A 56,273-nucleotide genomic window follows, 5' to 3' on the forward strand; every position below is an offset into this window, starting at 1 on the left:
GCCGGCCTCAAGCCCAAGCTTTTCCAGCAGCGCGAAATGCGGACCGGGGTTCTCGCCGGCCGGCGGAATGCACATCAGCCCTTCGATGGCGAGGCCGTGAACCGAGCGGCAGCGGGCCACGAAGGCGACAGCCTCGCGCGGCTCGATGCCGGCCTTTTGCGGCTCGGAGCCGGTGTTGACCTGGACATACAGCCTTGGTGACCGGCCTTGCCTGGCGATCTCCTTGGCGAGTTCGGCGGCGATCTTTTCACGGTCGACGGTTTCGATGACGTCGAACAGCGCGACAGCTTCCTTCGCCTTGTTCGATTGCAGAGGACCGATCAGATGCAGCTCGATCTCGGGGAAGTCATGTTTCAGCACCGGCCATTTGGCTTGTGCTTCCTGGACCCGGTTTTCGCCGAAGACGCGCTGGCCGGCCTCGATGACGGGGCGGATATCGGCGGCGTCGAAGGTTTTCGAGACCGCGACCAGCGCCACCGCTCCGGCGTCGCGTCCTGCCTCGCGCTCGGCGGCAGCGATCCTTGCCTTGACCGTGAAAAGCTGTTCGACGGCGCTCGCCATGCCTATATCCTGCCTGTGTTTGGCTTTTCGCCGGATCGCCGCAGTTGACGGGTCCGGCAATCCATGGTGAACACCGCGACGACATTTCCTGAGCCGCCCGGGCATTGTCCGGCGGCTCGCGCATGCTTTTAAGTGAAAAACACCCGATGGCAACCGAACGATACAATCCGCGCGCGTCAGAGCCCAAATGGCAGAAGGCCTGGGACGCCAAGAAGCTGTTCGAAGCCGACAATGACGACCCGCGCCCGAAATATTACGTGCTGGAGATGTTCCCCTATCCGTCGGGGCGCATCCATATCGGCCATACGCGGAACTATACGATGGGCGACGTGGTGGCGCGCTACAAGCGGGCCAAGGGGTTCAACGTGTTGCACCCGATGGGCTGGGACGCCTTTGGCATGCCAGCCGAAAACGCGGCGATGCAGAACAAGGTCCATCCCAAGGACTGGACCTATCAGAACATCGCCGCCATGCGCGAGCAACTCAAGGTCATGGGCCTGTCGCTCGATTGGGCGCGCGAGTTCGCCACCTGCGATGTCGATTACTATCACCGCCAGCAGATGCTGTTCCTCGATTTCGTCGAGAAGGGGCTGGTGACGCGCAAATCCTCCAAGGTCAACTGGGATCCGGAGGACATGACGGTGCTTGCCAACGAGCAGGTCATCGACGGACGCGGCTGGCGCTCGGGCGCGCTGGTGGAACAGCGCGAGCTGACGCAGTGGTTCTTCAAGATCACCGACTACGCGCAGGACCTGCTGGATTCGCTCGATCAACTCGACGACTGGCCGGAAAAAGTGAAGCTGATGCAGGCGAACTGGATCGGCCGTTCGGAAGGGCTGCTGATCCGCTGGCCGCTGGCCAAGACAGTCGCCGGCGAGCATGAGCTCGAAATCTATACGACAAGGCCCGACACCATCTTCGGCGCCTCCTTCATGGCGATTGCCGCCGACCATCCGCTGGCCAAAAAGGCCGCCGAAGACAATCCGGCGCTGGCAAAGTTCATCGACGAGGTCCGCCATATGGGCACCTCGGTGGCGGCCCTGGAGACGGCCGAGAAGAAGGGCTTCGATACCGGCATTCGCGTCGTCCATCCGTTCGACGAGAAGTGGACGCTGCCCGTCTACGTCGCCAATTTCGTGCTGATGGACTACGGCACCGGCGCCATCTTCGGCTGCCCGTCCGGTGACCAGCGCGACCTCGACTTCGCCAACAGATACGGCCTGCCGGTCATTCCGGTGGTGATGCCGGAAGGCGAGAATCAAGGAAGCTTCCAGGTCATCGATGAGGCCTATGTCGGCGACGGCGTGATGATCAATTCGCGCTTCCTCGACGGCATGAGGCCGGATCAGGCGTTCGACGAGGTGGCGAAGCTGCTGGAACAAAAGACCATCGGCAACCGGCCGATGGCCGAGCGCAAGGTGAACTTCCGCCTGCGCGACTGGGGCATTTCGCGCCAGCGCTATTGGGGCTGCCCTATCCCGATGATCCATTGCGAGGATTGCGGCGTGGTGCCGGTGCCGAAAGCCGACCTGCCGGTCAGGCTGCCGGATGATATCGAGTTCGACCGGCCGGGCAATCCGCTCGATCGCCATCCGACATGGCGGCACGTCAAATGCCCGCGTTGCGGCAAGGACGCGCGGCGCGAAACCGACACGATGGACACGTTCGTCGATTCTTCGTGGTATTTCGCGCGCTTCACGGCGCCCTGGGCAAACGATCCGACCGATCCCAAGGCCGCGACTGAATGGCTGCCGGTCGACCAGTATATTGGCGGCATCGAGCATGCGATCCTGCATTTGCTCTATTCGCGCTTTTTCACCCGCGCCATGCGCGAGACCGGCCATGTCGATCTGGCCGAGCCGTTCAGGGGCCTGTTCACGCAAGGCATGGTGGTGCACGAGACCTATCGGGTTGGCGGCGCCTCGAACGGCCGCTGGCTTGCGCCCAGCGAGGTCAGGCTGGAAGACGCCGACGGCAAGCGCCGCGCCTTCGAAATCGCCACCGGCGAAGAGGCGGTGATCGGTCCGCTCGAAAAAATGTCGAAGTCGAAGAAGAATACGGTGAGCCCGGAAGAGATCACCGACGGCTACGGCGCCGATACGGCGCGCTGGTTCATGCTGTCGGACTCGCCGCCCGAGCGCGATGTCGAATGGACCGACGAGGGTGCGGCCGGCGCGCATCGCTTCATCCAGCGCATCTGGCGCCTGGTGTCGACGGCTGCCGAATCGCTCGCCGGAGTCCGGCCAGAGGCGGCGAAGGACGGCGAGGCCGGGACAGTGTCCAAGGCCGCGCACAAGATCTTGAAGTCGGTCGGCGAGGACATCGAAAAGCTCGCCTTCAACCGCGCCATCGCCCGCATCTATGAGCTCGCCAATGCCTTGACCGTACCGCTCAACGAGGCGGCAGAGGGCAAAGCCGGTCCGGCGCTGCAAGCGGCCTGCCGTGAGGCCGTCGAGATCCTGGTGCACCTGATCGCGCCGGTCATGCCGCATCTGGCAGAGGAGTGCTGGCAGACGCTCGGCGGCACCGACCTTGTCGCCGAACGGCCCTGGCCGGACTACGATCCCTCGCTTGTCGTCGACGCCGAGATCGTGCTGCCGGTCCAGGTCAACGGCAAGAAACGCGGCGATTTGACAATTGCCCGCGACGCGGATCAAGGTGCGGTCGAAAAGGCGGTTCTGGCTCTCGACTTCGTTCAGAAAGCGCTCGAAGGTAAGGCGCCGCGCAAGGTGATCATCGTGCCGCAGAGGATCGTCAATGTCGTTGCCTAAGCCGCGAAAGACAGAGCTGACGGTGCGCCGTATCGTGCTTTGCGGGCTGCTCGCCTCGGTGGCGCTGGTTTCCGCCTGCACGGTGCGGCCGCTCTATTCGAGCGCGCCGCTGGTCGCCGGCTCGCAGATCGGCGCTGCTGCCGAGCTGGCATCGATCTCGGTCAAGCCGGTCAAGACCCGCTACGCCCAGCAGGTCCGCAACAATTTGATCTTCGCACTCGGCCAGGGCGCCGGCGAGCCAGCTTCGCCGGTCTATTCGCTTGATCTGGGCGTCTCCGAACTCGTCGAATCGGCGGCAATCGAGCAGGTCACGACCGACGAGGACGAGCCGACCGCCGGCACCGTGACGCTGACCGCCAACTATGTGCTCAGCGATGCCAAGACGGGCACGGTCATAGCGAGGGGCAAGCGCACGATTCCGTCGTCATACGACAGGCCCCGCCAGGAATTCGCGTCATACCGAGCCCAGATCGACGCCGAGAACCGTGCGGCGCGCGAACTGGCGGATGTGCTGCGGCTGTCGATCGCCCAGGATCTGATCAAGCACGGCAAGCCGGCGGCAAGCTAGGTGTTTCCAGAGCGCGCAATCTGCAAAAAAGGCCGATTGCTCGGCCTTTTTTGTTCGCAGGATAGTCGCTTCAGCCGATCTTCTGCCCGGTCTTTGCCCAGTCGGCGAGGAACAGCTCCAGGCCCTTGTCGGTCAGCGGGTGCTTGACCAGTGCCTTGAGCGTCGCCGGCGGCGCGGTGATGACGTCGGCGCCGATCAGCGCCGCCTGCTTGACATGGTTCACGGTGCGCACCGAAGCGGTCAGGATTTCAGTCTGGAAGTCATAATTGTCGTAGATGGTGCGAATATCGGCAATCAGCTCCATGCCGTCCCAGCCGCTGTCGTCGATGCGGCCGACGAAGGGCGAGATAAAGGAGGCGCCGGCCTTGGCGGCGAGCAGCGCCTGGGTGGCCGAGAAGCACAGCGTGACGTTGACCATGCGGCCGTCCGACCGGATGTCCTTGCAGGCTCTCAGGCCGTCGAGCGTCAGCGGCACCTTGATGCAGACATTGTCGGCGATCCTGGCCAGGATCTTGGCCTCCGCCATCATGTCCTTGTATTCGGTGGCGACGACTTCGGCCGAGACCGGGCCCTTGACGATCTCGCAGATCTCTCTTGTGACGTCGGCGATCTTGCCGCCGGATTTCAGGATCAGCGACGGATTGGTGGTTACGCCGTCGAGTAGCCCCAGATCGTTCAGCTCGCGGATTTCCTTGACATCGGCGGTGTCGACAAAAAATTTCATGGCGGTCTCCTGAAGATTTTTCATGTGCACGTCATGCACATTTGGGGTCGGACTTTGATCTAGACCAAAGTCGGGGCAAGGTCACGCCTCATGATCGAAGATTCGCCCTTTGTCGCGGCCGCACCGGTGCTGGTGCCGATGCCCGCCGAGCGCCCCTACACCTATGCCGTGCCGGCTGGCATGCGCGTGGTGCCGGGCTCGATCGTGCGCGTTCCGCTTGGGCCCCGCCAGGTCGCCGGCATCGTCTGGGACGGCGTCGTCGAAAAGGTCGACGCGAAGAAATTGCGGCCGATCGAGCAGGTTTTCGACTGCCCGCCGATCGACCGCGCGATGCGGCGTTTTGTCGATTGGGTGGCGCAGTACACGCTGTCGCCGCCCGGCATGGTGGCGCGCATGCTGCTCAGGGCGCCAGAGGCGTTCGATCCGGAGCCGTGGATCGAAGGGCTGCAGCGCACCTTCGCCAGACCCGACCGGATGACGGAGGCGAGGACGCGCGTGCTGGAGACAGCCGAGGGCGGACTGGCCTGGACGCGGTCCGGCCTGGCGCATGCGGCAGGCGTGTCGTCGACGGTGGTGGACGGGCTGCGGGCGCAGGGCGTATTCGAGACGGTGATGATCCCGCCGCGGCCGGTAGTCGCAGCACCCGACCCGGGCTACGCCCAGCCTTCACTGATGCCGGACCAGAGCGATGCCGCCGAGACGCTGCGCGCCAATGTCACGACGGGCACATTCGGGGTCACCCTGCTCGACGGTGTAACCGGATCCGGCAAGACGGAGGTCTATTTCGAGGCGGTCGCGGCCGCGCTCGATCGTGGCAAGCAGGTGCTGATCCTGCTGCCGGAAATTGCGCTGACCCACGCTTTTCTCGAACGCTTCCAGGAGCGGTTCGGCGCCAAGCCGGCGGAGTGGCACTCGGACCTGCCGCCAAGAATGCGCGAAAAGGTCTGGCGACAGGTGGCGGAAGGCGGCGTGCGGGTCGTTGCCGGCGCGCGCTCGGCGCTGTTCCTACCGTTCAGGGAGCTTGGACTGATCGTCGTCGACGAAGAGCACGATCCCGCCTACAAGCAGGAGGATCGCGTCTTCTACAACGCGCGCGACATGGCCGTGGTGCGCGGCCATATCGGCGGCTTTCCAGTCGTGCTCGCTTCGGCGACGCCGTCGGTCGAAAGCCGGGTCAATGCCAGCCAGGGCCGCTACAGCAGGGCGGTGCTTTCGGCGCGCTTTGCCGAGGCGGCACTTCCCGATCTCCAGACGGTCGACATGCGCCGCGCGCCGCCGGCACGTGGCGGCTTCCTGTCGCCGGTGCTGCTCGGCCATATGCGGCAGACGCTGGAGAGAAAGGGACAGTCGCTGCTGTTCCTCAACAGGCGCGGCTATGCGCCGCTGACGCTCTGCCGGGTCTGCGGCCACCGCTTTGGCTGTCCGGTCTGCTCGGCCTGGCTGGTCGAGCATCGCTTTCGCGGCCAGCTTGTCTGCCACCACTGCGGGCACAATGAACGCCGGCCCGAAGCCTGCCCGGAATGCGGCACGCTCGACCATCTGGTTGCCTGCGGGCCGGGCGTCGAGCGCATCGCCGAGGAGGTCGTCGCGCATTTCCCCGATGCCCGCACCATCGTCTTGTCGTCCGACCTGATGGGCGGCGTGCGACGGCTGCGGCTCGAGCTTGAAGCCATCGCCAATGGCGAGGCCGACATCGTCATCGGCACGCAACTCGTCGCCAAGGGCCATAATTTCCCCAACATGACGCTGGTCGGTGTGGTCGATGCCGATCTCGGCCTTGCCAATGGCGACCCGCGCGCCGCCGAGCGCACCTTCCAACTGCTCAGCCAGGTGACCGGCCGCGCCGGCCGCACCGGCAAGAAAAGCCTCGGCCTGCTGCAGACCTTCCAACCCGACCACCCGGTGATGCGCGCGATCGTCTCCGGCGACGCCGAGGCCTTCTACGAGCGCGAGATCGCCGAGCGTGAGCGGGCGGGGCTGCCGCCCTTCGGCAGGCTCGCCGGCGTCATCGTCAGCGCGGCGACACGGGCCGAAGCCGAAGGGCACGCCCGTGGCCTGCGTCGCGCCGCGCCACAAGCCACCGACGTGTTCGTGCTCGGCCCGGCCGAGGCGCCGCTGTCATTGATCGGCGGCCGCCATCGCTTTCGCCTGCTGATCCAGGGCGAGCGGCGCGCCGACATGCAAGGGTTCATTCGCACCATGCTGGCCGAGGGACCGAAGATAAGGGGCTCGGTGCGAGTCCAGGTCGACATCGACCCGCAGAGCTTCTTGTAAGCTGTCGAATTACCCTTTCGAGATGCCTTCGGTGAATGGGTTAAGGTAAGGCACGTCGAGAATCGCAAAATGCCGGGTGTTGGCCGTCAAAACTGACAGGCCGTGCAAACGGGCAGTAGCTGCGATCAGAACGTCCGCCAGACCCGGATTGGCGCCTCTGGCGATCGTGGCATCTTCGAGTTTCCAGCTTCTCGCGCGATAGCTAAATCGATGGGAAGGATGCGCTGGTTGAACTCCAGAAGCAACCTTTTGAACCACTCATTGATGCGCTCTGCCTTCATATGTCCGCCCGCCCGCTTCAGTTTCGCAAGATAACTATCGACGAGAGCTGCCAAGAGCCGCGTTCTCTTTGTTCGGCAAGCCAGTTCTGCACGTGTGACGGAAGCAGAGGCCGACCAGGTGCAAATGCCGAGAGAAAAGACTTATCAAGCAGATAGCCGGTCAAAACTCCATTTACCGCGACGGCGATTCGTTTCGCTCAAGCTCGATGCCGCCTGGATACCGAAGCAGGAAATCCACGAAGTCTTTTTGGCTGTTCTGCGGATAAAGTTTCCGTCCCTCACCGATTGGCACCACCATGACTGCGGGCTTGCCGTGCTTGGTGATAACCGTGGGCTCACCGTTCTCAGCAGCCTCCACGAGCGCGGAAAGGCTGGCCCTTGCCTCTCGTAGTTGCATCGTCCTCATGCGCGGAACCCCTTGTGGTCTCATGTAGCCACAAATAGGAATTGTGCAGAAAAAAACAGCCGGTCGTGTAACATCCTGTTAGCCCGGTCGAGACAACGGCGCGCGCGTTGGGCTGACGCGCCCTGCATATTGCCGACGGCCATCTGGCGCATGTCAGTTGCTTCGCTAGAATGTCCGAAATTTCGACCATGCATTTACGAGGGGACAAGATGGAATTTGCGTTTCCATGGCCGATGAGCCAGGGCGAGTGGCTGGCATGGTCGAGCGCGGTCGCGACCTTATTGCTCGGCCTATTGCTATTCCTGGCGCCACAGCTGGCATTCCGCATCCTGCGGCTGCAGGTCAGACCGGAGAAGGCAGCGGCGATCGCCGAGGGGCGCGGCCGGATGTCGGGCTTCTATCTCGGCGTCAGCCTGTGCTGCATCCTCCTGGCGCAGCCGCTGCTCTACATGGCGCTCGGCTTCTCCTGGCTGTTCACCGCCTTCGGCCGGCTGCTGTCGATGATGTCGGACGGCGCCAATACGCCGTTCAACTGGGCTTCCATCGTCGTCGAGCTGGTGCTGGCGGCGCTGCCGCTTGCCTTCGCCTTCGGCTTTTTGCCCTGAATCAGGGATCAATCCGGGGTTGGTTGCTGAACTCCGCCAGCGGATGCGACAATAGTGCCTGAAAACCATGCCGGACGACGCATTGCGGTCTGAAAATGCCTGTGCTAGACGGCAATCGACTTTCGACCGGGGATAGCGGAAGCCGCGCCTCCGTGCTTGGAAAAATGCAGTAAGGTCAAAGATTTAGCCAGAGTTTTTGCTCGCGCCAACAATCTGCGGCCTGTCAGACAAGAGAAAAGACGGTCCGTGGCCCAATCGTCATCGCCAATCTCAGGTGTCGCAGAACGCTATGCGGGTTCGCTGTTCGAACTCGCGCTGCAGACCAATTCGGTCGCGAGCGTCGAGGCCGACCTCAACAGGTTCGAAGCCATGCTCGAAGGCAGCGCTGACCTTTCGCGGCTGATCAGGAGCCCGGTCTTCTCCAGCGAGGACCAGGCCAAGGCGATCGCCGCGATCGCCGACAAAGCAGGGATTACCGGCCTCACCGGCAATTTCCTGCGCGTCGTTGCCCAGAATCGCCGGCTGTTTGCCGTGCCCGGCATGATCAAGGCGTTCCGCCAGATCGCCGCCGAACACCGTGGCGAGACCGCTGCCGAGGTCACCTCGGCGCATGCGCTGACGCCTGCCCAGGAAACCGAACTGAAAGCGGCGCTGAAAAGCGTCGCCGGCAAGGACGTGGCGATCACGGTCACCGTCGATCCGTCGCTGCTCGGCGGACTGGTGGTCAAGATCGGCTCGCGCCAGATCGATACGTCGCTCAAAACCAAACTCAATTCGCTCAAGCTTGCACTGAAAGAGGTCGGCTGATGGACATCCGCGCCGCGGAAATTTCCGCAATTCTGAAAGACCAGATCAAGAATTTCGGCAAGGAGGCCGAGGTCTCCGAAGTCGGCCAGGTGCTGTCCGTCGGTGACGGTATCGCCCGCGTCTACGGTCTCGACAATGTCCAGGCCGGCGAGATGGTCGAGTTCCCCGGCGGCATCCGCGGCATGGCGCTCAACCTCGAAGCCGACAATGTCGGCGTCGTCATCTTCGGCGCTGACCGCGACATCAAGGAAGGCGACACCGTCAAGCGCACCGGCGCCATCGTCGATACGCCCGTCGGCATGGGCTTGCTCGGCCGCGTCGTCGACGCGCTCGGCAACCCGATCGACGGCAAAGGCCCGATCCAGGCCACCGAGCGCAAGCGCGTCGACGTCAAGGCGCCCGGCATCATCCCGCGCAAATCGGTGAACGAGCCGATGTCGACCGGCCTCAAGGCCATCGACGCACTGATCCCGGTCGGCCGCGGCCAGCGCGAACTGGTCATCGGCGACCGCCAGACCGGCAAGACCGCGATCATCCTCGACACCATGCTCAACCAGAAATCGGTGCACGACAACGGCCCTGAGAAGGAAAAGCTGTACTGCGTCTATGTCGCCGTCGGCCAGAAGCGCTCGACGGTGGCGCAGTTCGTCAAGGTCCTGGAAGAGCGCGGCGCGCTCGACTATTCGATCATCATCGCCGCGACCGCCTCCGATCCGGCGCCGATGCAGTTCCTGGCACCGTTCACCGCTTGCACCATGGGCGAATATTTCCGCGACAACGGCATGCATGCGCTGATCAGCTACGACGATCTGTCGAAGCAAGCCGTCGCCTATCGCCAGATGTCGCTGCTGCTGCGCCGTCCGCCGGGCCGCGAGGCCTATCCGGGCGACGTCTTCTACCTGCACTCGCGCCTGCTTGAGCGCGCCGCCAAGCTCAATGACGAAAATGGCGGCGGTTCGCTGACGGCGCTGCCGATCATCGAGACGCAGGCCAACGACGTTTCGGCCTACATCCCGACCAACGTCATCTCGATCACCGACGGCCAGATCTTCCTGGAAACCAATCTGTTCTTCCAGGGCGTCCGTCCGGCGGTCAATGTCGGCCTGTCGGTGTCGCGCGTCGGCTCCTCGGCGCAGATCAAGGCGATGAAGCAGGTTGCCGGATCGATCAAGGGCGAGCTTGCGCAGTACCGCGAGATGGCTGCTTTCGCGCAGTTCGGCTCCGACCTCGATGCCGCCACGCAACGCCTGCTCAACCGCGGCTCGCGCCTGACCGAGCTGTTGAAGCAGCCGCAATTCTCGCCGCTCAAAGTCGAGGAGCAGGTCGCGGTGATCTTCGCCGGCGTCAATGGCTATCTCGACAAGCTTGCGATCAACCAGGTGGGCAAATTCGAGCATGGCCTGTTGTCGCATATGCGCTCGGCCGGCAAGGACGTGCTCGACGGCATCCGCAAGGAGAAGGCGCTGTCCGACGATCTGCGCGCCAGGCTGAAGGCAGAAATCGACGCCTTCGCCAAGACCTTTGCTTGAGCAGGACGGACGGGATCAGGTTTGAAGCATGCCTTCGTTAAAAGACCTTCGTAACCGTATCGCCTCGGTCAAGGCGACGCAGAAGATCACCAAGGCGATGCAGATGGTCGCCGCGGCGAAGCTGCGTCGCGCGCAGGAAGCGGCGGAAGCGGCGCGTCCCTATTCGGAGCGCATGGGCGCGGTGCTGGCCAACATCACCCAGGCGATCGGCGACGGCGGCGATGCCCCGGCGCTGATGACCGGCACCGGCAAGGACGACGTGCATCTGCTTGTCGTCTGCACGGCCGAACGTGGTCTGTGCGGCGGCTTCAATTCGCAGATCGCCCGTTTTGCCCGCGACCACATCCGCAAGCTTCTGGCCGACGGCAAGCAGGTCAAGATCATCTGCGTCGGTAAGAAGGGGTTCGACATATTGCGCCGCGACTACGGGGCATTGATCATCGAGCGTGTCGATCTGCGCGAGGTCAAGACGCTGGGCTTCGTCAATGCCGATGCCATCGCCAAGAAGGTGATCCACCTGTTCAACGAAGGCGGCTTCGACATCTGCACGCTGTTCTATTCGCAGTTCAAGTCGGTGATCAGCCAGATCCCGACCGCGCAGCAAATTATCCCGGCGGGCGCGCCTTCGGCTGCCGCGGAAGTGAAGGATGGCGGCAGCGCTGTCTACGAATACGAGCCGGAGCCGGGCGAAATCCTCTCCGATCTCATCCCGCGCAACATTTCCGTGCAGGTTTTTCGCGCGCTGCTCGAGAATGCTGCCGGCGAGATGGGCGCCAAGATGAGCGCCATGGACAATGCGACGCGCAACGCCGGCGACATGATCAACAAATTGTCGATCACCTACAACCGCCAGCGGCAGGCGCAGATCACCAAGGAATTGATCGAAATCATTTCGGGCGCCGAGGCGCTCTAGGCACGCTCGCAAGGAGGTCATCGACCTCAAGCGTGTGAGAAACAAAGAGACGAAAAGGGTAAAGACGATGGCGAAAGCAGCGACCCCGAAGACGGCAGCCCCTAAGGCCGCGGCACCAGCAAAGGCTGCGGCGGCAAGCAAGGCCGCTCCGGCCAAGAAGGCGGCAGCAACCAAGGCCGCCGCTGTGAATACGCCGGCCGCCACCATCAAGAAAACCGGCCTGGCCGGCAAGGTTCGGCAGGTCATCGGCGCCGTTGTCGACGTCCAGTTCGGCGAACATCTGCCGGCGATCCTGAACGCGCTTGAGACGATCAACGTCGGCAATCGCCTGGTGCTCGAGGTTGCCCAGCATCTGGGCGAGAACACTGTGCGCTGCATCGCCATGGACTCGACCGAAGGGCTGGTCCGCGGCCAGGACGTCTATGACACCGGTGCACCGATTACCGTGCCGGTCGGCCCGGGCATGCTCGGCCGCATCATCAACGTCATCGGCGAGCCGGTCGACGAGGCAGGCCCAGTCGACGGCATCGAGATGCGCTCGATCCACCAGCCGGCGCCGACCTATGTCGAGCAGTCGACGGAAGCGCAGATCCTGGTCACCGGCATCAAGGTGCTCGACCTGCTGGCCCCCTATGCCCGCGGCGGCAAGATCGGCCTGTTCGGCGGCGCCGGCGTCGGCAAGACGGTGCTGATCCAGGAACTGATCAACAACGTCGCCAAGGCGCATGGCGGCTTCTCGGTGTTCGCCGGCGTCGGCGAGCGCACCCGCGAAGGCAACGACCTCTATCACGAGTTCATCGAGTCCGGCGTCAACAAGAAGGGCGGCGGCGAAGGATCCAAGGCGGCGCTCGTCTATGGCCAGATGAACGAGCCGCCGGGCGCCCGCGCCCGCGTCGGCCTGACCGGCTTGACGGTTGCCGAATATTTCCGCGACCAGGGCCAGGACGTGCTGTTCTTCGTCGACAACATCTTCCGCTTCACGCAGGCGGGTTCGGAAGTGTCGGCGCTGCTCGGCCGCATTCCTTCGGCCGTGGGCTACCAGCCGACGCTGGCCACCGACATGGGTGCGCTGCAGGAGCGTATTACCACGACGACCAAGGGCTCGATCACCTCGGTGCAGGCGATCTATGTGCCGGCCGACGACCTGACCGACCCGGCACCGGCGACATCGTTCGCCCACCTCGACGCGACGACCGTGCTCAACCGCGCGATTTCGGAAAAGGGCATCTATCCGGCCGTCGATCCGCTCGATTCGACCTCGCGCATGCTCGACCCGATGGTCGTCGGCGAAGAGCATTACCAGGTCGCCCGCCAGGTGCAGTCGATTCTCCAGCGCTACAAGTCGCTGCAGGATATCATCGCCATCCTGGGCATGGACGAGCTGTCGGAAGAGGACAAGCAGACGGTTGCCCGCGCCCGCAAGATCGAGCGCTTCCTGTCGCAGCCCTTCTTCGTCGCGGAAGTGTTCACCGGCGCACCGGGCAAGCTGGTCGACCTCGCCGACACCATCAAGGGCTTCAAGGGCCTTTGCAACGGCGATTACGACCATCTGCCGGAGGCTGCCTTCTACATGGTCGGCGGCATCGAGGAAGCGGTCGAGAAGGCACAGCGCCTGGCCGCCGAAGCGGCGTAATTTAGGGAATAGGGAGTAGTCAGTAGTGGTAGGGAATAGCAGTTGCGTGATGTGAGCCGGTTAGGGCCACTTGCTACTGCCTAGTTCCTATTCCCTACTCGCTAAATTGATCATGCCTGAAGCTTTCAAATTCGAACTGGTCTCGCCGGAGCGCCTCTTGGTTTCCGAGCAAGTCGAATCCGTCGTCATCCCGGGCGCCGAAGGCGAGATGACTGTCATGGCGCATCACGCCCCGGTCATGACCACAATCAAGCCGGGCGTCGTTACGCTGAAGACCGCGCAAGGCAAGGAAGAGCGCTATGTGGTGTTCGGCGGCTTTGCCGACATCGTTCCGGCCGGCTGCACGCTGCTGGCGGAATCGGCTGTGGCCGTCGGCGACATCGACCGCGCCGACCTTGCCCGCCGCATCCAAGAGGCCAGGGAAGACGCCGCCGACGCCAAGGACGATCAGACCCGCAGCAAGGCCGAGCAGTTCCTTAGCCAACTCACCACGCTCGAAGGCGCCATCCTGCCGGCTTGAGGTTCGCTCAAATGACCGACTGAAAAAGCGGGGTTGCCCCGCTTTTTTGTTTGGTGGACAGTCTGGCTGCCTGGGCATTGAGGGGTGGCCGTGACGGAAGAAACAGCGCAACGAGAAACAGCTTCGCGATCCCTGTGGTCGACGGCCTTGGTGTCAGCCTTTGGCGGTCCGTTCGGCGGCTTTCTGTGGATCGGCAGCGGCAAACTGGCCGTCGTCAGCCTGGTGGTGATCAGCGTCGTCGTTTTCGCGCTTATTTACATCGGCTTTCCGGTATTGCCTGGCGTCGATCTTGGTTGGTGGGCCAATTTTTCAGGGATCGGGTTGATGGCCCTGTGGGCAGCGATCGTTGTTCCCTTCGCACACCGGTTCAAGCCGGACAGATGGTACGCGCACGGGCTTTCGGTGCTGGTGCTCGTCTTTCTGACCTCGTATCCGGCTGCATTCGCAATACGCGCGTTCCTATTCCAGCCGTTCTCCATGCCGTCCAGCAGCATGGTTCCAACGCTGGCGGACGGGGATCATTTCTTCGTTTCCAAATTCGCCTACGGCTACAGCCGCTATAGCGTCCCGTTTGGACTGCTGCCTGTTGACGGCCGGATATTCGGCGCCGAGCCAAGGCGAGGAGATATTATGGTGTTCAGGCTGCCATCTGAACCGGACATAGACTACGTCAAGAGAGTCATCGGCTTGCCCGGCGATAGGATTCAGATGGTCGGCGGGGTGCTCCACATCAATGGCGTGCCAGTGAAGCTGCAGGATGTCGGTGACTATTCCTCCGGCGAAGTACAGTCGGCCAAGCTCCAGTGGGAGACACTGCCGGAGGGCATTTCTTATTCGGTAATCGACTTAGGCAACTCGATCGGCGACGACACACGCGAGTTTGTGGTGCCTACGGCAGAGTATTTCACATTGGGGGACAATCGCGACAACTCCAACGATAGCCGCTTCCTGGTGGGTTTTGTCCCCTATGAAAATCTGGTCGGCAAGGCCGTGCGGCTGTTCTGGAATTCCAAGGGCGTCGACTATTCTTCCCGACAAATATTGGATCCTTCAGGCAAATAGCTCAAACTGTCAGCGCCTCCACTGCGCGCATGACGCCGCGCAGTTCGGCGAGGCCCTTCAGGCGGCCGATGCAGGAATAGCCGGGGTTCACCTTCTTGCCGATGTCGTCGACGATGGCGTGGCCATGGTCGGGGCGCATCGGAATCTGCCAGTCCGCCCTGCCTGCCGCCTTGCGCCGGCGCTCTTCGCCAATCAGCGCCGACACGACCGCCACCATGTCGGTGTCGCCGTCGAGGTGCTCGGCTTCGTGGAAGGAGCCGTCTGGCTCCTTGGTGACGTTGCGCAGATGGGCGAAATGGATGTTTTCGGCGAAGGCCTTGGCCATCGTCGGCAGATCGTTCTGCGCGCCCGCCCCGTAGGAGCCGGTGCACAGCGTCAACCCGTTGGCCGGCGAAGCGACGGCGTCGAGCAGCGCGCGGGCATCATTAGCATTGGAAACGATGCGCGGCAGGCCGAACAGCGAAAAAGGTGGATCGTCGGGGTGGATCGCCATCCTGACCCCGGCCTCTTCGGCCACCGGCACGATCTCGCGCAGGAAGGCAAACAGGTTTTCGCGCAGGCCTTCGGTGGAGACGTCCTTGTAGAGGTCGAGGGCGCGGCGGAAGCTTGCCCGATCGAAGATGAATTCGCGCGCCGGGACCCAGCCGATCAGGTTGCGCTCCAGCCTTGCCTTGTCGCTGTCGCTCAGTCCTTGCAGTCGCACACGCGCGGCTTCGACGCGGGCCGGCGGGTGATCGGCCTCCGCCCCTTCTCGCTCAAGGATGAAGACGTCATAGGCGCAGAGCTCGACGACATCGAAGCGCAGCGCCGTGCCGCCATGCGGCATGGGATAATCGAGGTCTGTGCGCGTCCAGTCGGTGATCGCCATGAAATTATAGCAGACGGTATTGATCCCGGCGGCGGCGACGGAGCGGACCGACGCCTTGTAATTGTCGATCAGGGTGCGCCAGTTGCCGCTGCGGGTCTTGATGTCCTCATGGACGACAATGCTTTCGACCACATCCCAGGTCAGGCCCGCTGCCTCGATGTCGGCCTTGCGCCTGGCGATCTCGTCCGCCGGCCAGGCGCGGCCGTCATTGAGGTGATGCAGCGCGCTGACGATGCCGACGGCGCCGGCTTGACGGACATGGGCAAGCGTCACCGGATCGTCTGGCCCGAACCAGCGCCAGGTTTGTCTCATGGCTTCTCACTCCGTATGCCAAGCGCCGCGAAGGCAGCGGCAGGTCCGCCCCGCCGCAGGCGCTCGAGATGGGCTGCCGTCAGATCGATCAGTGTCATGCGGTGGGAATGGTCTTTGGCGAAGCCGGCGAGATCGAATATCGCTGTCACCGTTTCATCAGCCGGCCGGCTGCCGAGCGCCGTAAGCGGAGTGTCGATCGGGTCGGTAAAATGGGCTTCCGGCAAGGTTTTGCCGCGCGCCTCGCAAGCGGCGATCCAGGCCGCCACCACCAACATGAGATGCGCGGGCGGGTCACCGGCGCTCAGTCGATCGAGGGCCGAGGCGACGATGCGCTGCGGCAGCTTCTGGCTGCCGTCATTGGCGATCTGCGCCGTGCGATGGGCGAGCGCGGTGTTCGAATAGCGTTCGGCGAGCTGGGCCGTGTAGCCGGCCGTATCGAGCCCGGCGTCCTGCGGCAGTGTCGGGATAGCCTCGGCCCATAGTCCGTCGACGAATTGCCGGATCGCCGGATCGGCAAAGGCGCGGTCGACCGTGTCGAAGCCGCTGAGCAGGCCGAGATAGGCGATTGCCGAATGCGAACCGTTGAGCAGCCGCAGCTTCATGTCTTCGAAGGGCCCGACGTCGCCGACCATGGTGACGCCGAACTCTTCCCAGACCGGCCTGCCTGCCGGGAAATCATCCTCGACCACCCATTGGCAGAACGGCTCGGTCATCACCGGCCAGGCATCCTCGACGCCGAGCTCGACGGCGATACGCGCCCGGTCGGCATCGGTGGTCGCCGGCACGATGCGGTCGACCATGCTCGACGGGAAGGCGACGCCGTCGGCGATGTGCCCGGCAAGGCCGGGATCGCGCAGTGCTGCGAATTCGACCAGCAGGCGGTGCAGCGTAGCGCCATTGGCCGGAAGGTTGTCGCAGCAGAGCACGGTGAAAGGCTTGATGCCGGCGAAACGGCGGCGCGACAGCGCTTCGGTGAGAAAACCATGCGCCGTCCGTGGCATTTGCGGGTTAGCCAAATCATGGACGATGTCCGGATGGGTGCTGTCCAGACCGCCGCCGGCTGCTCTCAGATAAGCCTTTTCTGTGATCGTGAGCGTGACGATGCGGGTGCGCTGATCCGTCAGAGCGGCGAGCACCGCAGCCGGATCTTCCGGCGCCACCAGCAGCGACAGGATCGAACCGATGACGCGCAGCTCTTCGCCGATGCTGCTCCTGATCGCCAGCGTGTAGAGGCCATCCTGCGGCGCCAGTGCGTCGCGCGTGTCTGGACTGCGCAAGGACACGCCGACAATGCCCCAGTCCGCCTCGCCCGCCGCCAGGCAGTCGTCGACATAGGCCGCCTGATGGGCGCGATGGAACGCACCGACGCCGAGATGGACGATGCCCGGTGCGACGCCGCCGCGGGCGTAGCGCGGAACCGCGACCGAAGCCGGCAGTGCCTTCAGCGTACTGTTGGAAAGGCGTCTGTTGGTCATTGCGCCACGTGTCTGATCGAGATTGTTGGGTCCCTGCTGGCAGGCGGCGTAACACCCGATGCCGTCACGCACAATGGGCAATGGCCGACGAAAAGTCATCATACAACAACCCAGTTTTTGTATGTTGACATTATTTCTTTCCAACCCTACCGATGTCCGGGTTGGGAGGATCTACGTGGCCGCATTGACGGATCCGGACTTGCTGTTTGCCGCCGAGGCGCGCCCGCTTTCGCTGGCCCGCGATCTCTACGCGGCGGTCAAGGATCTGCCGATCGTCAGCCCGCACGGCCACACCGATCCGCGCTGGTATGCGCTCAACGAGGCGTTTCCCGATCCGGCGCAATTGCTGATCGTGCCGGACCACTACATTTTCCGCATGCTGTTCAGCCAGGGCGTTCGGCTTGAGGACCTTGGGGTGCCAACGCTTGACGGCTCGCCGGTGGAGACCGACGGCAGAACGATCTGGCGGCGCTTCGCCGAGCATTACTACCTGTTTCGGGGTACGCCGACCCGGCTGTGGTTCGACCATGTGCTCGCCCATCTGTTCGGCATCGGCGAGCCGCTGAATGCCAAGACAGCCGACCGCCATTACGACACGATCGCGACGCTGCTGCAGCGTGAAGACTATCGCCCTCGGGCGCTGTTCGAGCGCTTCAACATCGAGGTCATCGCGACGACGGAGGGCGCGCTCGACGATCTCCAATGGCATCGAACGATCCGCGACAGCGGCTGGCAGGGCCGCGTCGTCACCGCCTACCGGCCGGATGCGATCGTCGATCCCGATTTCGAAGGTTTTTCGGCCAATCTCGACCGGCTTGGCGAGATCACCGGCTGCGACACCGGCACTTGGGCCGGCTATCTCGATGCGCATCGCCAGCGGCGCGCCTTCTTCAAGAGTTTCGGTGCGACGTCCTCCGATCACGGCCATCCGACGGCCGACACCGCCAATCTTTCGGATGCCGCCGCCGCGGAGCTGTTCAACCGTGTCCGCCGGGGCTCGGACGACGAGCGCGAGCGAAAACTGTTTCGCGCCCAGATGCTGACCGAGATGGCCAAGATGAGCCGCGACGACGGGCTGGTCCTGCAGATCCATCCCGGCTCCTGGCGCAATCATTCGCCTTCTATCTTTCAGAAGTTCGGCAGGGATAAAGGCTTCGACATCCCGACCCGAACCGATTATGTGACGGCGCTGAAGCCGCTGCTCGACTGTGTCGGGCTGGAACGCGACCTCACCGTCATCCTCTTCACCCTCGACGAGACCAGCTATGCGCGCGAGCTGGCGCCGCTCGCCGGCGTCTACCCGGCATTGAAGCTCGGGCCGGCCTGGTGGTTCCACGACAGCCCCGAAGGCATGCGCAGGTTCCGTGAGATGACCACCGAAACCGCCGGTTTCTACAACACCGTCGGTTTCAACGACGACACCCGCGCCTTCCCATCCATACCGGCCCGCCATGATGTGGCGCGCCGGGTCGATTGCGCTTTTCTGGCGCGTCTCGTCACTGAGCATCGGCTCGGCGAAGACGAGGCGCACGAGCTGGCGCAGGAACTTGCCTATACGCTCGCGAAAAAGGCGTACCGGCTCTAACGGCGCTTGCCGCCATCGTTTCAAAACGGGAGGAAACCAATGCTGCATTTTTCTAGACTGGCGGGAGCTACGCTAGTTGCCGCCGCACTGCTGGCCGGATCGGCAAGCGCCCAGACGGTCCTGCGCTCGTCCGACACCCACCCGGATGGCTATCCGACGGTCGAGGCGGTCAAATATTTCGGCGAGCTGGTGAAGGAGCGCACCGCCGGCCGCTATGTGGTCGAGATCTATCCTTCCGCGCAACTTGGCGAGGAAAAGGACACGATCGAGCAGGTGCGCACCGGCGTGATCGATCTCAACCGTGTTTCGATGGCGCCGTTCAACGGGCTCATCCCCGAGACCACCGTGCCCTCGCTGCCCTACATCTTCCGTTCGGAAGAGCATATGCACAAAGTCATGGACGGGGCGATCGGCGACCAGATCGCGGCGGCGTTCGACCAGGTCGGGCTGGTGCTGCTCGCCTTTTACGACGGCGGTGCCCGCTCCTTCTACAATTCGAAGAAGCCGATCAACACTGTAGCCGATATGGCCGGGATGAAGTTTCGCGTCATCCAGTCCGACATCTTCGTCGACATGGTGGCGGCACTCGGCGCCAACGCGACACCGATGCCTTATGGCGAAGTGTATTCGGCGATCGAGACTGGGGTCATCGACGGCGCGGAGAATAATTTTCCGAGCTACGACACTGCCAAGCACGCGGAAGTCGCCAAGTATTATTCGCTCGACGAGCACACGATGGTGCCGGAAGCCTTCGTCATGGCGAAGTCGAGCTGGGACAAGCTGACGCCGGAAGACCAGGCGATCTTCAAGGCGGCCGCCAAAGAAAGCGTCGCCAAGCAGCGCGAGCTGTGGACCGCCAAGGTCAAGGAATCGCGCGCCAAGGTCGAGGCAGCAGGTTCGCAGATCACGACGCCGGACAAGCAGCCCTTCATCGACGCGATGGGGCCGGTCTACGAGAAGCACGTCAAGGACGACAAGCTGAAGGCCATGGTCGAAGCCATCAAGGCCGTGCAGTGATCAGGCGGCGGCGCGGACATTCCGCGCCGCCATCCTCTTGCGGAGAAAACCGGTGACTTCCAGCCCAAAACCAAGACCGCTCCTGTCCGGCGTCGCGCAAGTGATGTCGCGCGTCAGCACGGCGGCGCTGTCGATCGCCGGCATCGGGCTGGTGCTGATGACCGCCTTCGTCGCATGGCAGGTGTTCGGCCGCTATGTTCTGAACCGCTCGCCGAGCTGGACCGAGCCGGGCTCGGTGATGCTGATGAGCTGGTTCATTTTCCTCGGCGCCGCCGTCGGTGTGCGCGAGAACTACCATCTTGGCTTCGACGTCCTGCTCTACGTGCTGCCGAAAGGCGGCAAGCGTTGGCTGCGGATGATTTCGGACCTCGTCGCGCTCGCCTTCGGCATCGGCATGATCTGGTATGGCAGCCAGCTGGTCGCATTGACCTGGGGCTCTACCTTGCCGTCACTCGGCATATCGGGGGGCTGGGATTACGTCCCGCTTGTCGCGGGAGGCGCGCTCATCGTGCTCTTCACGCTGGAGCGCATCGTGCTTCGCCTCTCCGGTGCGCCGATCGACGATGCCCTCGATGAACTGCCGCCGGCCGAAGTCGCGGCCGAACTCGACACCGCGAACGTGAAGGTCTGACGCCATGGAACTGTGGATTCTGTTCGGCGTCTTCACCCTGCTGATGCTTATCGGCACGCCAATCGCTTTCTGCCTCGGCGTCGCAAGCCTTGCCACCGTCCTCTATATGGGCCTGCCGCCGCTCATCGTGTTCCAGCGACTGAATTCCGGCATGAGCGTCTTTTCGCTGCTGGCCATTCCGTTTTTCATCTACGCCGGCGACTTGATGGTGCGCGGCGGCATCGCCAGCAAGATCGTTGCCTTCGCCGGCTCGCTCGTCGGTCATTTGCGCGGCGGCCTCGGGCAGGTCAACATCGCCACCGCTACACTGTTCGGCGGCATTTCGGGCTCCGCGGTGGCGGAGGCAGCGGCGGTAGGCGGCCTGATGATCCCGCAGATGAAGGCGCGCGGCTATGGAGCAGACTACGCCGTCAACGTCACATCGATGGCGGCGCTGATCGCGCTGCTGCTGCCGCCGTCGCACAACATGATCATCTATTCGATCTCGGCAGGCGGAAAGATCTCCATCGCCGATCTGTTCACGGCCGGCATCATCCCGGGCCTGCTACTGGCCCTGTCACTGATGATCACCGCCTATTTCGTGGCGCGCTCCCGCGGCTATCCGACCGAACCGTTTCCCGGCTTCACCGCCGTCGCGCATCTCTTCGCCGTCGCGGTGCCCGGCCTGCTGCTGATCGCGATCATCTTCGGCGGCGTACGATCGGGCGTGTTCACGGCTACCGAGAGTTCCTGTATCGCCGTCATCTATGCGTTGCTCGTAACTGTCTTCGTTTACCGGCAGATGACCTGGGAAGGTTTCGTTCATGCCACCTACGGCGCCGTGCGCACCACGGCCATGGTGCTGCTCATCATCGGCATGGCGGCGGCGTTCTCCTGGTTGATGGCCTTCCTGAAAGTGCCGGCAGCGCTGATCGCCTCCATGAACGCGATCTCGGACGATCCGCTGGTCGTGCTTCTCCTGCTCAACCTCCTGATGCTGTTCCTCGGAACCTTCATGGACATGGGGCCGACGATCATCATTTGCACGCCGATCTTCCTGCCCGTGGCGCAGGCCTACGGCGTCGATCCGGTGCATTTCGGCGTCATCATGATCCTCAATTTCGGCATCGGGCTGAACACGCCGCCGGTGGGCGCGGTGCAGTTCGTGGCGTGCGCAGTGGGCAAGATATCCGTCTGGGAATCGATGCGCTCGATCTGGCCATTCTATGGCGCAGGCCTCGTGGTGCTGGGGCTCGTCACTTACATTCCGGCCATTTCGCTGTGGCTGCCGAGCGTCTTCAAATAGGAGGTGCGACATGGCCTCGGACACCGCAGCCGGCCTCCGCGTCGAACGAAGACCGAAACTTTCGGAAACCGTCGTTGCGGCGATCCGCAAGCAACTGCAGGCGGGCGAGATCCAGCCAGGGCAAAAGCTGCCGACCGAGGGCCAGTTGACCGAGACCTTCGGGGTCAGCCGCACGGTGATACGCGAAGCGCTGGCCAAACTTGCCGCGGACGGCCTGGTCGAGCCGCGCCAAGGCGCCGGGGTCTTCGTCACCGAGCATATCTCGACAGCATTCGGTGCTCTTGCAGCGGAGATGGGCAGCAAGGATTCGATCGCCCTCAACGTGCTCGAAGTCAGGTTGGCGATCGAGATCGAATCCGCCGGGCTCGCTGCCATCCGCCGCAACGCCGCGCAGGAAGCGGCGATCCAGGAAGCCTTCTTCGAATTCGAACGGCTGCTCCTCAACAGCGAGCCGACGGGACCGGCCGACCTTGCTTTCCACCGCGCAATCGCCAGCGCCACCAACAATCCGTTCTATGTCGAGATGCTCGACGTGCTCGGCCGGCGCGCCATTCCTTGCGACGTGACCTCGCCATGGTCGACCGAGATCGCCCAATCGGACGCCTACCAGCGCGGCCTGCAACGTGAGCATCTGGTGATCCTCAAGGCCATCTCGGCAGGCGATGCCGAGGCGGCCCGGGAGGCGATGCGCGCGCATCTCGGTGCCAGCCAGCAGCGCTATCGCGAGCGCCTGCACGCGCGCCAGGTTTTTTATGCCGACTCGGTCAAGGCCGCGGGAACTGAATAAGCATTGAGGCAGCCCCATGGGACAGCAATGAATCACACTGACAATCATACGGATTTCACCGCCCGCTTCGCCATCGATCCCGTTTCTGCCGCTGCCATGGGAACGGACGAGCTGCGACACAATTTCCTGATCGAGGACTTGTTCCGGCCCGGCCGCATCGGCCTGACCTACACCCACTACGACCGCATGATCGTCGGCGGCGCCATGCCCGCCGGTACACCGCTGCCGCTGCAGGCGATCAAACCGACCGGGACCAAGAATTTTCTCGACCGCCGTGAGATGATCATCGTCAACATCGCCGGTGCCGGCGTCGTGAAAGCCGGCGGTCAATCCTACGAGCTGCAGGCGCGCGACATGCTCTATCTCGGCATGGGCACGGATGAGGTATCGTTCGCTGCGACCAATCCGGCAGCGCCGGCTAAATTCTACCTGCTCAGCGCGCCGGCGCATCGGGGCCATCCCAACCGGCTGATCCGCATCGGCGATGCCAAGCGGCTCGATCTCGGCAGCCAGGCGACCTCCAACGAGCGCTCGATCTTCCAGTTCATCCATGCCGATGGGGTAAAGACCTGTCAGCTTGTCGTCGGCATGACGCAGCTTGCCTCCGGTTCGGTCTGGAACACCATGCCATGCCATGTGCATGACCGGCGTATGGAGGCCTATCTCTATTTCGATCTGCCGGAGGCGGCGCGGGTGTTTCATTTCATGGGCGAGCCGGACGAAACGCGCCATCTCGTCATGCGAAACGAGGAGGTGGTGCTGTCGCCGGGATGGTCGATCCATTCGGGCGCCGGCACCTCGAACTACGCCTTCATCTGGGCGATGGCCGGCGACAATGTCGACTATACTGACGTCGACTTGGTAATGATGGAGGAGCTCAGGTGAGCGACCTCTCTGCGTTCAGCCTTACCGGCAAGCGTTTCCTCGTCACCGGCGCCAATACCGGCATCGGCCAGGGCATTGCCGTGTCGATCGCGCGCGCCGGCGGCGCGGTGGTCGGCGTCGGCCGCTCGGCGATGGACGAGACGGCGGAGAAGATTGCAGCGGCCGGCGGACGCTTCGAAGCCGTCCGCTGCGATCTTGGCGACGATGCCGCTTCCCAGGCCATGCTTGACCGCGTCTGGGACGATACGGGGGCGCTCGACGGCCTGGTCAACAATGCCGGCATTATCCGGCGTGCCGATGCGGTCGAACTGACCGAAGCCGACTGGGACGACGTCATCGGCGTCAATCTCAAGACGGTGTTCTTCCTCAGCCAGCGCTTTGCCAGGCGCGTGCTTGCCGAGCCGGGGCGGCGCGGCAAGATCGTCAACATCGCCTCGGTGCTGAGTTTCCAGGGCGGCATTCGTGTCGCCTCCTACACCGCCTCCAAACACGGCGTGCTCGGCATCACCCGGCTGCTGGCATGCGAATGGGCGGCAAAAGGCATCAATGTCAACGGCATTGCGCCAGGCTATATCAAGACCAACAACACCGAGGCGTTGCGCGCCGATCCCGACCGCAGCGCGTCGATCCTGGCGCGCATTCCGGCCGGGCGCTGGGGCGCGCCGGAAGACATCGGCGACGCAGCCGTCTTCCTGCTGGCGCCGGCGTCGAACTATATGCATGGCGCGGTGATGCCGGTGGACGGCGGCTGGCTGGCGCGATGAACAACCAAAGATGAGAGTTTGGCGATGACCGGAACCAAAATCTTCTCGCATGCCGGTGAGGGCGCATGGACGCCGACGCCGGATGGCAACCGCAGACGCGTGCTCCTGCACACGGACGAGCTGATGATGGTCGAGTTCGGTTTCGACAAGGGTGGCGTCGGCGCGCTGCACTCGCACCCGCACGTCCAGGCGAGCTACGTCGCCGAAGGGCGCTTCGAGGTCACCATCGACGGCAGGACCGAGATCCTGGAAGCCGGAAGCAGCTTCATCGTTCCTTCCAACCTTGTCCATGGCGTCAAGGCGCTGCAGGCGGGACGACTGGTCGACAGCTTTACGCCGCACCGCGCCGATTTCCTCGACTGAGCTGCGGGCCCGAAGATCAGGCAGCCGGTTCTCAGAACGAAAAAACCCGCGCCTCCGGAGAGACGCGGGCGTGTTGCCTGGGCGCTTGTGGCGCCGCGGTACTCAAAACATCACCGCAGAACCTGAACCTGCCGAATGATGGTGAAGATAGGATTAACCGCTCCGAGGCGGTGCGATATTCACAGCCAAAGCGAATAGGGGCTGGAACGACGGTCTGATATCGGCCAATGAGAGAGAAGTTCGCCTCAGACGGTGCCGCGGACAGGACCAGAGGGGTCGATAAATGTTCGAATCTGCTGTCCAGGCAATCACCTGGCGATTCGCCGGCGAATTTCGGCAGGTCGTATCCCCGAAAGTTCCCTAATGCAGATAGCGGCGAGCGTCCCGGTGGAGGATTCCAAGCGGCGCGTCCTGAAGGATGTATTCGGCTTCGATGATTTTCGTCTCGGCCAGGCGGCCGTGATGGAGGCGCTTCTGGCCGGGCATCATGTGCTGGCTGTCATGCCGACCGGCGCCGGCAAGTCGCTCTGCTACCAGGTCCCGGCGCTGGTGCTGGGCGGGCTCACCATTGTCGTTTCGCCGCTGGTGGCCCTGATGCAGGATCAGGTCGCCGCATTGCGGCTTGCCGGCGTGGCGGCCGATACGATCAATTCCTCGCTCGACCGCGATGCCAATGTCGCTGCATGGCGCCGTGTCGCGGCAGGCCAGACGCGCCTGCTCTATCTTGCACCGGAGCGGTTGATGACCGTGCGAATGCTCGAGGCGTTGACCAAGCTCGATGTCCGGCTGATCGCCATCGACGAGGCACATTGCATTTCGCAATGGGGACCGGCGTTCCGGCGCGAATACGAAGAATTGTCGAGACTACGTGATATCTTCCCGAAAGTGCCGATCATTGCGCTGACGGCGACGGCGGATGAGACGACGCGCACCGACATTGCCGCGCAACTGTTCGACGGGCGCGTCGATACGGTGGTGCTCGGCTTCGACCGACCGAACATCAAGCTAGGCATTGAGCCCAAGCAGGACAGCAAGCGCCAATTGCTAAACTTCGTGCAGCGCCATGCAGGCCGCAGCGGGATCGTCTATTGCCTGTCGCGCAAAAAGACCGAAGAGATGGCGGCGTTCCTCGAGCGGAACGGCGTACGCGCGCTCGCCTATCATGCCGGAATGAGCAAGGACGCGCGTGAAGCGAATCAAAACGCTTTCATGACCTTGTCCGGTGTGGTGATGGTGGCGACCATCGCCTTTGGCATGGGGATCGACAAGCCGGACGTCGCCTATGTCTTCCACACCGACCTGCCGGGCAGCTTGGAGGCCTATTATCAGGAAATCGGACGGGCGGGCCGCGACGGGCGGGCGGCCGAGGCACATATGCTCTTCGGTCTCGGCGATATCCGCATGCGCCGGCTTTTCATCGAAGACGAGGACGCGCCGGCTGAGCACAAAAGGCGCGCGCATGGCCGACTCGATACGCTGATCGGTTATTGCGAGACGACGCAGTGCCGCCGTCAGATCCTGCTTGGCTATTTCGGCGAGAGTGCTTCGCCTTGCGGCAATTGCGACAACTGCCTCGACCAGGCGCCGCATGCGGATGGCGAGGCGGAGGCGCGGATCATCCTGGCGGCGATCGCACAGACCGGCGAGCGCTTTGGCGCCGGCCATGTCGTCGATGTTCTGCTCGGCCATGAGACCGAGAAGGTCCTGGACAGGAACCACCACAGGCTTGCCAGCTTCGGCACCGGTGTCGCGCACAAGAAAAATATGTGGCTGTCGCTGGTGCGCCAGCTCGTCGCGGGAGGGTTTCTGACATTGGACTCAACCGGCCATGGCGGCGTCGCCATTGCCGAGAAGGGCCGTGCGCTGGCTCGGGGCGAGGCCTCGTTCCGGTATCGCGTGGACGCGCGCCAGTCATCGCGAGGCAAGATACGGACCGATACCGCAGCAGGTACGGAAGGTCTGGATTCGGCGCTGCTGGCCGCGCTCAAGGCTGTACGGCTGCGTCTTGCCCGGGAACGCCAGGTGCCGGCCTTCGTGATCTTTTCGGATCGTACACTGATCGATATGGCCGAACGCCGCCCGCGTGATCTGGACGCCTTCGCCGCGGTCAACGGCGTCGGCGCCGCCAAGCTCAAGGATTTCGGCGAGATATTCCTCGGCGCGATCGCTGCGCATCAATCTGGTGTGGCGGGCTGAAGACCCACTTCAGTGACGCAATCAGCACCTGCTTCGTCTCACCTCTGCAATCGCAGCCTCCTGCTGCCGCAAGCGCTCGATCTTCGCACTCTGGCGGGCAGCCACGGTCGAGGCGACACGCTGCCCTCCCAACAGCCAGCCCGGAATGTTGGTGTGGACGACTTTGCCACGAGCGATGGCTGTCGCCGACATCTCGTCGGCGACAGCGCCCATCGCCACGTTGAGCTCGACGCAACTCATCTTGTCGTATTTCGCAGCATCAAAGGATGCAGGCAAAGGCGATGCGCAACTTCCTACAAACATCAGGCTGCACATCAGAGGCGCGGCCGTGGAGATCGCCTTCATTTTCTTTTCAAGCACGTTGACGCCGGCCGAGCGAATTTCGGAGGGTTCTCGACCCCGGGCCGCGAAGTGCTCCCGAGGTTCTGCGTAACTGAAGCATGTGAACCTCTACGATACTCTGTGCTGACCGTCCTGGTTGTCCTCGAAGAATTCCGAGAGTGCCGCTGCCGTTTTGTCGGGGTGCTCTTCCGGGAAAAAGTGCCCGCCTTGGACAGCGCGTCCTTCCACTCTGTCGGCCCATTTCCTCCAGATGGCCAGCGGCCCGCCCTCTTGCGCATACCAGTTCTCCAGGGCGCCTTCGCCACTCCATAGCGCCACTAGCGGACACTCGATGCGACTACCGTTTACCTGGTCCAGCGCGTCATGTTCACGATCGATCGTCGCAGCGGCGCGATACTCTTCGCAGATGGCGTGAATATGCGCGGGATCGCGAAGCGCATCAACATAGGCGTCCCTGACCTCTTTGGAGACCATTTTCGCCGACGATCCCCACTGCGTTATTGCATCGTCGACGACGGCATCGGGAGCCGCGCCTATCAGACGCTCCGGCAGGGGCTCCGGCTGGGCAAAAAGGCTCCAGGGCCAGAAGCCGAGCGCCAGTCTGGCATCCGCCCGATCCCATGTTGCGGCGGTGGGGATGATGTCGAGGACGGCGATTTTGAGCACTTTGTCGGGATGGTCGAGCGCCAGGCGATAGGCAACCCGCCCGCCACGGTCATGCCCGGCAACCATGAACCGCTCAAACCCCAGTTGCTTCATGGCCTGAACCATGTCGCCGGCCATGGTGCGCTTGGCGTATGGGCTATGATCGGCAGATGAAACCGGGCATCCGCTTTGCCCATAGCCTCGAAGGTCGGCGGCGACCACCGTGAAGCGGGGCGCCAAGGCTGCGGCGATATCCCTCCACATCAGATGCGTTTCTGGAAAACCGTGAAGAAGCAGCAGCGGCGGACCGGTGCCACCAACCCTTGCGAAAATGGTCGTATCGTCCAGTCGCAAGCTGGTGGCTCTGAAACCTGCAAACACCGTCAGCCTCCTCGGGCGCCCTTAGACAAACTCCAAGGGCGCTAACGGTCGCCTGAGGTTGAACCCCGGCCGCAATGGCCAGGGTTCAAGCCGGCCAGTTGCTAGAATCGAAACCAGACCCACACGCGCCTGCGGAAGCACCGCCTGCGCCGATAGCCATTTCGCCAGTAAACGCGACAGACCCTTCTCCAAGCACGCCGGCGGCGCCGACGCGGCCGGTGCCACCGGCGATGATAGACTGGTTGCAACTCTGCTTGAATATCGTCGTCGAAGGTCTCGACATCCGGCGCCTCGAGTTCATCGAGAATGCCGCTTCTGGCAGTTGGAACGCCGGCCACTGCGTTGATTGGCCGAACTGTGCTTGCAAGGGCCGCGGCCCCGGCAATGCCAAACATTCCTGTCAAAAATAGCCGCCGATCCATGGAAACCTCCCAGTCTTCAACCAGCGATAGAACAAGCTAACGATGGGGAGATAGCGCAGTCGGTGCAAACGCCTAGTGCCGCCCGGCGATTGCAATGATCCGGTCGGCCGAAGGGTGTCGCCGCCTGCGAAGTGGGGCGGCTACCTCGATCGACAAACACCCTGGGCTTTTGAATTGATGGGGGCCGAGAAACGATGAAGATCGAATGACGTCTACGCCATAGCCACCCCGATTTCACGCTACTCGTTTGCAAGGAGGCTTGACTGCCTTCCTACTAGAAGGTAGGTAGAGGCATGAGCAACTTGTCTACCACCTCTGACGACATCCTGGCTTGTGCACGTTCACTGATCGTCGCTGGCGGCTACAACGGTTTCAGTTATGCCGACATCGCTGATGTGGTCGGGATCCGTAAGGCGAGCATCCATCACCATTTCCCAAGCAAGGTCGATCTGGTCCGAACGCTGGTTGCGCGGTATCGGGAGGAAGCTGAAGCGGGGCTGGCAAATGTCGAACTTCACGAATCCGATCCGCTCGAACAGTTGCGGATCTATGCCCGGTATTGGGAAGCCTGCATTGCGGACGCCAGCGCCCCGTTTTGTATCTGCGCGCTGTTCGCAAGCGAGCTCCCCGTTCTGCCCGAGGAAGTCGGCCTTGAGGTCCGGGCGCATTTCCGCTCCCTGTCGGCTTGGCTTACATCCGTGCTGGAGCGCGGCGCGCGGCGCGGCCAATTTCAACTGATGAGTACCCCTCGTGCCGAGGCTGAAGCGTTCATGGCGACTGTCCACGGCGCGATGCTTTCGGCACGGGCCTATGGCGACCCGACGATATTCGGCGTCATAACCGGCCCGCTCCTGGAGCGGCTCGCTCCGCGTTCCCTCCAGATACGACACTAAGATCTCAACCAACCATAGCCGTAACGGCTCCGCGACCTTCGTCAAGACTCTCTACCTACTAGTCGAAAGGACATTCAATGACGGTTCACAATAGCGATCTTTCCCGTGCCAGCCAGGAACAATGGCTCAAGCTCTATTACTTCGCTCGGACGGCGTTCTCGGCTGCCTGGGTGGCGGCTGCCTTTACGGTGGGACAGAATTCCGGGGAGATCGCGGCGGTGTTACTCGTGGCTTATCCTGCATGGGATGCCCTGGCCAATTTTGTCGACGCATCGCGCAACGGAGGATTGGGACAGAATCGCACGCAGACCATCAACGTCGTGGTCAGTATGGCGACAACGCTCGCGGTCGTTCTCGCGCTGGAGATGAGCATGAATTGGGTGCTCGGGGTGTTCGGCGTATGGGCGATCCTGTCTGGCCTGCTTCAACTCGGCACCGCAGTCCGCCGTTGGAAGAGCTATGGTGCACAGTGGGCGATGATCCTGAGCGGAGGGCAATCAGCGCTGGCAGGCACGTTTTTCATCCTGCAGGCGCGGATGCCGATGCCGCCATCCATCAGCAACGTGGCCGGGTATGCCGCAGTAGGCGCCCTCTACTTCCTGGTTTCGGCGGTGTGGCTAAGTGTGAGCCAATTGCGGCGGAAAGCTGCATAGGCATCGGCGACAGGCGGCCTTGCTGATGGTCCTCGGAGGGGTCATCCGTCCCAATACCGCCACTCCGTCCGTCTCCACTGCAGGCAGTGCTCTTCGTGGAAATGGGCACCGACAGATCGCCCGTGGCGTTGGTAAGTGAAGGCGAAGAGGGCTTGTGCAGGCGTTGAGCTTGCCCGCTTAGCTTCTGTCTGCCAACCTGCGCCATCGCCTGGGCAGGGCGAGCATATTGCCGGGGTGGGGACGAAATGGCGACGCAAACAATTGATTTCAAGGCGGTTGAGCTAGCGCTTGAGCATGTGAAACCAAATGATTTCGAACAGTTTGCGCAGGCGTTCTACAGCGCCACGCAAGGGAGTTCTTTTGTCCCCCTCGGCGGCACTCATGATGGAGGGGCGGAGGTTTCGATGTTGAGTCGCTCTTTTCGGAAGAACGTCCCGGTCGATTTATGCAGGCCTCGATCACACCAGAAACAAGAGCAAAAATACGAGGAACAATCCGCCGGATAAAAGAGTTTGGCAGGGAAATCAGCTCTTTAATATATATGACCAGCGTCGTAGTTCCACGCGTGGATGCTGAGGAAGAGCTTCTAGGTGATGAATTCGGAATACAAGTTCGCATTCGCGATGCGAAATACATAGCTGCACATATCAACGATTCCATCCAAACTATACAGGCGTTCAGGTCATATCTGTCGCACTATCTTGAGTACCTAAGAAACATAGGCTCCGCAGAAACGATTGGTGACGTTCCACGCGTTGCGTCCCGATCGCTTTGCGTCTTTCTGGGTCAAGAGCTTGAACGGCGGCGCGGCAATACGGAGATGTTGGAGGGGGTCACCGACAGTCTGATTCTATGGTCCTTAGAGGGGACAGACCCGGATAAGGGTACGTTTATGACACGTGACGACATCCTCAGAAAGATTGAGGGCGCGTTGCCAACAGCCGTCGATGTTATGCGGGGCGTGCTCGATAGTCGCCTAGAAAGGTTGGCCGCAAAAGATAATACAAGCGGGCGTGAAATTCGCTCATACAACAAGGAGGGTCATTACTGCCTTCCCTTTGAAGCTCGGCAAATTGTTGAGCAAGAGAATGCCGAAGATGAGTACTTGCGGACGAGCGTCTCGGACGTTTTCCGGTCCCGTATTGAGCCTTTGCTTAGATCTGACGATGAACCCGAGCTGGTCTCGCAAGCCGTACGAGCATGTCATAGGGCGCTTGAAATAGCTTACGAAACTCAAGGCCTGGAGATGGCCTATTTTCTCAACGGCGATGAACCAGATAATTTTACGCCACCAACCATCAGCGACAATTTAGGCAAGGCGCTTCACGATCAAGGTCTTTTCGGAGCCAAGGCAATCCGAGTTGGTGAGTTGGCCTTTTCTGCTCTTCGCCTAACAATATATGATAGCTCGGAGGAGGAGCGGGTCTATCTTGGAAAAATGAGTCGAACTTACATCCTCATGTTCTTGCTCAGAAACGATGCAAAAGTAGTTGAATATTTTAGAGGAATGAGCGCTGACCTAGTTTTATATGTAGGAACAGATATTATAGTTAGATCACTTTCCGAATACTATCTTCAGAAGAAAGACCAATCAACGATTGGGACGTTAGAGATACTGCGAGAGGCGGGTTCGAAGTTGATATTGACGGAACGTTGCGTCGAGGAGGTTTGGACGCATTTGAAGGCCACTAGTGCCGAGTATCAGAATCACTAATGGAGGTTGAGCCATATGTGGATTTGGACTTAGCGAGAAACATTGACCGCATTCTCATCCGCTCGTATTACTATGCCAAGCAAAGTCCTCAGGACGGTGTTCGATCGCCTGCAGGATGGCGTTCATATATTGGAAATTTTTGCGAATTTAAGTCACTTCACAGTGAGAAGGGGCGCGAACAGATTCGAGAGTATTTAATCCGGCGATTTGGCTTTATCTATGAACCTGACAGCGAGATGTTGTCCGGAGTCGATCCAGACGAGCTTAAGGCTTTGACCAGGCGTATACTTGGAGAGAGAAAAAAGAAGAATCTTAGAGATAAAGAAGAGCGGCTAGCTGAGAACGACGCTATGCACGTTCTACGGGTATATGCTCGTCGTCAGGCGGGCGGTGAGCGAAACTACTCGAATCCCTTCGGATTTAAGACCTGGTGGTTGACCCAAGATGCATCCGTGAGAAGAGCCACTGGTCTTCAGGTGGTGGAGAAGAAGAGTCGCTTTATGATGCGGCCCGAATTCCTACTCCACTTCATAGCGCTGTCGCCTTCGGCAGAGAAAGTGCGGCAAAGCTACGAAACCGTTTTCCCAACGCTCCTTGGCGTTAGGCTATCCAGCAGACTCAGGGAGGACATTTTCAAAAGTGCATTGGATGAGATCGGGAAAGCTTTCGAGGTGGATGAGGCGAGGGCAGCAGTGCGCTTGGCGGACCTCTCCAATCAGTTGAAGAGCGACTTTCTCAAACAGTACGAATAGGGCCCAAATGGCGGAGAGGGAGGGATTCGAACCCCCGATGGGCTTGCACCCATGCCGCATTTCGAGTGCGGTGCATTCGACCACTCTGCCACCTCTCCGCGGTCATGGTCCGCCGTTGCCGGCGCGGCGCACTAGATAACGGCTGGACAGGCAGGTTACAAGGGCCAATCTGCCCCGTCGCCGCGGCTTCTGTCTCTGCTTCCTTCGAGCCTCCGGCAGCCGCTGCTCGATATTTGCAAGGACTGGGCTCAACCCGTTTGCAGCTTGCCCGCGGCGCTTGCCTTGACTCAAGCCGAACCTTCGGTTAGGGACAGCGCGCAATCGGCGTGGAGGGATCTTCCGCGCCGCTTGTTTTTTGAACCCGCAGACTGACAAAAAGACGGCCGAACCGCCTAAGGCGGTTCATCAAGGCCGACCGAACAGCGAAAGGCAAAAAATGTTCGCAGTCATCAAAACGGGCGGCAAGCAGTATCGCGTTGCCGCCAACGATCTCCTGAAGATCGAAAAACTCGAAGCCAATGTCGGCGATATCGTCGAGATCGGCCAGGTGCTCGCGCATGGCGAGGGCGAGAACGTCACGTTCGGTGCGCCGTTCGTCGACGGCGCCTTGGTCACCGCCGAAGTCGTCGAACAGGGCAAGAACCGCACGGTCATCGCCTTCAAGAAGCGCCGCCGGCAGAATTCGCGCCGCAAGATCGGCCATCGTCAGCTTTTGACCACCGTCAGGATCGCCGAGATCCTGCTGGATGGCGCCAAGCCGGTGAAGAAGGCCGCCGCCAAGACTGAGGTAAAGGCTGCTCCCAAGAAGGAAGCCAACGCAGAGGCTGCGCCGAAGGAAACCGAGGCCAAGGCAACCGAAACCGCCGCTCCGCTGTTCAAGGCACCGAAGGGCGAACCGGACGATCTGACCGTGATCAAGGGCATCGGCCCGGTTGCAGCCGGCCAGCTCAACGAACAGGGCATCACGACCTTCGCACAGATCGCCAAACTGTCCGACAAGGATGTCGCCAAGATCGACGAGCACATGCCGTTCAGCGCCGACCAGATCAAGGACTGGCGCGAGCAGGCCAAGGGATTGGCGAAAAAGTAGAACGACCCGGCGCAATCGTCGCCGGATCGGACTTGAAACGGAACGCGAACGCGTTCATAAGATCGTTTAGGCGTCTCACGGCGCATCGGAGTAGTTAGATGGCACACAAGAAAGCTGGCGGATCGTCGCGCAATGGTCGCGACTCCCATTCCAAGCGGCTCGGCGTGAAGAAGTTCGGCGGCGAAGCCGTGATTCCGGGCAACATCATCATTCGTCAGCGTGGCACGACGTGGCATCCCGGCACCAATGTCGGCATTGGCACGGACCACACGCTGTTTGCGCTCGAAGCTGGCGCAGTCACCTTCAACAAAAAAGCCAATGGCCGAACCTACGTATCGGTGAACCCGATGACGAAGGCAGCGGAGTAGCCGGTTCCGCACGAGAACACCGGCACCCATCTCGGGACCGGTGTCTGGCCAAGCCAGGAAAAGGATCAGGGGAGATGGGTTTCCATCTCCCTTTTTTCTTGCCTGGAGGACTGACATGGTTGCCGAAGCGGAAGACTCAGACGACGAAAGTTACACGATAGATTGCCCGGTGCTCGCGACCGAGCGGCTGGTCATGCGTGCCCCGCGTGAAAGCGACATCGAGCAATTGGTGGCGCTCGCCGACAACCGCCATGTCGCGGAAATGCTGGCTCGCATGCCGCATCCCTATGGCGAGGCGGAGGCACGCGCTTTCCTGGCTATGACGGCATCGCGCCGGGCTGGAATCGCCTATGCGTTGACGCTGGCCGGCACCGAGACCTTCGTCGGCTGTGCCGGACTCAACACAACGGATCGCGGGCTGGAGCTCGGCTACTGGATCGGCGAGCCGTACTGGAAACGCGGCTACGCGACGGAGGCAGCGCACGCACTGGTCGACCTTGCCTTCCAGAGAACCACGATCCAGGTGCTGCACGCCTCGACGCGGGTTATCAATCCGGCCTCGCGCCGTGTCATCCATAAATGCGGCTTCCAGTATGCCGGCCAGGGCATGCTGAATTCGATCGTTGCCGGCCAGGTGCCGGTCGAGCGCTATCGCCTCGATCGAAAAACCTGGACCAGCCTGCGGAACTGGGTGCATTTTTGAGGCATGTCGATATTCAGGTGATGCCAGCCTGCGAATGGCGGCTTCCTGCGCTTCCGGTGCTCACGTACTTTAAGTACGCTCCGCTCCGGTTCTCGGAAGCCACCACTCTCGGCACGGCCTGACCTGAATCTCGACACACATCGGCGCGAAAGATTGCGGACCAACGTTGACATCACGCCATCTCGACCCAGACCGGCAAGTGGTCCGAACCGGCCGCTTGCCGGTCGACCCACAGGCGCCTCAGCGATTTGGCAAGCGAAGCGCTGGTGAAGATGTAGTCGATGCGCTTGTAGCGGCTGGTATCGCCCGGCCGCTTGGGGTCGACCCAGGTGACGAGATCGGCGCCGGCAGCGCCGAGGCGCGCGGCGGCATCGACGGCGAGGTCGGCGGTCACCGGCATGCCGAATTCATGGTCGGGTTGGCCGGCGAGTTCGACGTGCTCCGGCGATCCGGCGAGCATGTTGAAGTCGCCCATGACGACGAAGGCTTCAGGACAAGGCAGGTCCGGCAAGCCGATCTCGGCGACGCCGGAGAGCCCGCCGCCCTCGAGCGGGTAGTTTAATAGGCGTTCGCGCAGAAAGCGGATTTGGCTCAGGCGTTCAACCGGGCTGCGGTGGTCGAGATGGGTGGAATAGAAGCGGATTGGACCAAGCGTCGTTTCAATCAGCGCCTCCAGCGCGCCGCGCTGGAAGTTCATTGCTTCGAAACTGCGGCTGCGCGGCAAAAGGAGATTGCGCGACAGATGGATCGGCGTCCTCGACAGCACCATGTTGCCGAGCTGGAAGGTGGTCGTGATGGCGCGGCCGTTCTCCAAGCGCGAGCCAGCGTCGGCTTCGAAATTGCTGCCGTAGACGGCAAAATAGTCGGGCAGCGCCTCGCCGAGTTCAGCCACCATGTCGCGGCCGCCATTCTTCGGGTTGGCGCGGGAGACCTCCTGCAGCGCGATCACGTCGGCACCGCGCACGGCGTCGGCGATACGGCCGACATCGTACCGGCCGTCGAGACCGACGCCGTAGTGGATATTGTAAGTTACCAGCTTCATTCCGACATCTCGCGCTTGGAAAGCCGAAGATCGATTTTCGGCAAGGGTCAACCAAAGGCTACGCGTCCAGAGATACGCGACGTTACAGCAGTAAAAACGGCCCTCGCCCTTCGACCCGCCTTGGTTTAGAGCAATCCCGCAAAGCCAATAACAGAAACCATACAATCCGATGAAATTTCTCGATCAAGCCAAGGTCTACATCCGCTCCGGCGACGGCGGCGCCGGTTCGGTGTCGTTCCGGCGCGAAAAGTTTATCGAGTTCGGCGGTCCGGACGGTGGCGACGGTGGCCGCGGCGGCGATGTCTGGGTGGAGGCGGTCGACGGACTAAACACGCTGATCGACTATCGCTATCAGCAGCATTTCAAAGCCAAGACCGGGACGCACGGTATGGGCCGCAACATGACCGGCGCCAAGGGGGCCGACGTAACGCTGAAAGTGCCGGCCGGAACACAGGTCTTTGCCGAGGACAATGAGACGCTGATCTGTGATCTGACGGTCGTCGGCCAGCGCTTTCTGTTGGCCAAGGGCGGCAATGGCGGTTTCGGCAACCAGCACTTCAAGACCTCGACCAACCAGGCGCCGCGCCGCGCCAATCCCGGACTGCCAGGCGAAGAGCTCAACATCTGGCTCAGGCTGAAGCTGATCGCCGATGCCGGCCTTGTCGGGCTGCCCAACGCCGGCAAGTCGACCTTCCTGGCGGCGGTCACCGCGGCCAAGCCGAAGATCGCCGACTATCCCTTCACCACCCTGCATCCGGGCCTTGGCGTGGCCCGCATCGACGGGCGCGAATTCGTCATCGCCGACATTCCCGGCCTGATCGAAGGCGCGCATGAAGGGGTCGGCATCGGCGACCGCTTCCTGGGCCATGTCGAACGCACGCGCGTCCTTCTGCATCTTGTCTCGGCACAGGAAGAAAATCCGGCCCAGGCCTACAAGACCGTGCGCGCCGAACTCGACGCCTACGGCAACGGGCTGACCGACAAGATCGAAATCGTCGCGCTTTCCCAGGTCGACATACTCGATGCCGACGCACGCAAGAAAAAGACCGCCTCGCTGAAACGTGCCGCCGGCCGCGCGCCGATGCTGCTTTCTGCTGTCACCGGCGAAGGCGTCGAGGCGGTGTTGCGCGCGCTGATGGCTGTGGTGGCGGAGGCCCGCGAAGCTGTCGCTGCGCCGGTCGAGACGCGCTGGAACACATAGCCATGGCCGCGCAATCGCTGAAAAATTATCGGCGCATTGCCGTCAAGATCGGCTCGGCGCTGCTTGTCGACCGCACGACGGGCCTGAAGCGCGACTGGCTGGCCTCGCTTGCCGACGACATCGCCGTGCTGGCCAATGGCGGCGCCGAAATTCTCGTCGTGTCTTCCGGGGCGATTGCGCTCGGCCGCACCATCCTCGGCCTCGGCAAGCGAGCGCTGAAGCTCGAGGAGAGCCAGGCCGCTGCTGCTGTCGGCCAGATCGCCTTGGCCGGCGCCTGGTCGGATGCGCTCGGCAAGAATGGCTTGAAATCGGGCCAGATCCTGCTGACGCTCGGCGACACCGAAGAGCGCCGCCGCTACCTCAACGCGCGGGCGACGATTTCGACGCTGCTCAAGATGACGGCAGTGCCGGTCATCAACGAGAACGACACGGTGGCGACATCGGAAATCCGCTATGGCGACAACGACCGGCTGGCGGCGCGCGTCGCCACTATGATGGGCGCCGACCTTTTGGTGCTGCTTTCCGACATTGACGGGCTCTACACGGCACCGCCTGCGCGTGACCCGCAAGCTCGGTTCATTCCCGTCGTCGACCGCATCACTCCCGACATCGAGGCAATGGCGGGTGCTGCCGCTTCGGAATTGTCGCGCGGCGGCATGCGCACCAAGCTCGACGCGGGCAAGATCGCCACCGCCGCCGGCGCCGCCATGATCATCACATCGGGCACGCGGCTGTCGCCGCTGCTGGCAATCGAGCGCGGCGAGCGCGCCACCTTCTTCCGGCCGAGCGCCAATCCGGTCAAGGGTTACAAGACCTGGATCGCCGGGCAGCTCGAACCTGCAGGACGGCTGACCGTCGATGCCGGCGCCATCGGCGCGCTGCTCTCCGGCAAGTCGCTGCTGCCGGCCGGCGTCAAATTGGTCAGCGGCAATTTTGCGCGTGGCGATACGGTGGCGATCCTGTCGCCCGAGGGCCGCGAGATAGCGCGCGGGCTGGTTGCCTATGATGCCGCCGATGCCGTAAGGATCGCTGGCCTGAAGACGACCGAGATCGAAACCGTGCTCGGCTACGAGGCGCGTTCGGCGATGATCCACCGCGACGACCTCGTGGTGAGCGGCGCGGCCGACGGAGATGCAGCCCGCCATTGACGGCGCGCTACTGGTCAGGCTCATGCGGCCATTTGGGTGGGTTGCGATATCGATCCTGAAAGTCCTGGTATATCTTCAGAAGTTCGCTGCAACCTCCCAACTCCGCTTCGATGCCAGCCTTGGCACGTCGATCCACTTCGGCTTGGGGAACATCCTTGTCGTCTTCGACGACGAGATCGCGGATGAGCGCGTCAGTCGTCATTGCTTCTGCCCCTTTTTCCTCTTCCATCCTTTTTTTGAATTCCGCCTCAAGCCGAGCGCGCGGCCCACATCCATGCAACTCTTCAACAACGACGTTGATCTGGGAAAGCGGTGTCGGTGGCGCGCCGCAATAGCGCTCAGCGAGTGCGAGGGACATCATCGAGCTTACCATAAGCATGGCCTTGCCGTCGGGGCTCTCCCCAGGTTCAAATTTGTCGTCGCAGTAGTCCGCGGCACGGAGGCTTGTCGGTATGAGCATCGCGCCGAGAGCAACGAGGATAACTGTCTTCATTCTGCTTCCTCAAATTTGCGGCCATTGCCGCGAAGGCTGCCCGCGTGTAAATCCACCAGCTTCACTGGATCGGTCAAATGCTGAACAAACACCAAGGCGATGATGTAGCCAGTTTGATGACACGGATAGGCCGCAAGGCGCGCGCTGCCGCCCGACCGCTGGCCATTGCGAACACTGCTGCCAAGAATGCCGCGCTCCTCGCCATGGCCGACGCCATCATCGCCCGTGAGCAGGACATTCTCGATGCTAACGCCATCGATGTTTCGAATGGTCACGAATCCGGGCTTTCCGCCTCCTTCATGGATCGGCTGAAGCTCGATCCCGCCCGCATCCGCGCCATGGCAGACGGTATAAATGAAATCGCCGGGTTGCGCGATCCGGTCGGCAATGTCATTGCCGCCTGGGAGCGGCCGAACGGGTTGCATATCGAACGGGTGCGCACGCCGCTTGGCGTCGTCGGCGTCATCTATGAGAGCCGGCCGAACGTGACCGCCGATGCAGGCGCGCTCTGCCTCAAGGCGGGCAATCCGGTGATCCTGCGCGGCGGCTCGGATTCGGCGAATTCTTCCGCCGCGATCCATGCCTGCCTGGTCGAGGGGCTGAAGACAGCCGGGCTGCCGGAGGATGCCATACAGTTGGTGCCGACCACCGATCGCGCCGCCGTCGGCGAAATGCTGAAAGGGCTTTCCGGCAATCTCGAGGTCATCATCCCGCGCGGCGGCCGCAGGCTGGTCGAGCGTGTGCAGAACGAGGCACGGGTGCCGGTCTTCGCGCATCTCGAGGGCATCTGTCATCTCTATATCGACGGATCGGCCGATCTCGACATGGCGGTCAAGATCGCGGTCAATGCCAAGATGCGGCGCACCGGGGTGTGCGGTGCTGCCGAGACGCTGCTGGTCGACCGTGCCGTCGCCGGCACGCACCTGGTGCCGATCCTCGGGGCCCTACAGGCGGCAGGCTGCGAGATCCATGCCGATGCCGAGGTGCTGAAGCTTTATGCCGATGCCCAACCCGCGACCGATGCAGACTGGGTGACCGAATATCTCGATGCCATCATTGCGGTGAAGCTGGTCGACGGCGTTGCCGGCGCGATCGAGCATATCGAGAATTTTTCATCGCATCACACCGAGGCGATCATCGCCGAGGATGCAAAGGCCGTCGAACGGTTCTTCAGCGAGATCGATTCGGCGATCCTTCTGCACAACGCCTCGACCCAGTTTGCCGATGGCGGTGAGTTCGGTATGGGCGCCGAAATCGGCATTGCCACCGGCAAGATGCATGCGCGCGGGCCGGTCGGCGTCGAGCAACTGACGTCGTTCAAATACCGCGTACGCGGGTCGGGACAGGTGAGGCCTTGACCTTTTTCGCCGCTAGGGCTTGAAGTTTGCGCCCAGCCACCCCCCTCTGTCCTGCCGGACATCTCCTCCGCAAGGGGGGTGCTTAGCACGATGCTATCCCCTTCCGAGCATCCCGTCCCTCCGCGCTACCTCAAGATGCCGCATGCCGGGAAAGGCGTGGCGGTCGGGCTGTTCGGCGGTTCGTTCAACCCGCCGCACGCCGGCCATGCGCTGGTCGCCGAGATCGCGCTCAGACGCCTTGCGCTCGATCAGCTGTGGTGGATGGTGACGCCCGGCAACCCGCTCAAGAATGCCGGTGACCTGGCACCGCTGGCCAAGCGGCTGGAGCTATCCGAAAAGATCGCCAAGAACCCGAAGATCAAGGTCACCGCCTTCGAGGCGGCCCACCGCGTCCGCTTCACCGCCGATACGCTGGCGCTGGTCAAGGCGCGTAACCCCGGCGTCGATTTCGTCTGGATCATGGGGGCCGACTCGCTTCGCGACTTCCACCGCTGGCAGCGCTGGCGCCGCATCGTCATGACGTTCCCGATCGCGGTGGTCGACCGGCCGGGCGCGACACTGTCGTTCCTGTCGTCTGTGGTCGCCAAGACGTTCGACTATGCCCGCGTAGACGAGGGCGACGCGCCGCGGCTCGCCCGCATGGACGCGCCGGCCTGGACCTTCATCCACGGCCCTCGTTCGTCGCTGTCGTCGAGCGCGATCCGCAAGGTAGCAAGGGGCTGAGCCGACACGGAAGGCAAGACCGCTGATGTCGCTTTTGCCGCTGCCTTGACCAGCTTGATGGGCGATCCTCGGTCATGACGATTCTCGAGCGCGACCAGGACAAGAACGGTCTAGGGCAGCCGGCCCCGTCGATCGCCATTGCCAGTATCCTCTTGTCGATGGCGCTGATCGCCGTCGGCAATGGCCTCATGTTCGCCTATATCCCAGTCCGGCTCGGCGCCGCGGGCTTCGATCCGACTTGGGCGGGGCTGATCGTCACCGGCCTTTCGGCTGGCGGCCTCGCCGGCTGCATCCTGACCGGGCCGCTGGTGCGGCGTGTCGGCCATGCCCGCGTGTTCATGGTGCTGTCGGCACTCATCGTGCTGTCCAACGCCGCGGTCGGCGCCGGGCCGCATCCCTTGCCGTGGATCGCTGCACGGGCGCTCTACGGCTTTGCCATTTGCGGCCTGTTCATCGTCGCGCAGAGCTGGCTGAACGATGTCGTTGCCAACGCCATCCGTGGCCGGGTCATGGCCATCTTCTACGTTGCCTATGTTGCCGGACTCGGCGTCGGCTATTCGACGCTGGCGTTGATCGATATCCGCGCGGCCGACGCGCCGCTGATCGGCATTGCCTTCACCGCGCTGTCGATCCTTCCCGTCGGGCTGACCCGGCTCGCGCAGCCACCGGCGCCGCAAGCGGCGTCCGTGGCGCTCGGCCGCGCCTGGCGGATCTCGCCGGTGGGCGTTGCCGGCATGCTTGCCGTCGGCGGCCTGTCGATGACGATCTCGGGCTTTGCGCCGATCCATGCCACGGCCAAGGGCTACAGCCAGGCCGACGTCGCCTTGCTGCTTTCGGCAATGCCGGTCGGCACGCTGATCCTGCAGATCCCGCTCGGCTGGATTTCCGACCGCACCGACCGGCGCTTCGTGCTGATCGCGGCGTCGGCGCTTGCCGCCGCGGCGGGCCTGTTTGCCCTCGGTTTCGACGGCGGCGCGCTGGTGGCGCTGCTCGTCATCTACGTGGTCTGGGACGGCGCCTCGGAATCGATCTACTCTCTGGCCAGCGCCCATGCCGGCGATCGCGCCGGCAAGGACGACATGGTGGCGCTGTCGAGCTCGCTTTTGTTCGCCTGGTCGCTCTCCGGCTTCGTCGTGCCCGGCATCGTGACCGGGCTTTCCGCCGTATACGGCACGCAGGCCTTCATCTATGTGGCAATCGTCATTGCCGCCGCTTACTGCCTGTTCGTTCTTTGGCGAGTCGTCATGGTGCGGCCCGTGCCCGCCACCGAGACCGGCAGTTTCGCGCCGATGACGGCGCAGGCGCCGTTGCCCGTCGATCTCGCCTTCGCGCCCGAAGGTCAACGCGGGCGCGAAGAAATTTGAACACTCTCCAGCTGGCTTCAAATGCTCTATTGCCGTGTGGCTGAGGCATCCGCCTGCGGCGCTTTCGGTGCCGGTGCCGGGACCGAAAGGCCCTCGGCATCGAACGCCTGCTTGACGCTCTTGGTGAGGTCGATCTGGGTGGCGAAGAAGTCGGCAGCCGCCGTCCAGTAGCGCAAGGTGATGGCGACGGTGCTGTCGCCGATGGTCGCGACAAAGGCGATCGGCGCAGGCTGCCGCCTGACACGCCGGTCGGCGGCGGCAACGCCAAGCATGGTCTTTTGCGCGAAATCGATGTCGTTCCACGAGCCGATGCCGAGCGTGATGTCGCCGCGACGCACACCGTTGCGGGTGAAGTTGCGGACCGGCTGGTTCCACAGGGTCGAGTTGGGTGCAAGCACGTAGACGCCTTCGACCGTCCTCAGCGTTGTAGCGAACAGCCCGATCTCCTCGACGGTGCCGGATATTGCGCCGACCTCGACATATTCGCCGATGCGGAACGGCCGCAGCGCCAGCAGCATGATGCCGGCGGCAATGTTCTGCAGCGTGCCTTGCAGGGCCAGGCCGATGGCCAGGCCGGCGGCACCGATGGCGGCAATGATCGAAGCGGTCTGCACGCCGAACTGGCCGAGAACCATGATCACGACCAGCCCGAGGATGGCGTAGCGGACGACCTGCGAGAAGAAATGGCGGAGCGTTTCGTCGAAGCCATGGATATGGCCGAGGCCGGCATAGATCGAACGCTCGGCGAGGCCGGCGACGATGTAGCCGATGACCAGCAGGATGACGGCGCCGACCGCCGAAAGCGAGTAGGAGACGATCAGCGTGCTGAGTTGCGCCAGGCCGGATTGCACGGTGAGGAGAGCGTTCTGGGGATCGATCGGCATGTCGGGATTCCGGTTCGTGGATGAGCCGATAACCGCTGCGGGGCGAGGCGGTTCCGATTTTCTCGCTCGGAAAGCCGCATATTCGGCCGCTGCCGGGCGCCTGCTTGCGAGCGGTGTCTTGAAACTGCAACCTAACTCTGCCTATCTAAGCAGTGTCACCTGATTTTGAAGGTGATTTGGTTGTTCTTGCTGCGAAAGGAAATACACTGAGAACAGCACTTCGGAAGAAGGCCGACATCGTGCCTTCGCCGGCCGGGATCAGCGTAAACGACGCCGTGTCCCGCGCCATCAAGACAGTCCTTGACAGTCTGGAAGACTCCAAGGCCGAAAACATCGTCTCAATCGACATTCAGGGAAAATCGAGCCTCGGCGACTACATGGTCGTCGCATCGGGCCGATCGCACCGTCATGTCTCGGCTGTCGCCGATCACCTCCTCAAGGCGCTCAAGGATGCCGGGCTTGGCACGGCGCGCGTCGAGGGGCTGGCTGGCGCCGACTGGGTCCTGATCGATTCGGGCGACATCATCGTCCATGTCTTCCGTCCCGAGGTCCGCGACTTCTACAATCTCGAAAAGATGTGGCAGGCGCCCGATCTCGAGGAGGAGACCCTCCACTGAGCCGTACTCGTCTTGATGCATGTCGTTGTCAGACATGCATCAGCGGCTCTTCGAGGCAGGGATGAAGATTACCGTTCATGCCGTGGGCCGAATGAAAGCCGGCCCCGAGAAGCAGTTGGCCGATCGCTATTTCGAGCGTTTTGCCAAGAGCGGTCCTGCCGTAGGCCTCGAATTCGCCGGGATCATCGAGATTGCCGAAGGCCGCGCGCAGACGGCCAATGAGCGCCGGCGCGAGGAAGGCCAGAAGCTGCAGACGCACTTGCAACCGGGCACGGCGCTGGTGCTGCTGGACGAGCGCGGCAAGAACCTTTCCTCCGAGGATTTCGCCGGCCGCATAGGCTCGCTGCGCGATGGCGGGCGCAAGGCGCTGGTGATCGCCATTGGCGGCGCCGACGGCCATGACCAGTCGCTGCGCGACCTGGCTGATCTGACGGTGTCGCTCGGCGCGCTGACCTGGCCGCATCAGCTGGTCCGGGTAATGCTGGGCGAGCAGCTTTACCGGGCGGCAACGATCCTTTCCGGTCACCCTTACCATCGTTCATGAAGTCGGCTCGGTCGGCGAATTGATGCCAGCCGCCCGGATTTTTGCCCCAATGCTCATCAAGAGTTTGGGCTCATGGGGTTTGCGGATCGCGGCGGGGCTCGAACATGGTTGATGGTTCGTTAACGAAGCCGCGCATAGAGTTAGGCTTCAATGTCTGAGGACTGGAAATCACGAACGGGCTCCTGGCGCGTGCGCTACGGCATCGCCGTGGCGGCGATCGCGCTTTCGCTCGGCGTCGCGCGGGCCGAGAACACGCTCGACCTGGCGCCCGACCCGGACCAGAGCCGCGCCGAATACGAAAAAGTATCGAAAGAGATCACGCTGTCGTCCGAGCGGCTGGCCAAGCTCGCCGCCGACATCGCGGCGGTCAAGAAGGACCACGCCTCGATCACCGCGGCGCTGATCCAGTCGGCGATGACCGAGCAGAAGCTCGGCCAGGACATCGAGGACATTGGCGGCAAGCTCGAAGGGCTAAAGGCGCAGGAACAGAAGATCCGCGCCTCACTGGCCGCCAGACGCGACGTTCTGGCCGAAGTGCTCGGCGCGCTGCAGCGCATGGGACTCAATCCGCCGCCGGCGATCCTGGTCAAGCCGGAGGACGCATTGTCGTCGGTGCGCAGCGCCATCCTGCTCGGTGCCGTGGTGCCGGAACTGCGGCAGCAGACCGACATGTTGCTGGCCGACCTCAAGGAGCAGTCGCGGGTGACGGCCTCGATCGAGGCCGAGCGGGCGCGGCTGACGGCAGCGATCGGCGAGCAGGCGGCGGAAAAAAAGCGGCTCGGCATGCTGCTCGAAGCCAAGCAGAAGCTCGCCGCCGATACGCAAACCGCGCTGGCCGCCGAAAAGCAGCGGTCCGCGACGTTGGCGGCCAAGGCCGGCAGCCTGAAAGAACTGATCGCCTCGCTCGAGGCCGACAGAGCCCGCAAGGCGGCGGATGCGGCCAAGGCAGCCGAGCAAAAGACGGCCGACGCCGACAAGGGCCCGGCATCGGCTGCGGCGTCGGCGGAATTGGCCTCGCTGCCGGTGCCGGAGAGCAACAGGCTCACCGCTGCCGCGCCGTTTTCCGCGCTGCAAGGGCAGATCGCGCTGCCGGTCACCGGCAGGATCAAGCGGCGCTTCGGCGCCAACGACGGTAACGGCGCGGTGATGCTCGGTGACATGGTTGCGACACAATCGGGAGCCATCGTCACAGCACCGGCGGATGGAAATGTGCTTTATGCGGGGCCTTTCCGCTCTTACGGTCAACTCTTGATCCTGAATGCGGGTGACGGCTATCATGTCGTCCTGGCGGGGATGAGCAGAATCAGCGTCGCGTCTGGCCAGTCGGTGCTCGCAGGTGAGCCGGTCGGCGCGATGGGAGAGGCCCGGGTGGCGAGCACCTCGGCATCGAAGAATGGAAATGCCACGCCGGAGCTCTATGTCGAGTTCCGCAAGGATGGAAAACCCGTCGATCCGGCCCCATGGTGGGCGGACCGTTTTTCTGGAAGGACGTGAATGATGCGGAAACTGTCGCTTCTGTTTGCCGGTGCGCTGATGGGTGCATCGGCGATGAGCCTGGTCTATGGCGCGCCCGGCTCGACGGCGAAGGCTGCGGGCTCCGAGACCTATAAGCAACTGGCGATCTTCGGCGATATCTTCGAACGGGTGCGGGCGAATTATGTGACGCCGCCCGACGACAAGTCGCTGGTTGAAAATGCCATCAACGGCATGCTGTCGTCGCTCGACCCGCACTCCTCATACATGAACGCCGAAGAAGCGCAGGACATGCGCGTTCAAACCAAGGGCGAGTTCGGCGGCCTCGGCATCGAGGTCACCATGGAGAACGACCTGGTCAAGGTGATCACGCCGATCGACGATACTCCGGCCGCCAAGGCTGGTGTGCTCGCCGGCGACTATATCGCCAAGATCGACGGCGAGGAGGTTCGCGGCCTGACGCTCAACGACGCCGTCGAGAAGATGCGCGGGCTGGTCAACACGCCGATCAAGCTCACCATCCTGCGCCAGGGCGCCGACAAGCCGATCGAACTGACCGTCGTGCGCGACATCATCAAGGTCAAGGCGGTCAAGTTCCGGGTCGAAAACGACATCGGCTACATGAAAATCACCTCCTTTACCGAAAAGACCTATGACGACCTCGAGAATGCCATCGACACCATCAAGAAGCAGGTGCCGAACGACAAGCTCAAGGGCTACGTGCTCGACCTGCGCCTCAATCCGGGCGGTTTGCTCGACCAGGCGGTGAGCGTGTCGGATGCCTTCCTCGACCGTGGCGAGATCGTCTCGACGCGCGGCCGCGATCCGAAGGACGTCACCCGCTTCGACGCGCGGGCCGGCGACGACATCGGCGGCAAGCCGCTGATCGTGCTCGTCAATGGCGGCTCGGCCAGTGCCTCGGAAATCGTCGCCGGCGCACTGCAGGATCTGCGCCGCGCCACGGTGGTCGGCACGCAGTCTTTCGGCAAGGGTTCGGTGCAGACCATCATCCCGCTTGGCGAAAACGGGGCGCTGCGGCTGACGACGGCGCTCTATTACACGCCGTCCGGCAAGTCGATCCAGGGCAAGGGCATCACGCCCGATATCAAGGTCGACCAGCCGCTGCCGGCGGAACTGCAGGGCAGGGATCTGACGCGCGGCGAATCCGACCTCAAGGGCCATATCAAGGGCGCCGACGAAGGCACGACCGGTTCGGGTTCGGCAGCCTATGTGCCGCCGGAGCCGAAGGACGATTTGCAGCTCATCTATGCCGAGCAGCTGCTGCGCGGCCAGAAGACCGATCCGGCGTTCCCGCCGAATCCGCAAAAGGCCGTATTGAACCAGTAAGGGCGGGCAAGCCGGGCCAAACAGGTCTGGCTGCCTGAGCGAAGCGATGCGATGCTGCCGGGGCCGCGAGGTTCCGGCAGTTTGATTCGGGGCTGCTGCCGGCATGCTGCGCGTCCAGTGAAGCAAGGGGACGCGCCGACATTTTGAATTTTGCGCCTCCGGAGAAGGTTTACTTCGGGGATGCACGCCGGGGGTGCGGGCTTGGCTGATATCGGCAAGGACATAGAACGACCTCTCGGACAGGCGATCCGGCCGTCGCGCTCGGGCAGCGGGATCAGCGCCGGTGCGGTCGCGGCCGCGCTTGTCGCGCTGTCGGTGGTCGGCGTTTCCAGCGCGATCGCCTTGCGCGACAAGTCGTTCCGGGAGCTGCAGGAAGTAGCCGTTTCGACGCCGAAGACGCCGGCGGCGGATACCGCCGCGGCGCCCGCCAAGGCGACGCCCGAAACTATAGCGCCAAGCAACGCAAGCGGGGCCAACATAGGCGGGCCGAAGACGGGCGGTCCGCAGATCATCCATGTCCAGACCGAGGAGGGCGACGGTCCACCCGAGGCGGCCATCGTCATCCGCGACCCTTCGACGATCGGCCAGAACCTCAGGATCGCGCACATTCCCGACAAGGCACTGATCGAGGCCAGCGAGACCGGTCCGCTGCCAATCCGCGCCGCCGACGGCCGGCGCCCGTTCGATGTCTATGCGCGGCCGTGGTCCGGCGCGCGCGGGGCACGCGTGGCGCTCGTCATCGGCGGTCTTGCCGTGTCGCAGACCGGCACGCAGGCAGCCATCGCCAAACTGCCGGCGGAGGTGACGCTGGCCTTCGCGCCGCAAGGCAACAGCATCGGCCGCTGGATGCAGGTGGCGCGGCAGGGCGGCCATGAGGTCATCATGCAGGTGCCGCTCGAGCCGTTCGACTATCCGAACGTCAATCCTGGCCGCAACACGCTGACCGTGGCTGCGACGCCGGACGAGAATTTGAAGAATTTACGCTGGGCGCTGTCGCGAACGACCAACTACACCGGCGTCATGAACTATATGGGCGCCCGCTTTTCGGCCGACGCTACGGCAATGGGGCCATTGATGGCCGAGCTTGGCAAGCGTGGCCTCGCCTATGTCGATGACGGTTCCTCAGCGCGCAGCCTGGCACCCGAATTGGCGCTGAAGGACGGCGTGCCGTTCGTCGGCGGCGATACGGCGATCGACGCGGTGCAGGACCGCGGCGCCATATTGAAGAAACTGGATGGGCTGGAAGCGACGGCGCGGGCGAAAGGGTTTGCCGTCGGCATCGGCTCGGCCTTCGACCTGACGGTGGATACCGTGTCTTCCTGGGTGACCGAGGCCAAGAAGCGCGGCATCGAGATCGTGCCGATTTCGGCGGTGGCCGTAGATCCGGAAAAAGGCTGAGATGGCAAAGAACAAGCTCGTTGACCCCGAAATTCTACCCTACCGGCCCTGCGTAGGGGTGATGGTCCTCAATGGCGACGGCCTGGTCTGGCTCGGCCATCGCATTGCCGAGCCGGACAGCGAGTTCGCCGGAACGACGCAGCTCTGGCAGATGCCGCAGGGGGGCATCGACGATGGCGAGGAGCCGCTGCTCGCGGCCAAGCGCGAACTCTACGAAGAGACCGGCATGCGCTCGGTGTCGCTGCTGGCCGAGGCGCCGCACTGGATCAAATACGACCTGCCGGCCGATCTGGTCGGCGTCGCCTTCAAGGGACGATATCGCGGCCAGACGCAGAAATGGTTTGCCTTCCGCTTCCACGGCGAGGAAAGCGAGATCGCGATCAATCCGCCGCCGGGTGGCCACAAGGCCGAATTCGACCGGTGGGCGTGGCGACCGATGCTGGAATTGCCGGGCCTGATCGTGCCGTTCAAACGCAAGGTCTACGAAGACGTGGTGGCGGCGTTCCGGCACCTGGTGGCGTAGCCGCCAGCCTTCCGCTAAAACAGGTCGGCATGAACGACATCTCCAGCAGATCTCTTCCGCAGAGCGTCTCTCTACCGCAGGCTGGCGCCCCGAGCGAGCCGATCAGCGAAGCCGCGGCGGGGGCGATCCTGACCATCGATCTCGGCGCCGTGCGTGAGAATTACCGGCGGCTGAAGGCGCGGCTGGGTGGCGTCAGCTGTGCTGGAGTGGTCAAGGCCGACGGTTACGGGGTTGGCGCGGCGCCGGTAGCCGCGGCACTGATGGCTGAGGGCTGTAATACCTTCTTTGTTGCGCATTTGGCCGGCGGCATCTTGCTGCGCAAGGCGCTCGGCTCAGGCCCGGCCATTTATGTGCTGAACGGCATTCCGCCGGGTGCGGAAAGGGAAGCGGTTGCGGCAGGGCTTTGCAGCGTACTCAACAGCGCCAGCCAACTCGCGGCATGGCGCGAGATGGCCGGGCGGGTAGGCCGTAGGTTGCCGGCCGCCCTCCAGGTCGACAGCGGCATGTCGCGGCTCGGCATGACGCCGGCGGAGGTGAAAGCGGTGGCGCGGGATCCGCAGGCCTTCGACGGTATCGAACTGACGTTCGTGATGAGCCATCTCGCGTGCGCCGACGAACCCGAGCAACCGGCCAACGAGCGGCAGCGGCTGGAATTCGAACGGCTGCGCCAAATGCTGCCGGAAGCGCCGGCTTCCCTTGCCAATTCATCAGGCATTTTTCTCGGGCAGCGCTATCATTACGACCTCGTTCGTCCGGGTGCCGCTCTCTATGGCGTCAATCCGACGCCGGCGAAGGACAATCCGATGCTGCCGGTGGTGCGATTGCAGGCCAAGGTCATCCAGATGCGGGTGCTGGAGGCCGGCGCCGGTGTCGGCTACGGCCACACTTTCCATGCCAAGGCCCCGCTTGCCGCGGCGACGATTTCGCTCGGCTACGGCGATGGCTGGCATCGTCGCGCCGCTTCCGCTGCCTGGTTCGAAAATGTGCGGCTGCCCTTCGTCGGCCGGATTTCGATGGATACGATCATCCTTGACATTTCCGCACTGCCGCCTGGCAAGCTGAAGGCCGGCGACCTCGTTGAACTGATCGGGCCGTCGTCGCAGACGGTGGACCAGGTAGCCGGCCAGGCCGGCACTATCGGCTATGAGGTCTTGACCAGCCTCGGCCACCGTTTCCACCGGCGCTATGTGAATCGCTAGGACGCAAGCTTGTTGTCCTCACGCATGTCTTTTCCCTGAGCATCGGCACTTGGCTGACGCCACAGAATCCGGCAGACAGAAGGCGGCGATGATCCCGGTCTCGAATCCCGACGAGATGCCGCCGCGGAGAACCAAACGATGAAGATCTTCGTGCTGGGCGGCGGCGTGATCGGGGTCACGACCGCCTATTTTCTTGCCGAGGCCGGCCATCAGGTGACGGTGATCGATCGCCAGAAAGGCCCGGCGCTGGAAACCAGCTTTGCCAATGCCGGCGAGATCTCGCCCGGCTATGCCTCGCCCTGGGCCGGGCCCGGCGTTCCGCTGAAGGCCATCAAATGGCTTTTGATGAAGCACGGTCCACTGGTGGTGCGACCGGCCCTCGATCCGAATATGTGGATATGGCTGGTCAAGATGCTGCGCAATTGCACGGCTGAACGCTACGCGCTGAACAAGGCGCGCATGGTGCCGCTGGCCGAGTACAGCCGCGACACGCTGAAGGCGCTGCGCGAGGCGACCGGCATCGCCTATGACGAACGCGCCAAGGGCACGCTGCAGCTTTTCCGAACGCAAAAGCAGCTCGACGGCGTCGGCGGCGATGTCGAGGTGCTGAAGACCTATGGCGTCCCTTACGAGGTCCTCGATCCCGACGGGTGCATTGCGGCAGAACCCGCGCTGGCTGGCGTGCGCGAAAAATTCGTCGGTGGCCTGCGGTTGCCCGGCGACGAAACCGGCGACTGCAAGATGTTTACCGACAGGCTTGCCGAGCTTTGCGCGGCACGCGGCGTCACTTTCGAGTACGACACGGAGATACGGCGCGTCGTCAAGAAGCGCGATCGCATCACCAACATCTGCACCAGCAAGGGCTGGATGGTCGCTGATGCCTATGTGATGGCGATGGGCAGCTATTCGGCGCGGTTCATGCGCATGCTGAAGCGGCCCATCCCGGTCTACCCGGTCAAGGGCTATTCGATCACCCTGCCGATCAAGGACGCCGCCGCCGCACCGGTCTCGACCGTGATGGACGAGAGCTACAAAGTAGCGATCACCCGGCTCGGCGATCGTATCCGGGTCGGCGGCACGGCGGAGATTTCCGGCTTCGATCTGCGGCTGCACGAATCGCGGCGCCGCACGCTCGAACATTCGGTCGGCGACCTGTTTCCGGGCAGCGGCGACATGCGATCGGCGACCTTCTGGTGCGGGCTGCGGCCGATGACACCGGACGGGCCGCCGCTGATCGGCCGCACCGATTTCTCCAATCTCTATCTCAATACCGGCCATGGCACACTCGGTTGGACCATGGCCTGCGGCTCGGCTAAGGTTCTAGCCGACATCATCTCCAGCCGGGTGCCGGACATCGACGTCGGCGATCTCGGGCCGGGACAATACGCCAAGTAAGACCCCCCGCAGCTTAAGACAGCCGCCGGCCGATAGGCTTCACGCGAACAAACCCCTGTCCCGTTCGACGGCCTTGGTGATGAAGCTCGAGACGACCTGGACGCGGCGCAGCGGCCTGACCGATTCATGATAGACCAGCCAGTAGGCGCGGCGGATGGGCGCGACGATATCGAGGTGCACCAACTCCGGCATCGAGCGGGCAACGAAGGTGTGCAGTATGCCGATGCCGGCGCCGGAACGCACCGCTTCGGCTTGGCCGAGCGCGGAGGAAATGGCGAAGCTGGTGCGCCAGTCGGCGCTGAATTCGGCCGCGTAGTCGAGCGAGGGACTGACGATCAGGTCCGGCACGTAGCCGATCAGCGTATGCTGCCCTAGCTCGGCGGCGGTTCCGGGCAGGCCATGCGTGTCGGCGTAGGCACGCGACGCGAACAGGCCGAGCGTGTAGTCGACCAGCTTTCCCGCCACCAGGCGGCCTTCCGTCGGCCGCTCCACGGTGATGGCAATGTCGGCCTCGCGCCGTGACAAAGAGAAGGAGCGTGGTACCGGCACCAACTGGATGGTGAGTTCACGGTGCAGAGCGGTCAGCGCGCCGAGGCGCCTGGCCAGGAAGGCGACGCCAAAACCGTCCGGCGCGCCGATCCGCACGGTGCCCGAGACGTCGTCGCCTTCGCCTGAAACAGTCGAGCGCGCGGCGATCATGTCGCCCTCCATGCGTTCGGCGATCTCGAGGAAGCGCTCGCCCGCCGGCGTCAGCTCACTGCCCGTGGTAAGCCGGCGAAACAGTTTTGTCCTGAGCGCATCCTCGAGGGCGGCGATGCGGCGCGAGACGGTCGCGTGATTAAGTTCCAGCCGCCTGGCGGCGCCGAGGATCTGACCGGCCCGCGCCACGGCAAGGAAGATGCGGGCATCATCCCAGTTCATCGGGATGGTCCGGATGATGGCAGCGCTCGACGGCGAAGAAACTCAATTTCTCTATCCCATGGCGTACACCACACATCTCTATCATTTGCGCGATTTGATGCACAGACACCCACTGCTATCTATTTTCTGCACAACGGTTGCGTTTTCGCTCGCGTTGCCATTGCTCTCGCAAAGGCGGACAATGCCTCATCACGAACCAGGGAGAGAGACCATGATCGAATACGGTCATTTCATCGGCGGAAAGCGCGTCGCCGGAACCAGCGGCCGCAAGCAGGACGTCATGCAGCCGATGGACGGCACGGTGCGCGGCACGGTGGCGCTGGCTTCGCAGGCGGAATTGCGCGCGGCGGTCGAAAACGCCAAGGCGGCACAGCCCGGCTGGGCGGCGACCAACCCGCAGCGGCGCGTGCGCGTCCTGATGCGGTTCCTCGAGCTGATCGCCAAGGAGTATGACGCGCTGGCCGAGATATTGGCGCGCGAACACGGCAAGACCATCGCCGACGCCAAGGGCGACATCCAGCGCGGCCTCGAAGTGGTCGAGGTCTGCATCGGTGCGCCGCATATGATGAAGGGCGAGTTCACCGATGGCGCCGGCCCCGGCATCGACGTCTATTCGATGCGCCAGCCGCTCGGCGTCGTCGCCGGCATCACGCCGTTCAATTTTCCGGCGATGATCCCGCTGTGGAAGATCGCGCCGGCCATCGCCTGCGGCAATGCCTTCATCCTCAAGCCGTCCGAGCGCGACCCGGGCGTGCCGATGCGCATTGCCGAACTGTTCATCGAGGCCGGCCTGCCGGCGGGCATCCTCAATGTCGTCAATGGCGACAAGGAAGTGGTCGACGCCATCCTCGACGATCCCGACATCAAGGCCATCGGTTTCGTCGGCTCGACGCCGATCGCCCAGTACATCTACTCGCGCGGCTGCGCGGCCGGCAAGCGCGTGCAGTGCTTCGGCGGTGCCAAGAATCACATGATCATCATGCCGGATGCCGACATGGACCAGACCGTCGACGCGCTGATCGGCGCCGGCTACGGCTCGGCCGGCGAGCGCTGCATGGCGATCTCGGTGGCCGTTCCGGTCGGCAACGACACCGCCAACCGGCTGATGGAAAGACTGGTGCCGCGGGTCGAGAGCCTGAAGGTCGGTCCGTCGACCGATTCTTCCGCCGATTTCGGCCCGCTGGTCACGGCACAGGCGCTGGAGCGGGTCAAGTCCTATGTCGACACCGGCGTCAAGGAAGGCGCCAAGCTGGTCGTCGACGGACGCGGCTTTTCCATGCAGGGTTACGAGAACGGCTATTATATGGGCGGCTGCCTGTTCGACAATGTGACCGCCGACATGCGCATCTACAAGGAAGAAATCTTCGGGCCGGTGCTGTCGGTGGTGCGCGCACCGACCTACGAGAACGCGATCAAGCTCGCCAACGAGCACGAGATGGGCAATGGCGTCGCCATCTTCACCCGCGACGGCGACGCGGCGCGCGACTTCGCCTCGCGAGTCCAGGTCGGCATGGTCGGCATCAATGTGCCGATCCCGGTGCCGATCGCCTACTATACGTTTGGCGGCTGGAAGGCGTCCTCCTTCGGCGACCTCAACCAGCACGGGCCGGACGCGTTCCGCTTCTACACCAAGACCAAGACGGTGACGTCGCGCTGGCCGTCCGGCGTGAAGGATGGCGCCGAATTCGTCATTCCGACGATGAATTAGCCGGACGGTTTTCTGTCTGCGCGTCCTCGCCTTCGGCTTCGGGCGCGCGGGCCGGCGTGAAGGACGGCGCCGAGTTCGTCATTCCGACGATGAATTAGCCGGACGGTTTCTGTCTGCGCGTCCTCGCCTTCGGCTTCGGGCGCGCGGGCCGGCGTGAAGGACGGCGCCGAATTCCTCATTCCGACGATGAATTAGCCGGACGGTTTTCTGTCTGCGCGTCCTCGCCTTCGGCTTCGGGCGCGCCGGCCGGCGTGAAGGATGGCGCCGAGTTCATCATCCAGACGATGAACTGATCCAGATCGCGGAAAGCAAAAGAAGGCCTGGGCTCGACCCGGGCCTTTTTTGTCGCGGTCTTCATCGGCATGAACACTAATGTGATGGAACCAAGAAGGCAGCAATCTTCTTAGGTTGCAGTCCTGCCGCGAAGCAGACGCTGGCAGATTAACCAACGGCGCTGGTGGCGGCTCCGGGGGATATCGTCCGGCGCAAAGGAGGTGTCAGATGACACGTCTTATGGCGACTGTAGCTTGCGCTGCGATGGCCCTTTCCGCCGTCCCGGCAATGGCTGCCGAGCAATGTGCGGCACGCGCCGATATGGTCAAGGCGCTCGGCGAGAAGTTTCATGAAAACCCGAGCGCGGTCGGCGTCGTCAATCCGAATGTGGTGCTTGAAGTCTTCGTTTCCGACAAGGGCACATGGACCATCCTCGCCAGCGACACAAAAGGCCAAAGCTGCGTGATTTCAGTCGGCGAAGGCTGGGAGAGCGCGATGACGACAGCGGCGCTGCCAGGCACCTGATGAGGTTCCACGCTCGCGCGTAGCAGCGGCCTCGGCATGGGCGCGCAGCCTAGTGGCCCATTCTTTCGGCGACAACCGTAAAACGGATCTGCAGGCGCCCGCTTGGGCGCCTGCTTGCGCTTTTCCATTGCCGATACCATATATCGAGAACATAATGGGAACATCTAGAATCGTTCCCACCGATGGCAGACCGGAACACAGAAAGGAACGACGCGATGATGATGACGTCGGAACCGGCCTGGATCGCTCCGGCAAAGTGAGGCTGTCAAACCCCTCCTTTGCCGGAACGTGATGGCAAAGGAGGTGCCTATGGCACACAAATCGCTGTTGGGATGGGTGAAAACCCTGGTTCTTGCGGGCGCATTGGCGGTGGGTACGAACACCGCAAGCGCGCAATATCAATACTGCGTTGAACATGGCGAGCTCGTCGCCCATTTGAGCGAGAAGTTCCAGGAAAGGCAGTTTGCTTTGGGGCTGATCGGTCATGAGGCGGTCATGGAAGTCTTTGTCGCCGAGACCGGAACCTGGAGTATCGTCGTCACCGATGTCGCCGGCAGAAGCTGCATCGTCGCGGCCGGCGACAATTGGGAAAACGTGATGGCCCTGCCCGGCCAGGGCGCATGACGAAATGACAGGCTCAGCGTGTGGCAGCTGCCTCGGCATGGCCGCGCAATAGTGCCATCAGGCGCTTGGCGTCCTTGGCCGCGGCCTCCTCGTCGCCTGCTAGGATCGAGCGGATCAGCGCGACATGATGCTCGGCGGATTCGGCCAAGCCGGTATCGGCCTTGTAGCGGAACCAGAAACGGCGGCTGTGGGTTTGCAAGGGCGCCGCCAGGCGCGCGGCGAACGGGTTGTCGGCAGCCAGCGCCAGCGCCTCGTCAAGCGCCTTGTCGGCCTGGATGAAGTAAAACACATTTTCCGAAATCACCGCCTTTTGCATGGCAAGGGCAGCGTCATGGAACAGGTCGGCGGCCTCGCGGGTGACGAAGCGAGCGGCCGAGCGGGCAAGCACCACCTCGACGCCACGGCGGGCGTCGAGGACACGCAGCCAGTCGCCGGGGTGCAGCGGGGCAATGGCAATGCCGGCGCGCGGCCGGACCTCGAGCAGCCCCTCCCAAGCCAGCCGCTGGATCGCTTCGCGAACCGGGGTGCGGCCGAGGCCGAGCCTGTCGATCAGCGCCCCCTCGGTGATGAAGCTCGCCGGCGCCAGCTCGAGAGTTACGATCATGTGCTCGAGCCTGCGGTAGGCCTTCGCAGTTGCCGGCTCGGAGCCCGGGCTGTCATATACCAATGCGGTTTCTCCTGATATATTGTTGATATATCATATCAGATTCAACGTTGACAGTCGGCTT

At 62.9% G+C, this 56,273-nt stretch carries 56 protein-coding genes, 1 tRNA gene and 1 pseudogene (1 of these 58 cut by a window edge); 42 read left to right on the top strand and 16 right to left on the bottom strand.

Going from position 1 to position 56,273, the window contains the following annotated elements; all coding sequences use genetic code 11:
• Window positions 1–561 carry the 5' portion of a YggS family pyridoxal phosphate-dependent enzyme gene (locus NKH83_RS00520; RefSeq protein WP_352648911.1) on the bottom strand. 102 nt of this gene lie to the left of the window's left edge, so only the first 561 of its 663 coding nucleotides appear in the window; the start codon lies at window positions 559–561; the stop codon falls past the left edge of the window.
• A gap of 146 nt (window positions 562–707) precedes the next feature.
• Here NKH83_RS00520 and leuS point away from each other — a divergent pair, with 146 nt between their 5' ends.
• Both leuS and NKH83_RS00530 read left to right on the top strand, forming a co-directional pair.
• Window positions 708–3,332 (top strand): leucine--tRNA ligase, encoded by a 2,625-nt coding sequence (gene leuS / locus NKH83_RS00525; RefSeq protein ID WP_352801570.1) that lies wholly within the window; start codon window positions 708–710, stop codon window positions 3,330–3,332.
• Window positions 3,319–3,900, top strand: a complete 582-nt coding sequence (locus tag NKH83_RS00530) for an LPS assembly lipoprotein LptE (RefSeq protein WP_352801572.1) — start codon at window positions 3,319–3,321, stop codon at window positions 3,898–3,900. Before leuS ends, NKH83_RS00530 begins: the two co-directional genes overlap by 14 nt.
• Before the next feature lie 70 nt (window positions 3,901–3,970).
• On the opposite strand, the gene fsa is transcribed toward NKH83_RS00530, so the two are convergent.
• Entirely contained in the window at window positions 3,971–4,624 is a 654-nt protein-coding gene (gene fsa / locus NKH83_RS00535) for a fructose-6-phosphate aldolase (RefSeq protein ID WP_023678103.1), read from the bottom strand.
• 90 nt (window positions 4,625–4,714) lie between these two features.
• Here fsa and NKH83_RS00540 point away from each other — a divergent pair, with 90 nt between their 5' ends.
• Window positions 4,715–6,898: a primosomal protein N' gene (locus NKH83_RS00540; RefSeq protein WP_352801574.1), complete on the top strand. Its 2,184-nt coding sequence runs from the start codon at window positions 4,715–4,717 to the stop codon at window positions 6,896–6,898.
• 9 nt (window positions 6,899–6,907) lie between these two features.
• Here the strand turns inward: NKH83_RS00540 and NKH83_RS00545 are convergent, their stop codons facing one another.
• From NKH83_RS00545 to NKH83_RS00555, 3 genes are all read right to left on the bottom strand, one after another.
• Window positions 6,908–7,063, bottom strand: a complete 156-nt coding sequence (locus tag NKH83_RS00545) for a PIN domain-containing protein (RefSeq protein ID WP_352801978.1) — start codon at window positions 7,061–7,063, stop codon at window positions 6,908–6,910.
• On the bottom strand, window positions 7,024–7,233 hold the full coding sequence (locus tag NKH83_RS00550; RefSeq protein WP_352801991.1) for a PIN domain-containing protein: 210 nt from the start codon (window positions 7,231–7,233) through the stop codon (window positions 7,024–7,026). Before NKH83_RS00550 ends, NKH83_RS00545 begins: the two co-directional genes overlap by 40 nt.
• Before the next feature lie 118 nt (window positions 7,234–7,351).
• Window positions 7,352–7,585: a type II toxin-antitoxin system Phd/YefM family antitoxin gene (locus NKH83_RS00555; protein WP_352801575.1), complete on the bottom strand. Its 234-nt coding sequence runs from the start codon at window positions 7,583–7,585 to the stop codon at window positions 7,352–7,354.
• A 209-nt stretch (window positions 7,586–7,794) separates the two neighbouring features.
• Between NKH83_RS00555 and NKH83_RS00560 the strand changes: the two genes are divergently transcribed.
• From NKH83_RS00560 to lepB, 7 genes are all read left to right on the top strand, one after another.
• On the top strand, window positions 7,795–8,190 hold the full coding sequence (locus NKH83_RS00560) for an AGROH133_08824 family phage infection protein (RefSeq protein ID WP_023719708.1): 396 nt from the start codon (window positions 7,795–7,797) through the stop codon (window positions 8,188–8,190).
• Between the two features lie 246 nt (window positions 8,191–8,436).
• Window positions 8,437–8,997 (top strand): F0F1 ATP synthase subunit delta, encoded by a 561-nt coding sequence (locus tag NKH83_RS00565; protein ID WP_352801577.1) that lies wholly within the window; start codon window positions 8,437–8,439, stop codon window positions 8,995–8,997.
• On the top strand, window positions 8,997–10,526 hold the full coding sequence (gene atpA / locus NKH83_RS00570; protein ID WP_254820453.1) for a F0F1 ATP synthase subunit alpha: 1,530 nt from the start codon (window positions 8,997–8,999) through the stop codon (window positions 10,524–10,526). Before NKH83_RS00565 ends, atpA begins: the two co-directional genes overlap by 1 nt.
• 28 nt (window positions 10,527–10,554) lie before the next feature.
• Window positions 10,555–11,439, top strand: a complete 885-nt coding sequence (locus NKH83_RS00575; RefSeq protein WP_352801579.1) for a F0F1 ATP synthase subunit gamma — start codon at window positions 10,555–10,557, stop codon at window positions 11,437–11,439.
• Window positions 11,440–11,506: 67 nt separating this feature from the next.
• Window positions 11,507–13,072: a F0F1 ATP synthase subunit beta gene (atpD, locus tag NKH83_RS00580; RefSeq protein WP_254820455.1), complete on the top strand. Its 1,566-nt coding sequence runs from the start codon at window positions 11,507–11,509 to the stop codon at window positions 13,070–13,072.
• Between the two features lie 112 nt (window positions 13,073–13,184).
• Entirely contained in the window at window positions 13,185–13,592 is a 408-nt protein-coding gene (locus tag NKH83_RS00585; RefSeq protein WP_352648928.1) for a F0F1 ATP synthase subunit epsilon, read from the top strand.
• A gap of 90 nt (window positions 13,593–13,682) precedes the next feature.
• Window positions 13,683–14,654, top strand: coding sequence for a signal peptidase I (gene lepB / locus NKH83_RS00590; protein ID WP_502895505.1), 972 nt, complete (start codon window positions 13,683–13,685; stop codon window positions 14,652–14,654).
• Between the two features lies 1 nt (window position 14,655).
• Here the strand turns inward: lepB and uxuA are convergent, their stop codons facing one another.
• Window positions 14,656–15,834 (bottom strand): mannonate dehydratase, encoded by a 1,179-nt coding sequence (gene uxuA, locus NKH83_RS00595; protein ID WP_352801582.1) that lies wholly within the window; start codon window positions 15,832–15,834, stop codon window positions 14,656–14,658.
• Window positions 15,831–17,309, bottom strand: a complete 1,479-nt coding sequence (locus tag NKH83_RS00600; RefSeq protein ID WP_352479584.1) for a mannitol dehydrogenase family protein — start codon at window positions 17,307–17,309, stop codon at window positions 15,831–15,833. The genes uxuA and NKH83_RS00600 overlap by 4 nt, the downstream gene beginning before the upstream one ends.
• Window positions 17,310–17,484: 175 nt before the next feature.
• Between NKH83_RS00600 and uxaC the strand changes: the two genes are divergently transcribed.
• The 9 genes from uxaC (at window position 17,485) to recQ (ending at window position 26,822) form a co-directional block, all read left to right on the top strand.
• Entirely contained in the window at window positions 17,485–18,894 is a 1,410-nt protein-coding gene (gene uxaC / locus NKH83_RS00605; RefSeq protein WP_352801584.1) for a glucuronate isomerase, read from the top strand.
• 39 nt (window positions 18,895–18,933) lie between these two features.
• Entirely contained in the window at window positions 18,934–19,911 is a 978-nt protein-coding gene (locus tag NKH83_RS00610) for a TRAP transporter substrate-binding protein (protein WP_352479586.1), read from the top strand.
• 103 nt (window positions 19,912–20,014) lie between these two features.
• The gene (locus NKH83_RS00615; protein WP_352479635.1) at window positions 20,015–20,542 is read left to right on the top strand and encodes a TRAP transporter small permease; all 528 of its coding nucleotides are present in this window, start codon (window positions 20,015–20,017) and stop codon (window positions 20,540–20,542) included.
• Window positions 20,543–20,546: 4 nt separating this feature from the next.
• Window positions 20,547–21,827: a TRAP transporter large permease gene (locus NKH83_RS00620; RefSeq protein ID WP_352801587.1), complete on the top strand. Its 1,281-nt coding sequence runs from the start codon at window positions 20,547–20,549 to the stop codon at window positions 21,825–21,827.
• 10 nt (window positions 21,828–21,837) lie between these two features.
• The gene (locus tag NKH83_RS00625) at window positions 21,838–22,614 is read left to right on the top strand and encodes a FadR/GntR family transcriptional regulator (protein ID WP_254820462.1); all 777 of its coding nucleotides are present in this window, start codon (window positions 21,838–21,840) and stop codon (window positions 22,612–22,614) included.
• A gap of 27 nt (window positions 22,615–22,641) precedes the next feature.
• Entirely contained in the window at window positions 22,642–23,499 is an 858-nt protein-coding gene (gene kduI, locus NKH83_RS00630; RefSeq protein WP_352801590.1) for a 5-dehydro-4-deoxy-D-glucuronate isomerase, read from the top strand.
• Window positions 23,496–24,263 (top strand): 2-dehydro-3-deoxy-D-gluconate 5-dehydrogenase KduD, encoded by a 768-nt coding sequence (gene kduD, locus NKH83_RS00635; RefSeq protein WP_352801592.1) that lies wholly within the window; start codon window positions 23,496–23,498, stop codon window positions 24,261–24,263. Before kduI ends, kduD begins: the two co-directional genes overlap by 4 nt.
• Window positions 24,264–24,287: 24 nt before the next feature.
• Window positions 24,288–24,626, top strand: a complete 339-nt coding sequence (locus NKH83_RS00640; RefSeq protein WP_254820465.1) for a cupin domain-containing protein — start codon at window positions 24,288–24,290, stop codon at window positions 24,624–24,626.
• Window positions 24,627–24,989: 363 nt separating this feature from the next.
• Window positions 24,990–26,822, top strand: a complete 1,833-nt coding sequence (gene recQ / locus NKH83_RS00645; protein WP_352801594.1) for a DNA helicase RecQ — start codon at window positions 24,990–24,992, stop codon at window positions 26,820–26,822.
• Window positions 26,823–26,843: 21 nt separating this feature from the next.
• Here the strand turns inward: recQ and NKH83_RS00650 are convergent, their stop codons facing one another.
• Window positions 26,844–27,062: a hypothetical protein gene (locus tag NKH83_RS00650; RefSeq protein WP_352801595.1), complete on the bottom strand. Its 219-nt coding sequence runs from the start codon at window positions 27,060–27,062 to the stop codon at window positions 26,844–26,846.
• 246 nt (window positions 27,063–27,308) lie between these two features.
• Window positions 27,309–28,190: pseudogene (locus NKH83_RS00655) on the bottom strand (alpha/beta fold hydrolase); the annotation flags it as partial.
• 715 nt (window positions 28,191–28,905) lie between these two features.
• Here NKH83_RS00655 and NKH83_RS00660 point away from each other — a divergent pair.
• From NKH83_RS00660 to NKH83_RS00675, 4 genes are all read left to right on the top strand, one after another.
• A complete protein-coding gene (locus NKH83_RS00660) occupies window positions 28,906–29,505 on the top strand; it encodes a TetR/AcrR family transcriptional regulator (protein ID WP_352801599.1) in 600 nt (199 codons plus the stop codon).
• 77 nt (window positions 29,506–29,582) lie between these two features.
• Window positions 29,583–30,158: a DUF308 domain-containing protein gene (locus tag NKH83_RS00665; RefSeq protein ID WP_352801601.1), complete on the top strand. Its 576-nt coding sequence runs from the start codon at window positions 29,583–29,585 to the stop codon at window positions 30,156–30,158.
• Window positions 30,159–30,603: 445 nt separating this feature from the next.
• On the top strand, window positions 30,604–31,872 hold the full coding sequence (locus NKH83_RS00670; protein WP_352801603.1) for a hypothetical protein: 1,269 nt from the start codon (window positions 30,604–30,606) through the stop codon (window positions 31,870–31,872).
• Entirely contained in the window at window positions 31,872–32,624 is a 753-nt protein-coding gene (locus NKH83_RS00675) for a hypothetical protein (protein WP_352801604.1), read from the top strand. Before NKH83_RS00670 ends, NKH83_RS00675 begins: the two co-directional genes overlap by 1 nt.
• 8 nt (window positions 32,625–32,632) lie before the next feature.
• Here NKH83_RS00675 and NKH83_RS00680 read toward each other — a convergent pair.
• Window positions 32,633–32,722 (bottom strand) — tRNA-Ser (locus tag NKH83_RS00680).
• A 338-nt stretch (window positions 32,723–33,060) separates the two neighbouring features.
• On the opposite strand from NKH83_RS00680, the gene NKH83_RS00685 reads away from it, so the two are divergent.
• The 3 genes from NKH83_RS00685 to NKH83_RS00695 all read left to right on the top strand — a co-directional run bounded on the left by NKH83_RS00685 (window position 33,061) and on the right by NKH83_RS00695 (window position 34,785).
• The gene (locus tag NKH83_RS00685) at window positions 33,061–33,714 is read left to right on the top strand and encodes a 50S ribosomal protein L21 (protein WP_352801606.1); all 654 of its coding nucleotides are present in this window, start codon (window positions 33,061–33,063) and stop codon (window positions 33,712–33,714) included.
• Window positions 33,715–33,812: 98 nt separating this feature from the next.
• A complete protein-coding gene (rpmA, locus tag NKH83_RS00690) occupies window positions 33,813–34,082 on the top strand; it encodes a 50S ribosomal protein L27 (RefSeq protein ID WP_023678077.1) in 270 nt (89 codons plus the stop codon).
• 115 nt (window positions 34,083–34,197) lie between these two features.
• Window positions 34,198–34,785: a GNAT family N-acetyltransferase gene (locus NKH83_RS00695; protein ID WP_254820471.1), complete on the top strand. Its 588-nt coding sequence runs from the start codon at window positions 34,198–34,200 to the stop codon at window positions 34,783–34,785.
• A gap of 172 nt (window positions 34,786–34,957) precedes the next feature.
• On the opposite strand, the gene NKH83_RS00700 is transcribed toward NKH83_RS00695, so the two are convergent.
• Entirely contained in the window at window positions 34,958–35,827 is an 870-nt protein-coding gene (locus tag NKH83_RS00700) for an endonuclease/exonuclease/phosphatase family protein (protein ID WP_352801608.1), read from the bottom strand.
• Between the two features lie 169 nt (window positions 35,828–35,996).
• Between NKH83_RS00700 and obgE the strand changes: the two genes are divergently transcribed.
• On the top strand, window positions 35,997–37,028 hold the full coding sequence (gene obgE / locus NKH83_RS00705) for a GTPase ObgE (protein ID WP_254820472.1): 1,032 nt from the start codon (window positions 35,997–35,999) through the stop codon (window positions 37,026–37,028).
• 2 nt (window positions 37,029–37,030) lie between these two features.
• Complete coding sequence (gene proB, locus NKH83_RS00710; protein WP_352648956.1) at window positions 37,031–38,176, top strand: glutamate 5-kinase; 1,146 nt, start codon at window positions 37,031–37,033, stop codon at window positions 38,174–38,176.
• A 7-nt stretch (window positions 38,177–38,183) separates the two neighbouring features.
• Here the strand turns inward: proB and NKH83_RS00715 are convergent, their stop codons facing one another.
• A complete protein-coding gene (locus tag NKH83_RS00715; RefSeq protein ID WP_352648958.1) occupies window positions 38,184–38,669 on the bottom strand; it encodes a hypothetical protein in 486 nt (161 codons plus the stop codon).
• A gap of 77 nt (window positions 38,670–38,746) precedes the next feature.
• Here NKH83_RS00715 and NKH83_RS00720 point away from each other — a divergent pair, with 77 nt between their 5' ends.
• From NKH83_RS00720 to NKH83_RS00730, 3 genes are all read left to right on the top strand, one after another.
• Window positions 38,747–40,027: a glutamate-5-semialdehyde dehydrogenase gene (locus NKH83_RS00720; protein ID WP_352801611.1), complete on the top strand. Its 1,281-nt coding sequence runs from the start codon at window positions 38,747–38,749 to the stop codon at window positions 40,025–40,027.
• A 135-nt stretch (window positions 40,028–40,162) separates the two neighbouring features.
• On the top strand, window positions 40,163–40,750 hold the full coding sequence (locus NKH83_RS00725) for a nicotinate-nucleotide adenylyltransferase (RefSeq protein WP_352479636.1): 588 nt from the start codon (window positions 40,163–40,165) through the stop codon (window positions 40,748–40,750).
• A 74-nt stretch (window positions 40,751–40,824) separates the two neighbouring features.
• Entirely contained in the window at window positions 40,825–42,114 is a 1,290-nt protein-coding gene (locus NKH83_RS00730) for an MFS transporter (protein WP_352801613.1), read from the top strand.
• A gap of 26 nt (window positions 42,115–42,140) precedes the next feature.
• Here NKH83_RS00730 and NKH83_RS00735 read toward each other — a convergent pair whose 3' ends face one another.
• Window positions 42,141–42,998, bottom strand: a complete 858-nt coding sequence (locus NKH83_RS00735; protein WP_352801615.1) for a mechanosensitive ion channel family protein — start codon at window positions 42,996–42,998, stop codon at window positions 42,141–42,143.
• A 239-nt stretch (window positions 42,999–43,237) separates the two neighbouring features.
• On the opposite strand from NKH83_RS00735, the gene rsfS reads away from it, so the two are divergent.
• The 8 genes from rsfS (at window position 43,238) to NKH83_RS00775 (ending at window position 51,494) form a co-directional block, all read left to right on the top strand.
• Window positions 43,238–43,615, top strand: coding sequence for a ribosome silencing factor (gene rsfS, locus NKH83_RS00740; protein WP_352479604.1), 378 nt, complete (start codon window positions 43,238–43,240; stop codon window positions 43,613–43,615).
• 61 nt (window positions 43,616–43,676) lie between these two features.
• On the top strand, window positions 43,677–44,159 hold the full coding sequence (gene rlmH, locus NKH83_RS00745) for a 23S rRNA (pseudouridine(1915)-N(3))-methyltransferase RlmH (protein WP_352648963.1): 483 nt from the start codon (window positions 43,677–43,679) through the stop codon (window positions 44,157–44,159).
• Between the two features lie 150 nt (window positions 44,160–44,309).
• Window positions 44,310–45,653, top strand: a complete 1,344-nt coding sequence (locus NKH83_RS00750; protein WP_352801618.1) for a murein hydrolase activator EnvC family protein — start codon at window positions 44,310–44,312, stop codon at window positions 45,651–45,653.
• Window positions 45,654–46,979 (top strand): S41 family peptidase, encoded by a 1,326-nt coding sequence (locus tag NKH83_RS00755; RefSeq protein WP_023719673.1) that lies wholly within the window; start codon window positions 45,654–45,656, stop codon window positions 46,977–46,979.
• Between the two features lie 201 nt (window positions 46,980–47,180).
• Window positions 47,181–48,377, top strand: a complete 1,197-nt coding sequence (locus NKH83_RS00760) for a divergent polysaccharide deacetylase family protein (RefSeq protein ID WP_352801620.1) — start codon at window positions 47,181–47,183, stop codon at window positions 48,375–48,377.
• 1 nt (window position 48,378) lies between these two features.
• Window positions 48,379–48,900, top strand: a complete 522-nt coding sequence (locus tag NKH83_RS00765) for an RNA pyrophosphohydrolase (protein ID WP_352801622.1) — start codon at window positions 48,379–48,381, stop codon at window positions 48,898–48,900.
• A gap of 29 nt (window positions 48,901–48,929) precedes the next feature.
• On the top strand, window positions 48,930–50,099 hold the full coding sequence (gene alr, locus NKH83_RS00770; RefSeq protein ID WP_352801624.1) for an alanine racemase: 1,170 nt from the start codon (window positions 48,930–48,932) through the stop codon (window positions 50,097–50,099).
• Between the two features lie 138 nt (window positions 50,100–50,237).
• On the top strand, window positions 50,238–51,494 hold the full coding sequence (locus tag NKH83_RS00775; protein ID WP_502895507.1) for a D-amino acid dehydrogenase: 1,257 nt from the start codon (window positions 50,238–50,240) through the stop codon (window positions 51,492–51,494).
• Between the two features lie 39 nt (window positions 51,495–51,533).
• Here NKH83_RS00775 and NKH83_RS00780 read toward each other — a convergent pair whose 3' ends face one another.
• A complete protein-coding gene (locus NKH83_RS00780; protein WP_352801626.1) occupies window positions 51,534–52,415 on the bottom strand; it encodes a LysR family transcriptional regulator in 882 nt (293 codons plus the stop codon).
• Between the two features lie 211 nt (window positions 52,416–52,626).
• Here NKH83_RS00780 and NKH83_RS00785 point away from each other — a divergent pair, with 211 nt between their 5' ends.
• On the top strand, window positions 52,627–54,123 hold the full coding sequence (locus NKH83_RS00785; protein ID WP_254816412.1) for a CoA-acylating methylmalonate-semialdehyde dehydrogenase: 1,497 nt from the start codon (window positions 52,627–52,629) through the stop codon (window positions 54,121–54,123).
• Between the two features lie 175 nt (window positions 54,124–54,298).
• Here NKH83_RS00785 and NKH83_RS00790 read toward each other — a convergent pair whose 3' ends face one another.
• Window positions 54,299–54,487 carry a hypothetical protein gene (locus NKH83_RS00790; protein WP_352801628.1) on the bottom strand — a complete coding sequence of 63 codons (189 nt, stop codon included), beginning with the start codon at window positions 54,485–54,487 and terminating at the stop codon, window positions 54,299–54,301.
• A 137-nt stretch (window positions 54,488–54,624) separates the two neighbouring features.
• Between NKH83_RS00790 and NKH83_RS00795 the strand changes: the two genes are divergently transcribed.
• Window positions 54,625–54,921 (top strand): hypothetical protein, encoded by a 297-nt coding sequence (locus tag NKH83_RS00795; protein ID WP_352801630.1) that lies wholly within the window; start codon window positions 54,625–54,627, stop codon window positions 54,919–54,921.
• Window positions 54,922–55,212: 291 nt separating this feature from the next.
• Window positions 55,213–55,545 (top strand): hypothetical protein, encoded by a 333-nt coding sequence (locus NKH83_RS00800; RefSeq protein ID WP_352801632.1) that lies wholly within the window; start codon window positions 55,213–55,215, stop codon window positions 55,543–55,545.
• A 13-nt stretch (window positions 55,546–55,558) separates the two neighbouring features.
• Here the strand turns inward: NKH83_RS00800 and NKH83_RS00805 are convergent, their stop codons facing one another.
• Window positions 55,559–56,149: a GntR family transcriptional regulator gene (locus NKH83_RS00805; protein ID WP_502895519.1), complete on the bottom strand. Its 591-nt coding sequence runs from the start codon at window positions 56,147–56,149 to the stop codon at window positions 55,559–55,561.
• Between the last annotated feature and the right edge of the window lie 124 nt (window positions 56,150–56,273).

Origin of the sequence: Mesorhizobium sp. M0909 (assembly GCF_040319515.1) — a bacterium.
GTDB lineage: Bacteria > Pseudomonadota > Alphaproteobacteria > Rhizobiales > Rhizobiaceae > Mesorhizobium.

Coding starts and splice junctions, on each gene's coding strand:
- leuS (WP_352801570.1), top strand. CDS start 708: ATGGCAACCGAACGATACAATCCGCGCGCGTCAGAGCCCAAATGGCAG.
- NKH83_RS00530 (WP_352801572.1), top strand. CDS start 3,319: ATGTCGTTGCCTAAGCCGCGAAAGACAGAGCTGACGGTGCGCCGTATC.
- fsa (WP_023678103.1), bottom strand. CDS start 4,624: ATGAAATTTTTTGTCGACACCGCCGATGTCAAGGAAATCCGCGAGCTG.
- NKH83_RS00540 (WP_352801574.1), top strand. CDS start 4,715: ATGATCGAAGATTCGCCCTTTGTCGCGGCCGCACCGGTGCTGGTGCCG.
- NKH83_RS00555 (WP_352801575.1), bottom strand. CDS start 7,585: ATGAGGACGATGCAACTACGAGAGGCAAGGGCCAGCCTTTCCGCGCTC.
- NKH83_RS00560 (WP_023719708.1), top strand. CDS start 7,795: ATGGAATTTGCGTTTCCATGGCCGATGAGCCAGGGCGAGTGGCTGGCA.
- atpA (WP_254820453.1), top strand. CDS start 8,997: ATGGACATCCGCGCCGCGGAAATTTCCGCAATTCTGAAAGACCAGATC.
- NKH83_RS00575 (WP_352801579.1), top strand. CDS start 10,555: ATGCCTTCGTTAAAAGACCTTCGTAACCGTATCGCCTCGGTCAAGGCG.
- atpD (WP_254820455.1), top strand. CDS start 11,507: ATGGCGAAAGCAGCGACCCCGAAGACGGCAGCCCCTAAGGCCGCGGCA.
- NKH83_RS00585 (WP_352648928.1), top strand. CDS start 13,185: ATGCCTGAAGCTTTCAAATTCGAACTGGTCTCGCCGGAGCGCCTCTTG.
- uxuA (WP_352801582.1), bottom strand. CDS start 15,834: ATGAGACAAACCTGGCGCTGGTTCGGGCCAGACGATCCGGTGACGCTT.
- NKH83_RS00600 (WP_352479584.1), bottom strand. CDS start 17,309: ATGACCAACAGACGCCTTTCCAACAGTACGCTGAAGGCACTGCCGGCT.
- NKH83_RS00610 (WP_352479586.1), top strand. CDS start 18,934: ATGCTGCATTTTTCTAGACTGGCGGGAGCTACGCTAGTTGCCGCCGCA.
- NKH83_RS00615 (WP_352479635.1), top strand. CDS start 20,015: ATGTCGCGCGTCAGCACGGCGGCGCTGTCGATCGCCGGCATCGGGCTG.
- NKH83_RS00620 (WP_352801587.1), top strand. CDS start 20,547: ATGGAACTGTGGATTCTGTTCGGCGTCTTCACCCTGCTGATGCTTATC.
- NKH83_RS00625 (WP_254820462.1), top strand. CDS start 21,838: ATGGCCTCGGACACCGCAGCCGGCCTCCGCGTCGAACGAAGACCGAAA.
- kduI (WP_352801590.1), top strand. CDS start 22,642: ATGAATCACACTGACAATCATACGGATTTCACCGCCCGCTTCGCCATC.
- NKH83_RS00640 (WP_254820465.1), top strand. CDS start 24,288: ATGACCGGAACCAAAATCTTCTCGCATGCCGGTGAGGGCGCATGGACG.
- recQ (WP_352801594.1), top strand. CDS start 24,990: ATGCAGATAGCGGCGAGCGTCCCGGTGGAGGATTCCAAGCGGCGCGTC.
- NKH83_RS00650 (WP_352801595.1), bottom strand. CDS start 27,062: ATGAGTTGCGTCGAGCTCAACGTGGCGATGGGCGCTGTCGCCGACGAG.
- NKH83_RS00660 (WP_352801599.1), top strand. CDS start 28,906: ATGAGCAACTTGTCTACCACCTCTGACGACATCCTGGCTTGTGCACGT.
- NKH83_RS00665 (WP_352801601.1), top strand. CDS start 29,583: ATGACGGTTCACAATAGCGATCTTTCCCGTGCCAGCCAGGAACAATGG.
- NKH83_RS00670 (WP_352801603.1), top strand. CDS start 30,604: ATGCAGGCCTCGATCACACCAGAAACAAGAGCAAAAATACGAGGAACA.
- NKH83_RS00675 (WP_352801604.1), top strand. CDS start 31,872: ATGGAGGTTGAGCCATATGTGGATTTGGACTTAGCGAGAAACATTGAC.
- NKH83_RS00685 (WP_352801606.1), top strand. CDS start 33,061: ATGTTCGCAGTCATCAAAACGGGCGGCAAGCAGTATCGCGTTGCCGCC.
- rpmA (WP_023678077.1), top strand. CDS start 33,813: ATGGCACACAAGAAAGCTGGCGGATCGTCGCGCAATGGTCGCGACTCC.
- NKH83_RS00695 (WP_254820471.1), top strand. CDS start 34,198: ATGGTTGCCGAAGCGGAAGACTCAGACGACGAAAGTTACACGATAGAT.
- NKH83_RS00700 (WP_352801608.1), bottom strand. CDS start 35,827: ATGAAGCTGGTAACTTACAATATCCACTACGGCGTCGGTCTCGACGGC.
- obgE (WP_254820472.1), top strand. CDS start 35,997: ATGAAATTTCTCGATCAAGCCAAGGTCTACATCCGCTCCGGCGACGGC.
- proB (WP_352648956.1), top strand. CDS start 37,031: ATGGCCGCGCAATCGCTGAAAAATTATCGGCGCATTGCCGTCAAGATC.
- NKH83_RS00715 (WP_352648958.1), bottom strand. CDS start 38,669: ATGAAGACAGTTATCCTCGTTGCTCTCGGCGCGATGCTCATACCGACA.
- NKH83_RS00720 (WP_352801611.1), top strand. CDS start 38,747: ATGCTGAACAAACACCAAGGCGATGATGTAGCCAGTTTGATGACACGG.
- NKH83_RS00725 (WP_352479636.1), top strand. CDS start 40,163: ATGCCGCATGCCGGGAAAGGCGTGGCGGTCGGGCTGTTCGGCGGTTCG.
- NKH83_RS00730 (WP_352801613.1), top strand. CDS start 40,825: ATGACGATTCTCGAGCGCGACCAGGACAAGAACGGTCTAGGGCAGCCG.
- NKH83_RS00735 (WP_352801615.1), bottom strand. CDS start 42,998: ATGCCGATCGATCCCCAGAACGCTCTCCTCACCGTGCAATCCGGCCTG.
- rlmH (WP_352648963.1), top strand. CDS start 43,677: ATGAAGATTACCGTTCATGCCGTGGGCCGAATGAAAGCCGGCCCCGAG.
- NKH83_RS00750 (WP_352801618.1), top strand. CDS start 44,310: ATGTCTGAGGACTGGAAATCACGAACGGGCTCCTGGCGCGTGCGCTAC.
- NKH83_RS00755 (WP_023719673.1), top strand. CDS start 45,654: ATGATGCGGAAACTGTCGCTTCTGTTTGCCGGTGCGCTGATGGGTGCA.
- NKH83_RS00765 (WP_352801622.1), top strand. CDS start 48,379: ATGGCAAAGAACAAGCTCGTTGACCCCGAAATTCTACCCTACCGGCCC.
- alr (WP_352801624.1), top strand. CDS start 48,930: ATGAACGACATCTCCAGCAGATCTCTTCCGCAGAGCGTCTCTCTACCG.
- NKH83_RS00775 (WP_502895507.1), top strand. CDS start 50,238: ATGAAGATCTTCGTGCTGGGCGGCGGCGTGATCGGGGTCACGACCGCC.
- NKH83_RS00780 (WP_352801626.1), bottom strand. CDS start 52,415: ATGAACTGGGATGATGCCCGCATCTTCCTTGCCGTGGCGCGGGCCGGT.
- NKH83_RS00785 (WP_254816412.1), top strand. CDS start 52,627: ATGATCGAATACGGTCATTTCATCGGCGGAAAGCGCGTCGCCGGAACC.
- NKH83_RS00790 (WP_352801628.1), bottom strand. CDS start 54,487: ATGCCGATGAAGACCGCGACAAAAAAGGCCCGGGTCGAGCCCAGGCCT.
- NKH83_RS00795 (WP_352801630.1), top strand. CDS start 54,625: ATGACACGTCTTATGGCGACTGTAGCTTGCGCTGCGATGGCCCTTTCC.
- NKH83_RS00800 (WP_352801632.1), top strand. CDS start 55,213: ATGGCAAAGGAGGTGCCTATGGCACACAAATCGCTGTTGGGATGGGTG.
- NKH83_RS00805 (WP_502895519.1), bottom strand. CDS start 56,149: ATGATCGTAACTCTCGAGCTGGCGCCGGCGAGCTTCATCACCGAGGGG.